The following is a 57357-nucleotide window of genomic DNA, read 5'->3' as shown; positions in this document are numbered from 1 at the left end:
CTATCGCGCGCTACCTCGCCGAGCGCGATGGCGGCATCCACCACGTCGCGTACGCGACCGACGACGTTGAAGCGGCGTTGGCGAATGCTCGCGACATCGGCGTCGACCTGATCGACGAGGAACCGCGACCGGGCGCGTGGGGGCACGACGTCGCCTTCTGTCACCCGAAGTCGACCGGCGGCGTGCTCGTCGAGTTCGTCGAGCACTAGCCAGAGAAGAAAGCGGCGTGTAACTGTTCTCACACCCGGCAACAGCTACCGATTGATTCGGGAGAGACGGGGCGAGCGCTTACCGCCGGAGGTGGCGAGCGCACGACTTTCCGAGTATTTCGATTCAGCTCGCAGAACTGTGAGAAGACCTCTCATCGCGCCGTCCATGGCGTCCCCCAGGGGACTGCCGGTTTTTCGTGGGCTTCGGTCGTCGATCGAGCGGTCTCCTCATTCGTGTTCAGAGTCCGTGGTATCTGATGCCGATGACGGAGGCGATGTCTCGACCCCACCGCGCCAACTGAGCAGGACCTCTCGGAGCGTGAGCTCCCGAATGTCGGGATAGCGTGATTGTTCGGTCTGTGCGTAGTTTACCAGGGTGAGAAGAATCACGCCGCCGATAGTGTTGCCCAGCATCACCGGAAGCCAGTACTCGATGCCGACGGCGAACGCCCCGGAGTCGGTGAGAATCAGGAAATAGAACACTTCGCACGCAGCCGTTATGACGTGGTAGAGATCCGTTGCAGCGATCAGGTAGAAGGAGATATAGATGATGACCAGCCGGGAAATCGTATCCTGTGCTGCGTGATCGAGCCATACCACCCCGGCGACCAACCATCCAGCTACGAGCGCCCGGTTGAAGACTGTCCACCACCCGTGGTCGAGTCCATTACTGACGAACGTCGTACCGGTCTGGAGCGCTTCTGGCGAGAATATCCCCCCCTGTGCCAGGAGGTATGCACCGAGTCCCGCTCCGACCACGTTGCCGAACAGGACGATACCCCAGACGCGAAGTAGTAACGGAATGCTGGCGAGTCGAGAGAGAACCAACGCAACGGGTGGGAGCGTGTTTTCGGTATACAGTTGGTAGTGACCGAGGATGATATAGAGGAATCCGATCGGATACAGGATCGCGCCCAGGAACCGGTTTTCGGGAAACATATCCGTACCGACAGTGTGCCCGAGGAACGTGAGGGTGATGGCGAATCCGGCCGCCAGGCCGCTGAAAAAGAGCCGCTGTTTGCTGGCCGCGATCTCTTCGGTCGCACTCGCCAGAATCCGTTCGTAGATCTCGTTCGCCGAGAACCGGTCCCGAACAGCCCACCCGGCCGCCGGTGCGCCGGATGCGGCACGGTCGAGTGAGTCGCGAACCTCGTTACGTGAATCCTCGTCCTCACGCTCGCTCATTATGGGTACCTGCGCTACGGAGGACAATCGTATTTTCGCCCGCTATCGTTCTCTTGGTCGCGAAGCTGTGTATACCGCAACTGCTCCATACGCAGCTTTGTCCCATCGGTCGTTTCACTGGACTCGGACGGAAGGCGATCCCCCGAGGATCGTTATGACGCCCGTGAGAGCAGTCCTCGGGGGGTCGACGCGGCCGTCAAGCGGCGGCTGCGAACCGCTCATCGGTGACCGTTCCGCCTGGGATTCGGCGGGCGCGTGTCCAGCGCGTACGCGTCCGGGTCGACGGGGACGAGGCCGGTATCGCGCTCGAGGTCGGGGTCGTCGACGAGCACGAAGTCCGTCGTCTCCGGGTCGTCGCGCTCGACGAGCACGAAGTCGGTCTCGACGCTCTCTATGACTGCGGGATAGTTCAACGTCGGGTCGGCGACGGGCACGAGGTCCGTGTCGCGGACGACGACGAACCCCGTCTCCTCGGTCTCGGGGTCGCGGACCACGAACCCGCGCTCTGGTTCCTCGAAGACCGCCGGCTCGGTCCCCGGGGCGTCCTCGGCCGGGACGAGGTCGGTGTCCTCCACGACGACGAATCCCGTCTCCGTCACCGCGTCGTCGACGTCGGCGTCCTCGGGGTCGACGAGCACGAAGTCCACGTCGCGGTCGTCGTCGGCTGCGTCGGTCATGCGATAGATTACGCTCGCGGACGACTTGAATCGTTCCCCGACGACGCCCCCGCTACGGCCGGAGGTTGTCGCGGTCAGCGGTCGCGGATGGCGTCCAGTGCGAACGCGAGGAACTCGTCGACGTCCTCGGGTGGGGTCTCGCGCCACGTCGTCGCCGCGAGCTCGGATTCCTGGACGTCGAGGGGTTCGGGGTCGGAGACGGTCGCGACGAAGTGCGTCCAGACGCCAGTCGCGGACGCGTCGCCGTCCTGGAACGTCAGGTGGTGGACGCACGCCAGGTCGTCGACGTCGACGGCGAGCCCGACTTCCTCGTGGACCTCGCGGACGGCGGTGGCCTCCGGCGTCTCGCCGGGGTCGCGACCGCCGCCGGGGACGTCCCACTCGGCGTCGTCGCCGCGGACGTTCACGTAGAGGACGGCGCCGTCTCGCGCTCGACGGATCACGACGCGAGCACCGCCGAGCGCGTCCCGCTCGGCGTCCGCGACGAACTCGCTCGCGTCCGCCTCCTCGAAGCACCGCCGCACGACGGGGGCCGGACCGTACCGCTGGCGGAGCGCGTCGACGTCGTACGCGGTCTCGCGACCGGGCTCGGGCGGTTCCGTCGTGGAGCGCTCGGACATCTTCACGGACTCTCTTGGCGTCCGGTAAATCGTCTTCGGATTCGCGTTCGTCGTCGCCGCGGTCGCCACGCGCGGCGGCGACTGCGGCGCGGGCCTCGCTCAGGGCGCCCAGTCGTGCTCGTAGAACGCCGCGTACTCGTGGAGTCGCTCCGGGAGCGCGCCGAACCATCCCGCGCCCGCGACCTCCGTCTCCTGCACGTCTATCGTTCCGCCGTCGTACGCGGCCTCGAACGCGACGTACGCGAGGTGGATCTCGTCGTCGCTCTCGGGGTCGACGACGGTGACGTGCCGGATAGCGACGACGTCGGTGACGGTGCAGTCGACGCCGACTTCCTCGCGGACCTCGCGTTCCGCGGCCTCCTCGAACGTCTCCCCGGTCTCGCGACCGCCACCGGGCGGCCCCCACGTCTCGTCGTACCGGCCGAGCGCGAGCAGGACCCTGTCGCCGTCGGTCGCGGCGTCGTCCGGCATCGTCTCCGAGAACCCCGGGTGGTCTGCCTCCTCGCGGACGACGAAGCAGTACCCGCCGCCGAGGTAGCCCTCGTCGGCGTACCCGCGGAGCGTCTCGAACTCCTCGTCGGGCTCCTCGCGGGCGATCGACACGCCGACGCCCTCGCGCCCGTACTCGTCGAGCAACCGGGCGACGCGCTCGCGGACCGCCTCGCGGTTCACGTACTCGGGGGCCATGGATTCCGAACGGACGCCGGCATGGGACTAAGCCGCTTCGATGTCGGCTGCCTCCCGACGCTTCGCTCCGCGTGCGGCAGAACGTGGTCGAGCGCTCGACCTACCCGAAGCTCTCGACGTGGACGGCGTCCTCGTCGACGCCGGCGTCGACGAGCGCGTCGCGGGCGGTGCCACAGAACTCCTTGAACCCGAAGACGTACGCGTCCCCGATGTCGGCGTGCGCGCCGAGTGCGTCGACGAGCGCGTCCTCGCGATCGGGAGCGGTCTCGTCGAGGAACGCGACGGCCGCGCCCGCGTCCTCGAGGGCGTGCAGGCGGTCCTCGTGCACGAACCCGTCGTCCTCGTAGACGACCGCGACCGAGTGCCCGCGGTCGACCGCGCGCTCGGCGATGGCGACCGCCGGCCCGACACCGGGTCCGCCGGCGACCACGAGGACGTCGCCGCCGTCGTCGTAGCAGACATCGCCGAGCGGGCCCGCGACCGTCAGCTCGTCACCCGCCTCGCGGTCGGCGAGCCACGGCGTCACGTCCCCGTCGGGGTCGACCTCGACCGTCAGCTCGAACGTGCCCTCGGTGTCCGGCGACGAGACCGTGTAGTAGCGGTCCACGACCTCGTCGTCGACCGGCGCCTTCACCACGACGAACTGGCCGGGAAGTGCCGAGAACCCCGCGGGCGTCTCCACGTCCATCGCGACCGTCTGCGGTCCGACGTCGCGCACGCCAGCGACGACGACCTCGTACTCGTCCATACGCGAACGTCCCGTGGTCGAACCAAAGGCCTTCTCACTCGCACCCGAGCCCCCGGAGCGACGCGACCGCGGACTCCCGAGAGCGACGACGCTTTAGCGTACTGATTCCGGCGTCGTCGACCGGTATCTCCAGCGCGTCGGCGGGTGTTTCAGAAGCCTTTTGCCAACTCCCACGGTAGCCCTACCACAACATGGCTGAGGACTTCAACTGGGCTATCGGAGGCGAGGCCGGCGACGGGATCGACTCCACAGGCAAGATCTTCGCCCAGGCGCTCTCGCGGGCGGGGCGCCACGTATTCACCTCCAAGGACTTCGCGTCGCGAATCCGCGGCGGGTACACCGCGTACAAGGTTCGGACGAGCGTCGACGACATCCAGAGCGTCGTCGACCGACTCGACCTCCTGGTGGCCCTGACGCAGCGAACGATCGACGAGAACCTCGACGAACTCCACGAGAACTCCGCGATCATCTACGACGGCGAACGGTCCTGGGAGGCCGAGATCCCGGACGAGATGTACGCCGTCGACGTCCCCCTCAAGAGCCTCGCGGAAGAGGCCGGCGGGGCGATCATGCGTAACGTCGTCGCGCTCGGCGCGGCGTGCGAGCTCGCGGACTTCCCGATCGAGAACCTCGACGAGTCCCTCGAGAAGCGCTTCGGGGACAAGGGCGAGAAGATCGTCGAGAACAACAAGGAGGCCGCGCGCCTCGGGAAGCAGTACGTCCAGGACGAGTACGGGACGCTCTCGACCGAGGACTTCGACTTCGAGCTGGAGACGACGGACGCGGACTACGTGCTCCTGAACGGCGACGAGGCGATCGGGATGGGCGCCATCGCCGCAGGCTGCCGGTTCTACGCGGGCTACCCGATCACGCCCGCGACGGACGTGATGGAGTACCTCAAGGGCCGCATCGAGCACTTCGGCGGGCAGGTCGTGCAGGCCGAGGACGAGCTCTCCGCGATCAACATGGCGCTCGGTGCGGCGCGAGCGGGCGCGCGGTCGATGACGGCGACGTCCGGTCCCGGGATCGACCTGATGACGGAGACGTTCGGGCTGGTCGCTACCTCGGAGACGCCGCTCGTCATCGCGGACGTGATGCGTAGCGGGCCCTCCACGGGGATGCCGACGAAGCAGGAACAGGGCGACCTCAACATGGCGCTGTACGGCGGGCACGGCGAGATCCCGCGGTTCGTCCTCGCGCCGACGACGATCGACGAGTGCTTCTGGAAGACCGTCGAGGCGTTCAACCTCGCGGAGAAGTACCAGCTCCCGGTCTACCTGCTCGCGGACCTGAGTCTCGCGGTGACCGAACAGACGTTCGCGCCGGAGGCGTTCGACATGGACGCGGTCGAGGTCGAGCGCGGGAAGGTCGTGGACGACGCCGAGATCGAGGCGTGGCTCGACGAGGAAGGTCGGTTCACGCCGCACGCCGCCACCGAGGACGGCATCAGTCCGCGGGCGTTCCCCGGAACGGTCGACGGTGCGCACATGAGTACGGGCCTGGAGCACAACGAGCTCGGGCGTCGGACGGAGGACACGGACGTCCGCATGGAGCAGGTCGAGAAACGCCAGCGGAAGGTCGACACCGCCATCGAGCGCGAGGACTGGAACGTCCGCGAGTACGGGAACCCGGACGCCGACACGCTCGTCGTCTCGTGGGGGTCGAACGAGGGCGCGCTCGTCGAGGCGCTGGAGACGCTGGAGGCGAACGACGTCGACGTTCGCGTGCTGTCCGTGCCGTACATCTACCCGCGGCCGGACCTCAGCGAGGACGTCGCGGCCGCGAACCAGACGATCGTCGTGGAGTGCAACGCGACGGGGCAGTTCGCTGACCTCGTCGAGCACGACGTCCTGGAGCGCGTGGATCGAGTGAACAAGTACGACGGCGTGCGGTTCAAGGCCGACGAACTCGCCGTCGACATCGAAGCCGCGATGGAGGAGGCCTAACATGAGTAGCGAAGTCAAATTCACGGACTTCAAGTCCGACAAGCAACCGACGTGGTGTCCCGGGTGCGGTGACTTCGGGACGATGAACGGCATGATGAAAGCACTCGCGGAGACCGGGAACTCGCCGGACGACACGTTCGTCGTCGCGGGCATCGGGTGCTCGGGGAAGATCGGGACGTACATGCACTCGTACGCGCTCCACGGCGTGCACGGGCGTGCGCTCCCGGTCGGGACGGGCGTGAAGCTCGCGAACCCCGACCTCGAAGTGATGGTCGCCGGCGGCGACGGCGACGGGTACTCGATCGGTGCGGGGCACTTCGTGCACGCGGTCCGCCGGAACGTCGACATGACGTACGTCGTCATGGACAACCGCATCTACGGGCTGACGAAGGGGCAGGCGTCGCCCACGTCGCGCTCGGACTTCGAGACGAGCACGACGCCCGAGGGCCCCCAGCAGCCGCCTGTCAACCCGCTCGCGCTCGCGTTCGCGTCCGGGGCGTCCTTCATCGCGCAGTCGTTCAGCAGTGACGCACTCCGCCACCAGGAGATCGTCCAGGCGGCGATCGAGCACGACGGGTTCGGGTTCGTGAACGTCTTCAGTCCGTGCGTGACGTTCAACGACGTCGACACGTACGACTACTTCCGGGATTCCCTCGTGGACCTCGAAGAAGAAGGTCACGACCCGACGGACCGCGACGCCGCGAAGGAGAAGATCCTCGAAGCGGACAAAGAGTACATGGGCGTCATCTGGCAGGACGAGGACGCCACGTCCTACGAGGCCACCCACGGCGTCGACGCGAACATGAGCGAGATCCCCGACGGCGCGCCCGACGGCGCGATGGACCTCGTCCGCGAGTTCTACTAGACCACCTTTTTCCTGCGTCGGGTGCGCCTGCGGCGCACCGCTCCTTGGAAAAACGTGGGCGAAAAACCGCCCGAGCGCTCACTCCGTTCGCGCTCGGTTTAGGTGCGTTGGACTCGACCGCGACAGCCCTGCAACCGCACCGCGACCGCTCCGCGACCGCACCGCGACCGCTCCGCGACCGCACCGCGCCTGCCCTCCCCCTGCTCGCAGCGCGCGCAGTTCCGCGCGCGCTGCTCGCGGCCCGGTTCTTAGTCGAATAAGTGGGAGACCGCCGGTTGGCGCGCGCTGTCGCAGTCGCGCGACTGGAGAGGAGCGCGGCTGCGTCGATACCGTGCGAGGGACGACGAGCGAAGCGAGGAGTCGGTTGGGGAGGGTGAGGCTGCGGTGTGGTGCGGTCGCGGTGCGGGGAGTCATCGGCACCGGCACGAGGAGCGGTGGTCGTGAAGTAGCAATGCGTTCGCGGTGCGGTAGCGGTTCGGTCGCGATACGGAACGGTTGAGCGTCGAACGGCGAAGACGCCAATGATGCGACGATCAACTGATAGCGGGGGGTGTTCGTTAGTCTTTAACCACCGCGAGTCGAACGCTCGCGCAATGAGTGCGCAGAGCGCGGAGACCACGGAGCTGACGACGGTCATCGGGCTGGAGGTCCACGTCCAGCTGGAGACTGACACGAAGATATTCTGTGGGTGTCCGACGGCGCCGACCGACGACGCGAACACGCAGACGTGCCCGGTCTGTCTCGGGCTTCCGGGGGCACTCCCGGTGCTGAACGAGGCGGCGGTGGAGGCCGCGGTGAAGGTCGGGAAGGCGATCGACGCGGAGATCCCCGAGGAGACGCGGTTCCACCGGAAGAACTACTTCTATCCCGACTTGCCGAAGAACTTCCAGATCACGCAGTACGACGAACCGATCTGTGCGGACGGCGAACTCGAGATCCGCGTCGGCGGGGAGCGCCGGACGGTCGGCATCCGTCGCGCGCACCTCGAGGAGGACCCGGGGAGTCTCCAGCACGTCGGCGGAACCATCGACACCGCGGACTACACGCTCGTGAACTACAACCGGGCGGGGACGCCGCTGATGGAGATCGTGACGAAGCCGGACTTCCGCGCACCCGAGGAGACGCGCGCGTTCCTCGAGAAGCTCGAGGAGGTCCTCGAGTACCTCGGCGTGTTCGACGCGAGTCGCGACGGGAGTCTCCGCATCGACGCGAACCTGTCGCTCGTCCCGAGCGACGCCGTCGACGAGGACGGACAGATCAGCGAGGCCGTCCTGGAGGAGGCGAACCGGACGGAGGTGAAGAACATCTCGAGTCACAAGGGCGCGGAGACCGCACTCCAGTACGAGGAGGGCCGCCAGAAGGACCTGATGCGGCGCGGGAAAGCCGTCGCGCAGGAGACCCGGCACTTCAACGAGACCCATGGGTCGACGGTGTCGATGCGGTCGAAGGAGGAGGAGAAGGACTACCGGTACTTCGAGGAAGCCGACCTGCCGCCGCTGCAGGTCTCGGGGTGGAAGGAAGAGATCTCGATCCCCGAGTTGCCGGACGCGCGACGGGAGCGGTTCCGCGAAGAGTACGGGTTGAGCGAGGAAGCAGCGTCGAAGTTGACGTCGACGAAGCAAGTCGCGGACTTCTTCGAGGACGTCGCGGCGTCGTTCGACGCGGACCTGGCGGCGACGTGGGTGGCGGACGAACTCCTCGGCGAACTCAACTACCGCGACATGGCGGTGACGGAACTCGGCGACCGGCTGAACGAGGTCGAGCGTCTCGTGGAGCTGGTGGCCGAGGAGGAGATCACGGCGAAGAACGCGCGCGAGGTCGTGCTCCGGGGGATGCTCGACGACGGCGATTCGCCCGACGAGGTCGTCGAGCGCGAGGACCTGGGGAAGACCGACGAGGACGCGGTCGCGGCCGCCGTCCGGGAGGCGATCGAGGAGAACCCGGAGGCGGTTGCGGACTACGAGGAGGGCGACGACGGTGCGATCAACTTCCTCGTCGGGCAAGTGATGGGGAAGACGGGCGGGAGCGCGGACCCGGGGACGGTCAACGAGGAGCTGCGGGCGGCACTGGACTCCTAACAGCTCCCCCGCATTCTCGGGGTGGTGGCTTCGGGTCGAGGGTGCCAATAGGACTTTCTCCGTGGGTGTCGTTCCGGAGAGCATGACTGGGGGGTTCGACGGTGCGACTGGGACGTCGGCTGTCGGGGAGGACGCCGTGGTGTTGCTGGTCGGGGGAGACGACGCGCTGGCCGAGCGAGTCGCGTCGCGGCTGTCGTCGTCGACGCTGGACGTGACGGTCCGTACCGTCGGCGATCGGACGGACGTGCTCGAGGCAGTCGCGGACGTGGATTGCGTGGTGAGTACCGCGCCGCTCGGCGACGACGAGTTCCTGGAGGCGGTTCGGGCGCGCGACCCACGGCTGCCGTTCGTCTCGTACGCGCCCGTCGACGACGTCGCGGAGTTACTGGACGCGCTCGCGATGGGGTTCACGGACGTCGTGCCGCGCGAGGGGGAGACGTCGGTGGGCGTGCTCGCCAAACGCGTGACGGCAGCGGTCGAGGGGGCGCGGGTTCGCGAGCGAGCGAGCGCGCAAGCGACGGCGTTGCGCGCCGAACGCGACCGGTTCGCGGCGCTGTTCGAGCACATCCCTGAGCCGACGGTGTTCTACGAGATCGTCGACGGCCGGCCGGTCACGACCGACGTGAACCCGGCGTTCGAGTCGGTGTTCGGGTACGACGCCGAGACCCTACAGGGCGACGTGGTCGACGACTACATCGTCCCGGAATCGAAGGCGAACGAGGCGGCGACGCTGAACGACCGAATCGCGGACGGCGAGCATCTGGACTTGGAGGTGCGGCGGGCGACGGCCGACGGCGAACGCGAGTTCCTCCTGCGGGACGTCCCGGTTCCGGAGAGCGACGGGATGCGAGGGTACGCGATCTACACGGACATCACGACCCAGCGCGAGCGCGAGGACCGACTGCGGGAGGCGACGTCGCGCCTGGAGGCCCAGAACGAGCGCCTGGAGGCGTTCACGGGCGTCGTCAGTCACGACCTCCGACATCCGTTGAGCGTCGCGATGACGTACACGGAACTGCTCAAGGAGCGCCACGACGACGAAGACCTGGAGGCTCTCGACGGAGCGCTGGCGCGGATGGACGACCTCATCCAGGACCTCCTCGCGCTCGCCCAGCAGGGAACGGACGCCCAGGACCGCCAGTTGCTGGGGCTCGCGGACGTCGCCCGGGACGCATGGTCCGCGGTGGACACCGAGACGGCCACGCTCGACGTCTCGCTGGGCGACGCCGCGGTACGCGCCGACGAGAGCCGGCTCCGCCAGCTCTTCGAGAACCTCTTCGCGAACAGCGTCGAGCACGGCTCGACGAGCAACCCGATGCAGTCCGATGACAGCGTCGAACACGGCCAGGAGACGTCGGACGACCGGGGCGGCCTCGTGGTAACGGTCGGCGTCATCGACGACGACGACCGTCGCGGATTCTACGTCGCGGACGATGGCGTCGGCATCCCCGCGGACGAACGCGACCGCGTCCTCGAGCAGGGGTACAGCGGCGGGAGTGGCACGGGGTTCGGGCTCGCGATCGTCGACGCCGTCGCGGACGCACACGACTGGACGGTGACCGTCGAGTCGAGCGTCGACGGCGGCGTCCGGTTCGCGTTCACCGACGTCGACCTCGTCACGTGACGCGAACCGGATTCCAGGTCGGCCCGTGACGCGAGCCATATTTCGAGTCGTCTCGCACGCGCAGGCGGCCGGTCGCACGCCCCCGTAGGCGGCCGGTCGCGTGCACGCACACCCCTGCGTTGTCCCCGCCACTGCTTGCGGTTTTGCGGGCCCGAAACGTTGAAACCGGCCTCGGACCTACCTCTCGTCAATGACACGCCCCCGGAACGAGCGAGGTGCGGTATGGAACTGATCGTCACGGAGAAGGACAACGCCGCGAGACGCATCGCGGACATCCTCAGCGGCGAGAGTGCGACCGCGACGCGCGAGAACGACGTGAACGTCTACGAGTGGGGCGGCAAGCGCTGCGTCGGCCTGAGCGGGCACGTCGTCGGCGTGGACTTCCCGCCCGAGTACAGCGACTGGCGGGACGTCGAACCGGTCGAACTCATCGACGCCAGCGTCGAGAAGACGCCGACGAAGCAGAACATCGTCGCCACCATCCGCCTGCTCGCGCGGCGCGCGGACACCGTCACGATCGCGACCGACTACGACCGCGAGGGCGAACTCATCGGGAAGGAAGCCTACGAGATCGTTCGCGAGGTCAACGACGACGTCCCCATCCAGCGCGTGCGGTTCTCCTCCATCACGGACCGCGAGGTGACGGAGGCGTTCGCGAACCCGGACGACATCGACTTTGACCTCGCGGCCGCCGGCGAGGCCCGCCAGATCATCGACCTCGTCTGGGGCGCCGCCCTCACGCGATTCCTCTCGCTGTCCGCGCGCCAGCTCGGCGAGGACTTCATCAGCGTCGGCCGCGTGCAATCGCCGACGCTACGGTTGATCGTCGACCGCGAGCGCGAAATCGAGGCGTTCGACCCGACCGACTACTGGGAGCTGTTCGCGGACCTGACGAAGGCAACCGACGACTCGTTCGAGGCGCAGTACTTCTACCGGGACGAGGACGGGAACGAGGCCGAGCGCGTCCTCGACGAGGACGAGGCCGACGCCGTCCTGGAGGCGCTCCAGGACGCCGCGACGGCGACGGTGACGGACGTCGACCGGCGGACGCGCACTGACGACCCGCCCGCGCCGTTCAACACCACGCAGTTCATCCGCGCCGCCGGCTCGCTCGGCTACACCGCGAAGCGCGCGATGAGCATCGCCGAGGACCTCTACACCGCCGGCTACATCACGTACCCCCGGACCGACAACACGGTGTACCCCGAGGACCTCGACCCCGCGGAGCTCTTGGAGGAGTTCGTGAACCACCGCGAACTCGGCGACAGCGCCGAGAGCCTGCTCGAAGCGGAGGAGCTCTCGCCGACGGAAGGCGACGAGGAGACGACCGACCACCCGCCGATCCATCCGACCGGCGAGATCCCCGTTCGCGGGACGGACGTCGACGACGACGAGTGGGAGGTGTACGAGCTCGTCGTCCGCCGGTTCTACGCGACGGTCGCCGACCCCGCGAAGTGGGAGCACCTCAAGGTCGTCGCCGACGCGGCAGGCAGGACGCTGAAGGCGAACGGGAAGCGCCTCGTCGAGGCGGGCTATCACGACGTCTACCCGTACTTCTCCACCTCGGAGAACTACGTCCCCGACGTCACCGTCGACGAGGAACTCGACCTCGCCGACCCGCGGCTGGAAGCGAAGCAGACCCAGCCGCCGCGCCGGTACGGCCAGAGTCGCCTCATCGAGACGATGGAGGACATGGGCATCGGGACGAAGGCGACGCGACACGAGACCATCGAGAAGTTGTACAACCGGGGGTACGTGGAGAACGACCCGCCGGTCCCGACCGCGCTCGCGAAGGCCGTCGTCGAGGCCGCCGAGGAGTACGCGGACCGCGTCGTCAGCGAGGACATGACCGCGCAACTCGAGCAGGACATGGACGCGATCGCGAGCGGCGACGCCTCGCTCGAGGACGTCACGGACGAGTCCCGCGAGATGCTCGAATCGGTGTTCGAGAACCTCCGCGACAAGCAGGCGGAGATCGGCACGCACCTCCAGGAGAGCCTGAAGGCGGACAAGACCCTCGGCGAGTGCCCGGAGAGCGGGCACGCACTCCTGCTGCGGCGCTCGCGCGGCGGCAGCTACTTCGTCGGCTGCGACGGCTACCCGGACTGCGAGTACACGCTCCCGCTGCCGAGCAAGGGGAAACCGCTCCTCCAGGACAGCGAGTGCGAGGAGCACGGGCTCCGCGAGGTGAAGATGCTCGCGGGCCGCCAGACGTTCGTCCACGGTTGCCCGCTCTGCGCGAAGGAACGCTCCGGCGAAGGCCCCATCATCGGCGAGTGTCCGGATTGTGGAGAAGAGCACGGCGGCGAACTGGCGGTGAAGACGCTCGAAGCCGGCACCAGACTGGTCGGGTGTACGCGCTACCCCGACTGCGACTACTCGCTCCCCCTCCCGCGTCGCGGCGACATCGAAGTCACCGACGAGACGTGCGACGAACACGACCTCCCCCACATCGAGATCCGCGACGGCGAAGACGACGACGACCCCTGGGAACTCGGCTGCCCCATCTGCAACTACCACGAGTACCAGGAACGCGAGAGCGAGAGCGGAACGGGGTTAGAGGCCGTCGACGGCATCGGCGCGAAGACCGCCGAGAAACTCGCCGCCGCCGGCATCGAAAGTCTGGACGCGCTGACGGACGCCGACCCCGACCAGATCGCGGGCAGCGTCGACGGCGTCAGCGAAGACCAGATCCGGACCTGGCAAGCGAAAGCCTAACTTCGGTCGTCAGGGCTCGGAAAGCGCGAAATCGGTGTCAGCTTTCGACGGTTTGACTCTCCTGATACACCTGATTTCGGAGGTGTTCGGTTATTGCGTCCCGGAGGTCGTCGTTGTCCATGAACTCCTTGAACAGGTCATGGTTGCGCTCTCGACGGTCGATGATCATCTTCGTCAGTTCTTCGTCGAACTGTAGCGCGAAGTTCTCCTTGCTGTTCACCTGAGCAGATTTCTGGAGGTCGTCCTTCTCCAGTGCGTCCTCCTTGAGCTGGTCGAGGAAGAGCTTGTCCGCTTCGGTGAAGTCGGTCCCGAACTTCTCGTTGATCTGGTCGATGATGGTCGAGAGGTCGACTTCCTCTTCGTCCTGCTGTCGGGTCCCGGTGTCCGTCGGGACGGAAACCTCTCGGGAGGACGACTGGAGGTCGATTGCACCTTCTTCGGACTTCTCCAGTCGATAGTACTGGAGAGCGAGTTCGTCGTTGAACTCCACGCGAGAAGACGCGGACGCACTCGGTAGCTCCTTGTAGAGGAATCGTCCAAAAGTGTAGAGCTTCTCCAGTTCAGGGTCGGAGTAGTTCACGATCTGGGACTGAAACTTGTACAGTCTAAGGAACGATTTCAGCGTCGACCGGAAGTCGTCCTTGACTTCCTCGCCCTTCGATTTGAATCGGTCGCGCGCGGGTTGGATGTGACTCTCCAGTTCTGCGTGAGACTGGTCCGTCCCGGTGTTGTCTGGGCCGAAGAAGGCTGCGGCAAACTTCTCGACCTCCTTGTCGGTGTAGATTTGGAACGCGTCGAGGTCGGATTCGAGCTTGTATATGTGCTGTGGGTCGGTTGTCTCCTCGACGGTCGTTCGCTCGTAGTAGGGTTCGAACGCCTCGTAGATGTCCTCTTGGTCGTTCACGAAGTCGAGGACGAACGTATCGTCCTTCCCGGGATGCGTTCGGTTGAGACGCGAGAGCGTCTGGACGGCTTGAATCCCGGAGAGGTTCTTGTCGACGTACATCGTGTGCAGGAGCGGTTCGTCGAACCCGGTCTGGTACTTGTCGGCGACGACGAGCACCTGGTACTCCTGGGTCTCGAACTTGCTCGGGAGTTCGGACTGCTTGATGCCGTCGTTCATCCCCTTTTCCGTGTGCTCGATGCCGTCGTCCTCGACGGTGCCGCTGAACGCGACGAGCGCACTCAAGTCGGTGTAGCCGTTGTCTTCGACGTAGTCGTCGATCGCTTTCTTGTACCGGACGGCGTGGAGGCGCGAGGAGGTGACGACCATCGCCTTCGCCTGCCCGCCGATCTTGTGCTGGGTGTGATTCCGGAAGTGCTCGACGATGACCTTGACCTTCTGGGAGATGTTATGCGGGTGGAATTTGAGGAAGTTCGCGACGGCCTTCACGGCCTTCTTCTTCGGCACCTGTGGATTCTCCTCGATCGCTTTCGCGATTTCGGAGAAGGTGTCGTAGGTCGTGTAGTGCTGGAGGACGTCGAGGATAAACCCCTCCTCTATGGCTTGCCGCATGGAGTAGAGGTGGAACGGTTCGGGTTTGTCACCGTCTTCGGGGACGTGCCCGAACGCTTCGAGCGTCTTCCCTTTCGGCGTGGCGGTGAACGCGAAGAAGCTCAGGTTCTCCTGCTGGCCGCGGGCTTGCGCGCTCTTGGCGAGGATGTCCTCCCAGTCGTCGTCCTCCTCGATGTCTTGGCCGGCGAGAATCTGCTTCATCTCCTTGGCCATCTCGCCGGTCTGGCTGCTGTGTGCTTCGTCGACGACGACGCCGTACTTCCGGTCGGGGAGTCCCTTGGTGTGTTCGATGACGTACGGGAACGTCTGGAGCGTCGTGATGATGACTGGCTTCCCGGCTTCGAGTGCCTGCGCGAGTTCTTCGGACTTGGATTGCCCTTCGTCTTTGATCGCGTGAACGACTCCGGTCTTGTGGTCGAGTTCGTATATGGTGTTCCGGAGTTGTTCGTCAAGTATCGTGCGGTCGGTGACGACGACGACGCCGTCGAAAACGGATTCGTCGTCTTCGTCGTGGAGGGAGACGAGTCGGTGGACGAGCCACGCGATGGACTTGCTCTTTCCGCTCCCGGTGGAGTGCTGGACGAGGTAGTCTTCGCCGGCACCGTTCTGGCGTGCGCTGGCGACGAGTTCCCTGACGGATTCGAGTTGGTGGTAGCGCGGGAAGATCATCGTCTCCTCGGTGTCGACCTTCACGCCGCCTTCGACGATCTCCTCTTCGTCGATGTGGATGAACCGCTTGATGATCTCCATCCAGCTGTCTTTCTCCCAGACGTCTTCCCAGAGGTACGCGGTCCGGTGGCCGGATTTGAGCGGGGGGTTCCCGCTGCCGCCGTCGTGACCCCTGTTGAACGGGAGGAAGTGCGTGTCGTCGCCGGCGAGTTCGGTGGTGTACGCGACCTCGTGTTGGTCAACGGCGAAGTGCACGAGCGCGCCGCGCTTGAACGAGAGGACGGGGTCGGCGGGGTCGCGGTCGGTCTCGTACTGGCGTTTCGCGTCTTCGATGCTCTGGTCGGTGAGCTTGTTCTTGAGTTCGGCGGTGGCGACGGGGATGCCGTTGACGCTGAGTGCGAGGTCGATGCTCTTCCCGGGGTCGGTGAGCGAGTAGTAGAACTGTCTCGTGACGCCTAGCTTGTTCGCCTTGTACTTGCGTTCGATCTCGGGATTCAGCCCGGTGTTTGGTTTGAACGCTGCGAGGTCGATCGCGGTGCCGGCAATACGGAATCCGTGACAGAGCACGTTGAGCGTCCCCTGGTTCTCCAGCGCGCTCGTGAGTTGCTGGAGGAACTGCTTGCGCGCATTCCCCTTGTACGCAGTTTCGAGCTTCTTCCACTTCTCCGGTTGCGTCTCCTGCACGAACGAAATCACGACACTCGGGAAGATACCCCGCTCCTGATCGAATTCGTCCGATGGAATCGACTCGTACCCATCCTCTTCGACTAAATGCGCCTCTATCGCCTTCTCGAACGCCCCTTCCTCGTGATCCTTACTCATATCGTCGCATCTTGCTTGTCAGACTGCTGCCAGTCACTTAAATCGATTTGCCCAGTGACTGCTTTGGTGATTAGGGCTAGGCGTTTTTCTTCGAGAAGGCGGATTGATTGGTTAATAGTCTCTTCCAATCGTTCTTTTGTCTTACAGAAATCTACCCACTTCGCTGAAATAGAAGTTTGCGACGATTCCTGGGGAAGCGGCACCTCAAACTCGTTCACCTGTTCGCGACTTATGTGTGGGACACTTACACCGGTCGTTATTGGTTCAAAATACTGGCGAAACCTCTCACTCTCTAATATCATCCTCACGTACTTCTGGTCAACTCCCGCTTTTGCTCGGATTCGTAGGACTCGTTGTACTAGAAGCGAGGGGCAATCAGATTCGTCCAGTTTTGCCACGCGAATTCCGTCACTAATCCAAGGACGGTCCATTCCAAGGACAATATCGCCTGGTTGTAGGAGAAAATCCTCAAAGTCATCAATTTTCTCTTCTGGCCAATAAACAGTCTCGTCCCAATTGAGTTCCCCAACTCCTACGTTCACACCCCTTAGAAGCCTCATATTTTCTGAATTAGTAGTGAACTCAGCACTTGGGAACGCATAGCCAGGAGTGGAATCCACGAGATATTTGAGTGGTACAGATTTCCCGTCAGAGGCCATGAAGTCCTCTATAACAGCCCTTCGTTTCTCGTCCAACAGCCCTAACAGATTCTTTTTATATTTTATTAATTCATCTATAGTTTCTATATGAAAGTCGAGATAGTCTGCTACCAATCTCATCCTTTCAACTGGGGGTTTAGGGAAGGAGAATTGCGCAAATTTCCGACCAGAGACGTTCGAGATAGTTGACTCACTACGCTCAGCATTAACTAGTTCCTCAAAAAGTTTTGACTGGGTGAAATATTCAAAGAAACGCGAATCGAGATGGTCTTGCGGTCGGAATCTAACCAGATAACTAGCAAAGGTGCAAGGACCGTGGATTGAACTATCATATCGGAATGGAAGACCCACTGTCCCGCTCCTAGATATCAATATATCACCATCTTTCAAAATAGTGTCTCCTGCCTCAGATGGTGGTATGTAGACTGCATCATTCTCTTGGAGGGCACCCTTTTCCAAAATATCAGTTGTCCTGATCAAGCGAATTCCATCATCGCCATATTCACTAGATGAAATATTTAGCCCGTACTCTGCCGATATTGAGCAGAGGTGTTTTAGGCTCACCCACTCCCATTCAGTAGGTAATTCAGGAAATGTGCTCTCAACCCGGTTTGCTTTGGCACTTGCTGGGTTCTTCATTTACTGACCTCTTTCAGTAACTCAACGATTTCCTCACCTGTATGCTCAATATCCTCATTAATTTTCTCCAACGAGCGAGGCGGTTCATACTGGTGAAAGTATTTATTGAAATTTATTTCATACCCTACTTTTCCTAGCTTGTCATCTTTTTCGTCGTAATATTTATTCTCTCTATTAACCCACGCGTTTTCAACGTGGGGCCTTACTTCCCGCTCAAAATACTCGATAGGGTCCTCGCCCAATGGCACGCGCTCACGGTCCCGTAGGTCGGTATCGTGCTCCGGGTCACCATTACTGTCTCTCACGATTTCAGCATCAGGATTTTGTTCACCAAGCGCACGTTCAATGGCATTATAGACACTGTTTCGAACATCCACACCATGCGTGTTGAACGCCAACTCGACCTCATCCATGAACTCGTCGCGATTCAACCACTGTATTTCCGGATCCAGAGCCATCAGTGCTTCTTTTACGGCTTTCTGAGTCTCCTTGTCCCGGTTGGTGAACGCCCGTTCGTCATGCAAATCTTCGATGCGCTCCTCGGTCGCTTGGAAACTCATTCGGAGTGGGCGGTCGATAACGATGCGTCGATAACCGAATTCCTCCTTATCAAACACCTTTGACCGTCCGTTCGCCTCTAAGTCGCCGAAAATCTCCGTAATCTCATCGATATGGTTCGCCGAGAGTTTATGACGCTTCTCTCCGAGGCTTTCGTCCATCTCCTCGTACATCTCGCGAGCGTCGATGAGTTGGATTTTTCCAGCGCGTTTCTCGGGCTTGTCGTTGTTCAGCACCCAGATGTACGTGTGAATCCCCGTGTTGTAGAACAGGTTCTCGGGGAGACCGACGATGGCTTCCAGCCAGTCGTACTCGATGATCCACCGCCGGATGGCTGACTCGCCGCTGTTCGGACCGCCCGTGAACAGCGGCGACCCGTTGAAGACGATGGCGACGCGGGACCCACCGTCGTCGGGGTCCTTCATCTTGCTCAGCATGTGCTGGAGGAACAGGAATGCACCGTCGCTCACCCGCGGCGTTCCGGCACCGAACCGACCAGCGTACCCTTGCTCTTCGTGTTCGCGCTCAATGTAGTCCTTGACCTTCTTCCAGGAGACCCCGAACGGCGGATTGGAGAGCATGTAATCGAACTTCCGGTCGTCGAACCCGTCGTCGGTGAACGAGTTCCCGTACACGATGTTGTCCGGATTCTGGCCCTTGATGAGCATGTCCGAGTTACAGACCGCATACGACTCCGGGTTCAACTCCTGCCCGAAAACGTGCAGGTTCGCCGCCTCGTTTAACTCGCGCACGTGGTCCTGCGCGACGCTCAGCATCCCACCCGTCCCACACGCCGGGTCGTACACCGTCCGCACCGCGCCCTCCTCCGACAGCACCTCGTCGTCCTCGTCGAAGATGAGATTCACCATCAACTCGATGACCTCCCGCGGCGTGAAGTGCTCCCCAGCCGTCTCGTTGCTGAGTTCGTTGAACTTCCGAATGAGCTCCTCGTAGATGTACCCCATCTCCTCGTTCGGGACCTCGTCCGGATGAAGGGGAATCTCCGAAAACTGCCGGATGACCTTGTACAGCAGATCCGCATCGTCGAGCCGCTGAATCTGATGGTCGAAGTCGAACTTGTCGAAGATCTCCTTCGTGTCCTCGTCGTACTGATTGATGTAGTACTGGAGGTTCTCCGCGATGTCGTCCGGGTCCGAACACAGCGACTCGAACGTGTACTCGCTCGTGTTGTACACCGCCTCGCCCGACGCATCCTTCAACATCGGCGCCTTGTTCTCGATACCCGCATCCTCCAGTTCCGCCGCCCGCGCGAGCACCTCGTCCTTCGTCGGCTCCGTCACGCAATCGAGGCGGCGCAAGACCGTGAGCGGGAGGACGACCTTCTGATACTCCGACTGCTTGTAATCCCCCCGGAGAAGGTCGGCAATCTCCCAGATGAAATCCGCCTTCTCGCTGAAATTCTCCACCATATACCGCCCCCATACAACTGAGACAATTAAAACGCACGGCACGAAGGCGACACCAGAAAAATCGACGACCCACTCGGGGTACGTCACCTGTCCATCTACCGAAGGTGCTTTACCCTCGCGCCGGGGTTCTGGGGGTATGAGCGAGCCGTGGGCGGACTGGGATCACGTCCTGAAGTTGGACCCGGACAAGGAGCTGTACGAGGACGAGACGTTCGCCGACGTGGCGGCGTGTGGGACCGACGCGCTGGAGATCGGTGGGACGCTCGGGATGACCGAGGAGAAGATGGTGTCGTTCATCGAGCGGGCGGCCGAGTACGACCTCCCCGTCTACCAGGAGCCGTCGAACCCGAGCGTGGTGGTGGATTCGCCGGTGCTCGACGGCTACCTCGTGCCGGTCGTGTTCAACGCGGGGGACGTGTTCTGGGTGACGGGCGCGCACAAGGAGTGGGTGCGGATCGAGAACGGCCTGGACTGGGAGCGGACGACGACGGAGGCCTACATCGTGATGAATCCCGAGGCGAGCGTGGCGGAGTATACGGACGCGGACTGCGACCTGGCCGCGGACGACGTCGCGGCGTACGCGGAAGTCGCCGAGCAGATGTTCGGCCAGGACGTCGTGTACGTCGAGTACTCGGGGACGCTCGGCGACCCCGAGAAGGTCGCGGCCGCGGGGGACGCGCTCGAGGACGCGACGCTGTTCTACGGCGGCGGCATCCACGACTACGAGTCCGCGAACCTCATGGGCGAACACGCCGACGTCGTCGTCGTCGGCGACCTCGTCCACGACCAGGGCGTCGACGCCGTCACCGAAACCGTCAACGGCGCAAAGGACGCCTAGGCCGCGTTCTCGCGGGATTCGCGCTCGATTCTCCCGCCGGCAGTTCTCGACCCGTACCGACTGGACTCGCGACGACCGCGTTCGGGACTGCGACCACGCAGAAAGCCCCGCCGCGCTCCTCACCACGCAGCTCGGCGTGATTCAGTTCGTCTCCTGCGAAGACCACCACGCACCGAACCGCGACCGCCCAGAAAGCCCCGCCGCGCTCGACCGCCCGCGCTCGCTGCGCTCCTCGCTTCGCTGCGGTGCTTGCGTCGCGAGGCCGCCCGAGCGCGCCGCCCCTTTCAGTCCCACCCACCGCGACCTCGACGCAACCGCGACCGCACCGCAACCGCGACCGCACCGCAACCGCGACCGCGCCGCAACCGCGACCGCGCCGCAACCGCGACCGCGCCGCGACCTGCCCTCCCCCTGCTCGCAGCGCGCTCGCGCGACGCTTCGCGCGCCGCTCGCGGCCGGATTGGTGGGTCGAATGGACCGTTCGTCGGCCGGCTGGCGCGCGGTGTCGCAGACGCACGAGTGAAGACGAGTGCGTCTGCGTCGAAACCGTGCGAGGGATGACGACCGAACGAAGTGAGGGAGGAATCGGCTGGGGAGGACGAGGCTACGTGGCGGTTGCGGTCGGGTGGGACTGAACGGGGCCGCGCGGTCGGTCCCGCCCGGACCCATCAAGCACCGCAGGCGAGCGGAGCGACGCCGAGGAGCGCAGGTGCGGTCCCGGCGGGTCGAGCGTGCGGGGGCGTTCTGGTCGGTCGTCGTGGGGGGTCGAGCTCGAAGGATATACGGTGAAGGAGCGGGTCCAGCGCGCGGGGGCGTTCTGGTCGGTCGTCGTGGGGGTCGGGCTCGAAGGATATACGATGAACGAGCGGGTCGAGCGTGCGGGGGCGTTCTGTTCGGTCGTTGTGGCGGGCACTCTCCTAGTAGAGACGGTGGAGGAGCGGGTCGTGTGCGTGGTCGGTTGGCTCGAACCGGGAGTCAGTGTGAGAAAACCCAGCACGCGGACGAAAGACTGTCTTTATTTGGACGCCTCGGGAACGGGTAGGTATGAGTTTCGAGAACCGTACGTATGCGGCGGACGTGACGCCCGGCGAGTCGGCGACGATCGCGGGCTGGGTGCACGAGGTCCGGGACCTCGGTGGGATCGCGTTCCTCATCGTTCGCGACAAGACCGGGAAGCTCCAGGTGAAGATCGAGAAGGACGAGATGGACGAGGAACTCGTCGAGAGTGCGCTGGACGTGGCTCGGGAGAGCGTGGTGTCGTTCTCTGGTGACGTGAAGGAGGAGCCGCGGGCGCCGACGGACGTCGAGCTCGTCCCGGAGTCGTTCGAGCTGGTTGCGCCGGCGGACACCGAGTTGCCGCTCGATCCGTCGGGGAAGGTGGACGCGGAGTTGCCGACGCGCCTGGACAACCGCACGCTCGACCTCCGGAAGCCGGAGACGAAGGCGATCTTCGAGATTCGCGCGGAAGTCATGCGGGCGGCGCGCGAGTACTTCCGGTCGGTCGGCTGTACGGAGATCAACACGCCGAAGATCGTCGCTACTGGCACCGAAGGCGGGACGGAGCTGTTCCCGGTGTCGTACTTCGGCGAGGAGGCGTTCATGAACCAGAGCCCGCAGCTGTTCAAGCAGCTGATGGCGGGCAGTGGTCTGGAGCGCGTGTTCGAGATCGGCCCGATCTTCCGCGCGGAAGAGCACAACACGCCCCGGCACCTGAACGAGGCGACGAGCATCGACTTCGAGGGCGCATTCTGCGACCACGAGGACGCGATGGACGTCGTCGAGGGCATCGTCGTCGCGGCGTACGAGGCCGTCAGCGAGAACTGCCAGGAGCAGCTGGCGGCGCTCGACATGCAGGATTCCTTCGCGGTGCCCGAGGGCGGGTTCCCGCGACTGACGTACGAGGAGGCGCTGGACCGCGTGAACGCGACGGGCGAGCTCGACGAGCGACTCGTGTACGGCGACGACCTGTCGACGGAGGCCGAGCACGTGCTCGGCGACGAGATCGGCGAGCACTACTTCGTGATGGATTGGCCGAGCGAGATCAAGCCGTTCTACATCAAGGACTACGACGACGACGCGGAGACGTCGACGGGGTTCGACCTCATGCATCCGACGATGGAGCTCGTCTCGGGCGGCCAGCGCGAGCATCGGTACGACGCGCTCGTCGAAGGGTTCGAGCAGCAGGGCCTGGACCCCGAGGAGTTCGAGTACTACACGAAGATGTTCAAGTACGGCATGCCGCCGCACGCCGGCTGGGGCCTGGGCGGGGAGCGTCTCGTCATGACGATGCTCGGCCTGGGTAACATTCGTGAGGCTGTGTTGTTCCCGCGCGACAGACAGCGCCTGAGCCCGTAGGGCGAAGGGCGCTGTTCTGGAGCGTGGGAATAGCGAGCGGAGTGAAACGGAGTGAGCGGATTCCCGCGAGATCGCCAGCCTCTGAGCCCGTAAGGGCGAGGACCTGGCGAGCAAGCGAGACGTGATTTTGAGTGGTTGCGGTCGGTTGGTTCTGGCGTCGCGGCGTGGGTGGTTCGCGAGGCGGTCGTGGTCGGCCGCGAGACGATAAGTCATTAAACCACGCAGGAGTGTTCGGTGGTATGAGCGATGAAGCGACGGCGTTCGTGCCGGGGCACGTGACGGGTTTTTTCAGTTCGCACCCGGACGAGGATCCGACGGTGGCGGGGTCGCGTGGGGCTGGCGTGACGCTCGCGGCGGGCGTGGACGTGACGGTTCGGGCGAGCGAGGAGACCGCGGTCTACTTGAACGATAGCTCGATCGACGTGGAGCCGGTGGGACGCGTGCTGGATGCGTTGGAGGTGGAGGCGACGGTGTCGGCGGAGACGGAGTTGCCGCTGGGTGCGGGGTTCGGGGTGTCGGGTGCGATGGCGCTCGGGGCGGCGCTGGCGGCGAACCGCGCGTTCGACCGGCGGCTGTCGGAGAACGAGCTGGTGACGATCGCGCACGGTGCGGAGGTCCAGTCGGGGACGGGGCTTGGGGACGTGGTGGCGCAGGCGAAGGGCGGCGTCCCGATCCGGCTGGAGCCGGGTGGGCCACAGCACAATCTCCTGGACGCGATTCCGGCGCAGGCGCGCGTCGAGTACGTCTCGTTCGGCGAGCTGTCGACGGAGGATGTGCTCGCGGGGAACACGACCAAGTTGAGTGAGGCGGGGAAGACCGCGCTGTCTCGCGTCGTCGGCGAGCCGACGCTCCGGTCGTTCGTGTACGCCTCGCGAGCGTTCGCGCGCGAGGCCGGACTGTTGACGGACGACGTCCGGGAGGCGATCCTGGACGTGAACGACGTGGACGGGGAGGCGGCGATGGCGATGCTCGGCGACACGGTGTTCGCGCTCGGGACCGGGCTGTCGGACGCGGGCTACGATCCGGTCGTGACGCGCACGCATCCCGCGGGTGCGACCCTCCGCTGACCGGGCGACAGCGACCGATTCTCGCGACGGCTGGTCGTCCTGCTAGTCGGGTGGTAACGAAATCTGATGCAGACGTCGTCGAACCTGTACGAATCGAGAAATAACCAGTAGCGATGGGTATCCGAATATTCTTATCCTAATAGTTGTTTTGGCCAAGTGTGTTAGTCAATGTCTGGAATTCGTAGCGTTGAAAGTGGGTTGTTCCGGCTGTACGAGCAGTACGTCGGGGACGCGGATTCGGCGAAGGACGTCTACGGGTACTGGGTGTTCATCGTGGGGTACCTCTCGGGGATGCTCGGGGTGGTCGTCTACATCCTCGGGCCGGCACAGTCCCGGAGCACGACGAACTTCCTCCTCAGGGAGATATCGTTCTCGGTGTCGGCGTTCGGGCTCGCCATCGCGCTGTTCGGAATCGTCCTCTTGCTCCCGGTTCGTCGCCGCGGCATCCAGGCGAGCGTCGTCGGGCTCGCCGTCGCGCTCGGTGGCGTCGTCCTCTTCCTGCAGGCGTACCCCGGCGAGTGGACGCCAGCCCAGGGCGAACCGACCGTGATGGCCGTGTACGCCGTCGGGTGCGGGATCCTCGCGGGCATCACCGGACTCGTCCCCGTCCTCACGGGCGAACGCGCGATGCTCGTCGAGGCCGAGGGGATCGACGAGCATCCGCCGATCATGCTCGGCGAGGCCGAGGAGGACGCGATGTTCGCCGTCCACCGCGACGACTACGGCGACTGGACGTGGAACGTCGTCCACGAGGAAGCGATGGCGAGCGCGACCGGGAGCGCTCGAACGCGACCGGACGCCGAGGACGCCATCGACGACCTCAAGGAACAGATCGGGAACGCGCGCCTGCTGGAGATCACGACCGCCGCGTTCCGCCTGTACGAGAGCGCAGAGGACGGCTGGCGGTGGCTCCTGATGCGCGACGACGGCGGCGTCGTCGCCGAGAGCCAGGCGGAGTTCGACGCGCGCGACGGCGCGGAGGACGACGTCAGCTTCCTCAAGGACCGCGCGCCGACCGCGGAGATAGTCGACATCGAGGGGGCGGCGTTCAACTACCACCAGGACGACGACGGCTGGCACTGGGAGCTCCTCGACGACGAACGACGCGCGCTCGCCTCGGGCGTCGCCGCCGCGAACAGTCGCTCGTCGGCGGTCGACCAGGCCGAGCACGCCGGCGACCTGCTCGCCGACGGCCGTACGATCGTCCTCGAATCCTACGGTGTGGAACTCCACGAGGCCGGCGACGGCTGGCGGTGGCGCATCCTCGACTCGGACCAGCGCGAGCTCGTGAGTTCGCGGACCGCGTACGACGGCCGGCGGTCCGCCGAAGCGGCCGTCGAGCGCGTGCTCTCGGACCTCGAGGACGCGTCGACGACGGTCGCCGGCAACCCGACGTACGAGGTGTTCGACGACGGCGACGACTGGCAGTGGCGGCTCGTCGACGACGCCGACGACGTCATCGCGCGCCACCACGAACCGCTCGCCGACCGCGCGAGCGCGGAGCGAGGCGCGCGCGCTCTGCAGTCGGGTGCGGCCGAGGCGGACGTCGTCGAGGTCGACGGGGCGGCGTACGAGACGTACCCCGACGGCGAGGAGTGGCACTGGCGTCTGGTCACGCAGGACCGGTCGGTAGTCGCAGACAGCACGGAAGCGCACGAGAGCGACGAGGCGGCGCGCGAGGGCATCGAGCGCGTCCGGAGTCAGGCCGCGGAGGCGGACCTCATCGAGTTCGAGGAGGCCGCGTTCCAGGTGTACGAGGCCGACAGCGGCGAGTGGCGGTGGCGGCTCATCGACGAGGACGGCGCGGTGATGGCGGACTCGGGCGCGGAGCACGACTCGCGCGGCGAAGCGACCGAGGCGATGTTCACGCTGAAGGAGAAGGCGCCGGACGCCGACATCATCGAGATCGACACGGCCGCGTTCGAGATCTTCCGCGACGACGACGCGGACGGCTGGGCGTGGCGACTCATCGACGAGGCCGGGAAGCTCATCGCGGCGGACCCGCACGTCCACGACTCGCGCTCGGGCGCACGAGAGGCGATGAACGCGTTGACGTCGGACCTCCACGCGGAGATCCGGACGATGGAGACCGCGGCGTTCCAGACGTACACGGACGGCGACGACTGGCGCTGGCGGTTCGTGCTCCCGGAGAACCGCACCGTCGCGGCCTCGGCGGACGCGCACTCGACGCGCGACGACCTGCATCGGTCCGTCGAGGAGCTCCGCGAGGACGCGACGGTGGCGTCGCTGTTCACGATCGGCGAGCTGTCCGTGCAGCTCCAGGAGACCGACGAGTGGCGGTTCCGGCTCCTCGATCGGAACCGGGACGTGCTCGCGGACAGCGAGGCGTCCTACGAGACCGAGGACGCCGCCAGGGACGTCGTCGCGAACCTCCAGTCGAACGCGGCGGACGCGCCGGTGTTCGTGGAGGACGCCGCGATCTGGGTGACGCGGGACGACGACGGCTGGCAGTGGGAGCTCCAGTCGGCCGAGCGAGCGTCGCTCGCGACCGGGCAGGCCGCTCGACGGTCGAGCTCGGAGGTCCTCGACCGCGTCGAGCGCGTGCAGCGGCTCGCGCCGGAGGCGGGCGAGGTCGACTTCGGCGTGGCGAGCTTCGAGGTGTACCCCGAGAGCGAGGGCGAGGCACCGTCGTGGCGCTGGCGGCTGCTGGACGACGGCCGGACGGTCGTCACGGAGGGCGCGGAGTCCTACCCGAGCGAGCGTGCAGCGCGAGACGCGCTGGCGGACGTCCGCGACCTCATCGGGGGTGCGAGCATCCTCGAGATCGACTCCGCGGCGTTCGAGCTACACGCGGCCGAGGACGGCTGGCGGTGGAAGCTCGTCGACGACAACGGCGATTCGATGGCGACGAGCACGCGCGTCTACGACACGCGCGTCGCGGCTCGCGAAGCCATGAACACGGTGAAGGAGACCGCGCCGGACGGCTGGGTGAACTTCGCCGAGCGCCAGCGAGTCTGACTCCACGGGTCCGAGCGGTAACGAGTCTGATCCGACGCCGGCGGCAGGTTCGACGTGCGGTGTCGGTCCCGCCGCCGCGACGCGTCGGTTCCGGTATTTTTTCACGCACCGGTCGCCGAGTGCGTGCCATGAGCGAGGTCGAGGTCCCGGAGGACCATCCGCGGTACGAGTCGCTGTTGACGCGCCACCGGATCGAGGAGGGGGTGGCGAAGGGCATCACGAGCCAGCAGGGGCTCATCGCGCAGGGCCGCGGGGAGGCGTTCGACTACCTGCTGGGGGAGGAGACGACGCCGTCGGCGGACGCGGCCGAGCGGGCGGCGTCCGCGCACCTCCTGCTCGCCGAGCACCCGGTGCTGTCCGTGAACGGGAACGTCGCGGCGCTGTGTCCGGACGAACTCGTGGAGCTGGCGGAGGCGGTGGACGCGGACCTCGAGGTGAACCTCTTCAACCGCACCGCGGAGCGGATGGAAGCGATCGCGGACCACCTCCGCGAGCACGGCGCCGAGGACGTGAAGGGACTGAACGCGGACGCGCGCATCCCGGGGCTCTCCCACGAGCGAGCGAAGGTGGACGCGGACGGCATCCACGACGCGGACGTCGTCGTCGTCCCCCTGGAGGACGGCGACCGCGCGGAGGCGCTGGCCGCGATGGGGAAGACCGAGATCGTCATCGACCTGAACCCGATGAGTCGCTCGCCGCAGACCGCGACGGTTCCCATCGTCGACAACGTCCTCAGGGCGATCCCGAATATCACGCGGCACGCGCGCGACCTGGCGGACGCGACCGACGCCGAACTGCGCGAGATCGTCGAGTCGTTCGACCGCGAAGCCGCGCTCGAAGACGCGGAGCGACGAATCCGGCGCGGCGACTGGGACTGACCGGAGCGAGGGGGACTGAGGCGACGACGAAACTGACGGGGACGAGGGGGCACATCGTTTTGACGGTTGCTGACCTACACGCGGGCGTATGCCGAGGCGGCCGACGCTCTCGCTCGCCAGCGACTGGCGCGAACTGAGCGACGAGGAGTCGGTGGTGTTCTCGCTCCCGACGATGCGCGTCCGTGGGCACACGATCGTGTACGAGGACGCAGCGCTCCGGGCGTCGGTGCGGGCGGCGACCGACGGCGCGGTCGACCAGCCGGTCCGGTTCGCGTTCGCGACGCACCTCGCGTTCGACCCGCCGCTGCCGCCGGGCGCGGCCGTCGCGGCCGTGTTCCCGACGATCCGCGAGGCCGCGGAGCGCGCGTTCGCGTCGGACCTCCGCGACCGCGGGTTCGAGCGAGTGTCCCGCGGGCGACGGGACCGGACGCGGACGGCCGAGGGCGTTCGCGTCGCGCTCCGCCAGTTCGACGCGACGGTACCCGTCGATGGCGCACGCGTCGATTGCGAGGGCTGGCTGGGCGTCTGGCACGCCGACGGCGACGTCTCGCTCGCCGGCGGCGCGTACCTCACGCGAGGCGTCGGCGGCGTCGACGTCGAGTCCGGACGCTACCGGCGCGAACTCCTCGACGCCATCAGGAGCGTCGAGTGAACCGAGCGTCTGGCAGCGACGCCCGACCACTGGCCGCGCCCCTCCGTTCCTCGCTCCGCCGACAGCGACGGCCGTACCGAAACCACTAACTACCACTCGAAGATATCACTAGGTGGTATGAAGGACTTCGACTCGTTCAGCGACGTCGGCGAAGCACAGGTGACGCAGGCCATCGGTCAGGAGTGGAGCGACGAGTTCCTCGACTATTCTGACACCGACGTGATCGTCGTCGGCGGCGGCCCGTCCGGGCTCATGGCCGCGAAGGAGCTCGCCGAGCGCGACGTCGACGTGATGGTCGTCGAGAAGAACAACTACCTCGGCGGCGGGTTCTGGCTCGGCGGCTTCCTCATGAACAAGGTCACCGTCCGCGACCCCGCCCAGAAGGTCTTCGACGAGCTCGACGTCCCCTACGACGCCGCCCGCGACACCGACGACCTCTTCGTCGCCAACGGCCCGCACGCCGCGTCCTCGCTCATCAAAGCCACCTGTGACGCCGGCGCGAAGATCCAGAACATGACGGAGTTCACGGACATCGTCGTCCGCGAGGACCACCGCGTCGCCGGCATCGTCATGAACTACACGCCCGTCCACGCCCTCCCGCGCGAGATCACGTGCGTCGACCCCGTCGCGGTCGAGGCCGACCTCGTCATCGACTCCACCGGCCACGACGCCATGGCGATCAACAAGCTCGACGAGCGCGGCGTCCTCGACGCCCCCGGCATCGAGGCGGCGAACGAGCGCGGGCAGGTCATGGACTCGAGTGGCGACGACTCCTACGGCGCCCCCGGCCACGACTCGCCCGGCCACGACTCGATGTGGGTCGGCCAGAGCGAAGACCAAGTCGTCGAACACACCGGTCTCGTCCACGACGGCCTCGTCGCCTCCGGCATGGCCGTCGCCACCGCCTACGGCCTCCCGCGCATGGGCCCGACGTTCGGCGCCATGCTCGTCTCCGGGAAGAAAGCCGCCGAGGTCGCACTCGACGAACTCGACGTCGACGCCCCCGAGATCGAACTCGACGGCAGCGAGTCGGCGGTCGCGCCCGCCACCGACGACGACTAACCACCACCTTTTTGCTACGGAGGGTGGCCCGGAGGGCCACCCCCGCTTGCAAAAACGTGGGCGAAAAAAGGCCGCGAGCGCCCCGACGGGGCGCTCGCGGTAGGTGCGATGGACGCCACCGGACCGCGACCGCACCTGACCGCACCGCGACCACACCCGCCCGCACCGCGACCGTCGACCGCACTGCCCACGCGTCCGCGTCGGCCCTCGGGCACCTGCCTCGTGACTGCGTGACATGCAACCGACACGTACTTGGGCCGCGAGCTCCACTGGCGAGTGCAATGTGCCGAACACTGAGCGTTTGCGGTGGCAACCGCGAGCCCGGCGCGGCTCGCGGCTGGGTTCCGCGAACGCACTGAGAACCTGCTGTTCTGGACAGTCGTATCGGTGACCAGCGTTCGCTATCGCAGTGGCGAGACCGACGTCGGTCGAACGTCCGCCGTCCTCGGAGGTGAGGAGGATGCGTCGTAGCGATGCGTTCCTCGCGACGAGCCGCGAGGACCGCGGTGAGGTCCGCGAGGACGTCCGGCTCGCGGTGCGGGCCGGGCTCGTCCGCCAGTACGGGAGCGGCCTGTACGGGTTCGCGCCCACCGGCGAGCGCGTCCGCCGGAAGGTGATCGACGTCGTCGCCGCGGCGATGGACGCGATCGGCGGCCAGCGCGTGAGCCTTCCCCAGCTCAACTACCGCGACCGCTGGGACGAGAGCGGACGCTGGGGGAGCTTCGAGGGCGAGATGTTCGCGCTCGAGAACCGCGACGGCGCCGACATGTGCCTCGCACCCAGTCACGAGGAGGGCGTCGTCCACCTCGTCGACGGCCACGTCCGGTCGTACGACGACCTCCCCCTCCTCCTGTACCAGGTCGAGTCCAAGCACCGCGACGACCACGCCCGCAACGGTCTCTTGCGGACGAAGGAGTTCACGATGAAGGACGCCTACAGCCTGCACGCGACCGAGAGCGGCCTCCGGGAGACCTACGACCGCGTCCGCGGAGCGTACGAGCGGATCTTCGACGCGCTCGGGCTCGACGTCGCGATCTGCGACGCCGACAACTCCATCATGGGCGGGTCCGCGAGCGAGGAGTTCGTCGCGCCCGTCCACGACGGCTCGTGCGCGCTCGTGTCCTTCACGAATGCGGACTGCCGGTTCGGCGTCACCGACGAGCACCCCGAGTTCGGCGCGTATCGCCGCGAGGACGGTGATGGCATCGAAGAATGCCCCACCTGCGGCGGAGCGCTCGCCGCGACCGACGGCGTCGAGGTCGGGCACGTCTTCCAGCTCGGCACGCGGTACGCCGACGCGATGGACCTCGCCGTCGACGACGGCGACGGCGAATCCCAGGCAGTCGAAATGGGGAGCTACGGCATCGGCGTCACGCGCGTCCTCCAGACGCTGCTCGCCCAGCACGCCGACGCGGACGGCTGTCGCTGGCCCGTCACCGACGCCGGCACGGTCGCGCCCTACGACGTCGCCGTCGTCCCCCTCAGCTACGACGGCGACGTCCGCGCGGCCGCCGACCGCGTGCACGACGAACTCGAGACCGCAGGCGTGGACGTCCTCCTCTTCGACGACGCCGACCAGACCATCGGCGAACGGTTCGCGGAGAGCGACCTCCTCGGCGTCCCCACGAAGGTCGTCCTCGGCAACCACTACGTCGACACCGGCGAAGTCGAACTCGAGACGAGGGACGGCGACACGCGGTACCGAGACCTCGACACCGCCGTCGCGGAACTCCGGGACTGAACGCGCCAGCGCTCGCCGACGCCTCGCCGGACTCGCGGGCTGGCGTCGTCGCGGACGCGTCAGATCGTCCGCTGGATGGCGCGCCCGACGTCGTCGGCGTCCGGCACCACCTCGTCCTCCTGGGACGGCGAGAACGGGATCGGCGTGTCCGGGACACCGACGCGCTGGACGGGCGCGTCGAGGTGCCAGAACGCGTCCTCGACGACGCGCGTCACGATCTCCGCGTGCAGACCGTAGGACAGCGGGCTCTCGTCGGCGACGACGAGGCGACCGGTCTTCTTGAGGCTCTCCGCGAGCGTGTCGGTGTCGAGCGGGTAGAGCGACCGCGGGTCGATCACCTCCACGCTGACGTCCTCGAGGTCCCGTGCGGCAGCGTTCGCCTCGCCGAGCAGTCGCTGGGTGGCGACGACCGTGACGTCCTCGCCAGCCCGTTCGACGCTCGCCTCACCGATCGGGACGGTGAAGTCCTCGTCGGTCGGCACGGGACCGCGTCGCTCGTAGATGGTCTTGTTCTCGAAGTACACCACGGGGTCGTCCGAGCGGATGGCACTCTTCATCAGTCCCTTCGCCGCGGCTGGCGTCCCGGGGGCGACCGCCTTGATCCCGGGGAGGTGCGCGACGAGCGAGTGCACGGTCCCCGAGTGCTGGGCGGCCGCGTTCAGGCCCGCGCCCTCGATCGCGCGCACCGTCAGCGGGACCTCGCTCGCCCCGCCGAACATGTATCGGGTCTTCCCGGCCTGATTCATCACCTGATCGAAGCAGACGCCGATGAAGTCCGAGAAGCTGAGGTTGACGAGCGGCCGCATACCGGTGGCGGCGGCCCCGACGCCCGCCCCGACCTGCGCGGCCTCGCTGATGGGCGTGTTCCGGACGCGGTCGAACCCGAACTCGTCGTGGAGGCCCGCCGTCACCTCGAACGACCCGCCGTCCTCCTCGTCCTGGCCCATGATGAACACGCGGTCGTCGGCGAGCATCTCCTCGCGGATGCCGTCCCGGATCGCGTCACGGATGCTGACCGTCTCAGTCTCCTGGTCCGAGAGCGCCCCGGAACTCATCGGCCCGCACCTCCGTCCTGGCCGCCGTCGGTCTCCATCCGCTCCCGGAACCGCTCCACGTCCGGTGCGGGGTCGACGAAGACGTCGTCGTAGGCGTCCTCGGGCGCGGGCTCGTCGGCGTCCCGCGCGAACTGGACGGCCGCGTCCATGGTCGCCTCGACGTCCGCGCGCATCGCCTCGAGCTCGTCTATGGAGAGTTCGCCGCGCTCCGCGAGCACCTCGGCGTAGTTCTCGATCGGGTCGCGCTCTGCGATCCACTCCTCGACCTCCTCCTGGCTCCGGTACGGTTCCTCGTCGCCCTCGAAGTGCCCACGGTAGCGGTACGTCTTCGCCTCGACGAGCGTCGGGCCCTCGCCGGCAAGCGCGCGCTCGCGTGCGGCGGACACCGTCTCGTGGACCGCCTCGACGTCCTGGCCGTCGACGATCTCGCCCGGGATGCCGTACGACGCCGCCATGTCGGCGAGGTCCTCGACGTTGTGCTGTTCGTCGAACACCATGCCCTCCGAGTACTGGTTGTTCTCGATCACGTACACGACGGGGAGCTCCCAGGTGGCGGCGAGGTTGATGCCCTCGTGGACCTGGCCGGCGGCGACGGAGCCGTCGCCGCAGAACGCGACCGCGCACCAGTCCGCGTCCTCGAGCTGGGCCGTGATGCCGGCGCCGGTGCCGAGCGGGACGCTCGCGCCGACGATGGGTTGCGCGCCCAGCATCCCCCGCTCGAGGTCGGAGACGTGCATCGACCCGCCGCGACCGCCGCAGTAGCCGGCCTCCTTCCCGTACAGTTCGGCGAGCAACCGGTCGGGTTCCAGGCCCTTCGCGAGGCTGTGGCCGTGCGCGCGGTGAGTGCTCGTGATGTAGTCGTCGTCCGCGAGTGCGCCGCACGCGCCCGCGGCGACGGCCTCCTGGCCCTGCGAGAGGTGGACGAACCCCGGTATCTCGTTGTCGGCGAACCGGTCGCGGACGCGGTTCTCGAACTCCCGGACGAGGAGCATCGTCCGGAGTGCCTCCCGGCGCCCGTCGGGCGACCCGATGTCAATTTCTGGCATGTCAGTAGATACCAATTCCGTTGGGGCATCGGAGTAAAAAGGTTCGCTTGCCGGTGGTTCGCGGCCGTCTCGCGCCACGGAATCGGTCAGTCGGCGAGCGGGTCGTCGAGGCGTTCGTCGAGCGTCGTCAGGAAGCGGGCCGCGTCGGCACCGTCGACGACGCGGTGGTCGAACGTCAGGCTGAACGTGACGTGCCGGCGGAACTCGATGCCGCTGTCCGTCTGGACGGCTCGTTCCGTGACGCGGTTGACGCCGAGGATCGCGACCTCCGGCGGGTTGATGATCGGCGTGAACGAGTCGCTGCCGAACACGCCGAGGTTCGACACGGTGAACGTCCCGCCGTCGAGGTCCGCGGCCGTGTACTCGTCCGCGAGGACGCGCTCTGTCAGCGCCGAGCGCGCCGTCGAGATCTCCGCGAGCGACTTCGAACCGACGTCCGAGAGCACTGGCGTCACGAGCCCATCCTCCACGTCTACTGCGACGCCGAGGTTGTGCTCCTCGTAGAGCGTGTGCGTCTCCGCGTCCGCGTCGAACGTCGCGTTGAACTCGGGGTGCGCCGAGAGCGTCTCGGAGACGCCCTCGAGGACGACGTCCGTGATCGAGACGTCCGCCTCGTCCGCGGCCGCGAACACGGGCTCGACGTCGACCTCGCGGTCGACGGTGACGTGGACGGCCTCGCGGTAGCTCTGCCCGAGGCGGTCCGCGATGGTCCGGCGCATCCCCGTGAACTCGCGGGTCTCGCGGACCGTCCGGGCCCCGTCGCTCGCGCTCGCGGCGCGCTCGACGTCGCTCGCGGTGACGCTGTCCTCGGCGCCGGTCCCCTCCACGGTCGCGACGTCGACGTCGAGCTCTCGAGCGCGACGCTTCGCCTTCGGCGTCGCCTTCACCGTCCCGTCCGGCGTCGTCGCGGCGACCGCACCGCCGGACGTCCCCCCGCCCGCGGCACTCGTCCCTGCGTCTCCAGCGTCCGCACCCGTCTCTCCAGCGTCCGAACCCGTCCCTGCAGCGACCGCACCCGTCTCCCCGGCGTCGCCAGCAGTAGCCTCGCCGCCAGCAGTAGCCTCGCCGCCAGCAGCACCGCCGCCCGTCGCTGCGTCGTCGCCGAGTTCGGCCTCGACGGTCGCCTCGAGGTCCGAGACGTCCTCGTCCGCGCCCGCGACGATCCCCATCGGTGCGCCGGGTGGCGCCTCGTCCTCGACGTCGAGGTACACGCGCCTGAGGACGCCGTTCTCGCGCGCCGTGACCTCCGCGACCGACTTCTCGGACTCGATCTCGGCGACGACGTCGTCCACCGAGACCGCCTCGCCCACGTCCGCGTGCCACGCGATCACGACCCCCGTCTCCATCTCGACGCCGAGCTTCGGCATCCGTACGACGTACGACATCAGTTACCACGACCGATGCAGGGGTCCCCCATATCGTTTCGTGAACCGGCCGGTGTTCCCTGCTCGCACATACCTATGTCGTCGCCGACGAGTGCAGGCATCGAGATGGCGCTCACCGACGTCCGCGTCCTCGACAGCATCACGCAACTCGACGACGACGCGACCGGCGTCGTGGTCGCCGCCAGCCACGCCGGCCGGTACGCCGGCTACCTCGCGGTCGCGAACGGCGCGACCGCGGTCGTCCTCAACGACGCCGGCGTCGGCAAGGACGACGCCGGCATCGGCTCCCTCCCGATGCTCGCGGCCGTCGACTGCGCCGCCGTCGCCGTCGACCACGACACCGCACGCATCGGCGACGGACTCGACGCGGTCGCCTCGGGACGCGTCAGTCGCGTCAACGAGACCGCTCGAGCCCTCGGCTGCGACGTCGGCCAGGACGTCCTCGACTGCGTCGAACAGCTCCGGGACGCCCCCGAACCCGGCACCGTTCCCAGTCCGGGATCCGGTCGGTACGAGCTCGACGACGGCGACCCGCCCGTCCTGGGGATGGACTCCCTGTCGCTGATCCGCCCCGACGACGCCGGCGTCGTCGCCATCACCGGCAGTCACGGCGCTCGCCTCACCGGCGAACGAACGTCCTACATCCAGGGCGACGTCGGCGCCGTCGCGTTCAACGACGCCGGCGGCGGCAAAGACGACGCCGGCACGAGCCGCCTCCCCGTCCTCGCGGACCGGGGGATTCCCGCGGTCACCGTCGCGCACGACAGCGCACGAATCGGCGACGCCCGCTCCACGTGGGAGACCGGCGTCGTGAGCGCCGCGAACCACCCGGCGCGAGCACTCGGCGTCGAACCCGGGCACTCCTGTCGCGAGTTCGCCCACCTCGTCCGCGAGGGACGCTGACGGCTCGACTCGGCAGACGGAGGACATCCCGCGACGCCGCTCCGCCGTACCCCGTCGCCGCCACCCGGGGCGTTAACGTGGTCGCCATCGAAGCACGGTCGTGTTCCAGCGCATCCATCACGTCGCGTTCCTCGTCGACGACCTCGCCGAAGCGACCGCCACGTTCGAAGACCGGTTCGACCTCGACCCGCTCGCCCGCCACGAGATGACCGGCGACTTCGAACTCGAAGTCGTCCTGTTCCCCGTCGGCGAGTCGCTCGTCGAACTCATCACGCCGACGACCGAACGCGGCTGGGTGTACGAGCACTGGCGCGAGCACGGCGACGGCTTCTTCCACATCGCCTTCGAGGTCGACGACATCCGTGAGCGCATGACCGCGCTCCGCGCACTCGGCGTCGACTTCGCGAGCGACGACCCCCAGGAGGGATTCGACTGGGAGGTCGCCATCGTCGAGAGCGACGACACCGTCGTCCCCATCCAACTGGTCGAGGACGATCGGACGCCCGAAGAACGAATCGAGGCGTTCAGCTAACGGCCGGCCGCCGCCTCACGCGAACTCGAGTATCCCCAGCGTCAGGGGCGGGTAGTACGTGATGACGAGGAGCGCCGCGAGCAGGATGACGTAGAACGGCTTCGTCTCCCTGAACACGTTCGCGACCGGCTGGTCCGCGATGTCCGCGGAGAGGTAGACGGACAGCCCGAGCGGTGGCGTCAACAGCCCGAGCATCAGGTTGAACACCATGATCACGCCGATGTGGACCGGGTCGACGCCGACCTCGACGAGCGTCGGCACGACGATCGGCGTCATCATCACGAGCGCCGCGATCGGATCCAGGAACAGCCCGAGCACGAGCAGGACGATGTTCACGAGGATCAACACCACGACGGGGTTCGTCGACACCGCGAACATCGTCTCCGCGAACACCGTGTCGATGTTCTCGACGGACAGCACGAAACTGAAGACGTTCGCGGCGGCGAGGATGATGACGATCGTCCCCGTCGTCTCCGCCGTCTCGAGCGCCGCCTTCCAGATGTACTTGAAGTCCGTGATCCGGTAGACGAACGTGTTGATGACGAGGATGTACGCGACCGTCACGCCCGCGGCCTCCGTCGGACTGAACAGGCCGGTCAGCATCCCCCAGATGAGGACGACCGGCGTGAACAGCGCCGGGAACGCGAGCGCGAACGACCGAACGATCTCCTTCAGCGAAGCGCGGTCGTCGTTCTTCGGGAATCCGCGATGTTTCGCGATGACCATCGTCCCGACCATGAGGAACATGACCGTCAACGCCGCCGGCAGCGCGCCCGCGAGCAGGAGCGAGAGCACGGACACCTCCGCGATGATGCCGTAGAGGATGAGCGGGATCGACGGCGGGAAGATCGGTCCGACGGTCGCGGACGCGCTCGTGAGCGCCGCCGAGAAGTCGCTGTCGTAGTCCGCGTCCTCCATCGACTCGATGAGGACGCGACCGACGCCCCCGATGTCCGCGAGCGCCGACCCCGAGATGCCCGAGAAGATGAGGCTCGTGACGATGTTGACCTGCGCCATCCCGCCGGTGTAGTGCCCGACGATGCTGTCCGCGAAGTCGAATATCTTCTCCGTCACCTCGCCGTGGTTCATCAGCGACCCGACGTAGATGAACAGCGGAATCGCGAGCAACGTGAACGAGTCGAGCGCCCGCACCATGTTCGTCGCCGGGAACACGATCGGCCGCCCCATGAGGAGCGTGTAGAGCGCTGCCGGAACGAGCAACGCGATCCACACGGGCACTCGCATCAGTGCGAGCGCGAGGAACAGCGCGATGACGACGACGCCGAGCATCCCCATCTACGCGAGCACCTCCGTGACGCTCTCGTGGAGCCGATCGAGGTACACCACGACCAGGAACCCCATGCCGACGATGGGCGCGAGGTAGTACAGCGGGATCGGGATGTCGATCGTCGGCGCCGTCGAGTTCCAGAACGAGTCCATCGCCAGGATCGCGCCGACGAGGACGAGTACCGCCGCGAACAGCGACACGAGCGTCACCGCGATCTCGTGGATCGGCACCCAGCGCTCCGGGAGTCGATCGGAGAGGTACTCGATCTCGATGTGGTCGTGCGTGTACGCGAGCGCCCCGACGACGAGGAACGTCAACCATACCTCGAACAGCTGTGCCAGTATCTGTACGCCACCCAACCCCAGGCTCAGATTCCGCGACGCGATCCGAGCCACCATCAGCACGACGATGACGAGGAGGCAGACCGCCGACGCCGCGTAGAGTGCTCTGGAACCGCGCTCCAGATACGGTTGAAGCCGCTCCATCCGTTATTCGGCGGGGTAGCCGTTTCCGTGGAGGTCCTCGATGGTCTCGATGAGGTCCGGGAACTGGTCTCGGATGCGCTGGCGGGCCGCCGACCGGAACTTGTCCATCTCGAGGTCCTCCGGCGAGACGATCTCCAGGCCGTTGTCCCGCATGAACTCCCGGTGATCCTCGAGGTTCGAGTTCAGGGTCTCCGTCGCCTTCGGCTGGACCTCTCGGACTGCGTCGTAGAAGATCTGTTGTTGCTCGTCGGTCAGGCCCTGGAACACGTCCTCGTTGATGATGATGGCGAGCGGCGTGTTCTGGTGGTCGGTCTCGAGGACGGTGTTCTGGTTCTCCCAGATGCCCGAGGACCGGATGATGTTGTAGGGGTTCTCCTGGCCCTGAATGGACCCGGTCGCGAGCGCCTGCGGGACCTCGGAGAAGTCGATGTTCGTGGTCTCCGCGCCCAGTCCCTTCAGCGCTTGCTCGTACACGCCGATGGGGACCGCCCGCATCTTGTAGTTCGACAGTTCGCTCGGGTTCACCGGCGGTTCGTCGCCGTCGGCCACGTTGAGCGTGCAGCGTCGCGTTCCCTGGACGACGGACCCCAGCGAGCGGATGTTCGTCTCGGAGACGAGGTCATCGACGACTTGCTTCGCGACGTCGTTCTCCTGCGGGTCGGTCTTCTCGTAGATGTCCTCGTAGGGGTTCTCCGGGTCGTAGAGGTACGGTGCGTCGAACACTTGCGCGGGCTTGTACTGGGTCCCCGTGAGTGCGTAGGGAATCACGTACATGTCGAGCGACCCCGAGGAGACGTTCTCGATGGACTCGATCTGTCCACCGAGTTCGCTGTTCCGGAACGCCTCGATCTCGACTTCGCCCCCGGTCTCCTCGGAGACGATGTCGCCGATCCATGCGCCCGCGTCGCCGTGCACCGACCCCTCGGCGGCCGGAGAGTTCACCTGGAGCGTCGTCGTGCCGCCACCGGTGAGCGACCCGAGACAACCGGAGAGCGCCCCGACTCCGGTTACCGCTGCCCCCGCCTTGATGAACGTGCGCCGGTCGGCTGCCCCTCCGTCGTCCTGTCTTGCCATACCATGAACAAAATTTGTAACAGTATATAGTTAGTGTTCACGGCAGCAAACAAGGGGACGGAAAACCACGGGACGTGGGGGCGTCGGTTTCGACGTGTCGTCAACGACGGGTCGTCCACGGCGCGTCGTCGACCGTCCGCACGGGCGGTCGCTACGTGAGGAACTGGAGGACGACGAACAGCGAGATGATGGACGCGAGCGTCGTCACGAAGACGTTCATCGAAGCGAACTCCGTGTCACCGCCGAGTTCGGTGGCGTACACGTACGTCGAGACGGCGGTCGGGGCGCCGAACATGACGACGGCGGCGTTGCGCGTCAGCACTCCGGTCCCGAGGCCGGAGAACACCAGCCACGCGACGAGCGGCATCACGAGGACCTTCAGTCCGACGACCGTGGCCGTCGACCCGAGCGAGACGTCGTGGTCCGCGGGCGTGAGCGAGCCACCGACGGCGACGAGCGCGACGGGGAGCGCGAGCGTCGACACGCGTTCGAGACCGCCGACGACGGGACTCGGGACGGACAGGCCGAGCGTCGCGAAGCAGAGACTCACCGCGAGCGTCAACAGAATCGGGTTGGTGACGACGCTCCGGACCTCGTGGCCGACGGCCGCCTCGGTGTCGTTGATCGTCACGAGCACGAGGACCGTCAACGGGATTTGAATCACCGCGCCGAGCCCGAAGATGACGCTCGCGGTCGCCGCCGCCGTCGACCCGAGCGTCGCCGCGACGACGGGGACGCCGAAGTACCCGAAGTTGCTGTGGTAGGACTGGACGAGCGCGACGCTGCGGACGTCGTCGGGGCCGCGGCGGTTCGTCGACCACGAGAGCGCGACGAGGACGGCGATGACGGCGAGCATCCCCGCGACGAGCTCCACCGAGAGCAGTTCCGCCAGGTCCTCGTCGTACGTCGAGACGAAGATGAGCGCCGGGAGGAAGACGTAGAACGCCAGTTGCCCCAGGCGCTCGTTCCGCGAGCCCGTGAGCACCCCGAGACGGCGGGCGCCGAGCCCGACGGCGACCAAGAGGAACATGTACGCGAAGCGCCCCGCGAGGTCCATACACTCACGAGTCGACTCCGGTCTTTCACTCTTTGCCTTCGGGTATCATTCGGGGGCAACGACGGCACGCTGGATGCGGCCGCCGGTGACGCGGACGACGCCGAGCAGGTGCTCGCGGTGCGCGGTCGCACTCGACCGCTCGCGGAGCGCGTCGCGGGCGGTCCGGACGCGCTCGCGGAGCACGTCGTGGGGCGACGGGTCGTACCGGAACTGCAGGGTCGGCGGCGTCGAGAGTACCGTGAGCGCGCGGAACGCCGCGTTCAGCGGTCTCGCGACTGCGCGGTCGGAGAGCGCGGCGTCGACGAGGACGACGTTCCCGAACGACTCCGACGCCATCGGGTCCGAGGCGCCCGTCGACTCGGCGTGGACGAGGTCGCACCAGTCGGCGACGGCCGCGGCTGGGTCGTCGAGCATCCCGACGACGAACGACGCCAGGACGCCGTCGACCGGTCCGCCCACCGGCGGGCGGGTCGCGTCGCCCTGGACGACGTGGACGTTCCGCCAGCCCCGGGCGTCGACGAGCCGGCGCGCTCGCGAGAGCATCCCCGCCGTGAGGTCCACGCCGACGACGGTGCCGGTCGGCCCGACCGCGTCCCGGAGGAACGGGAGGTTCGCGCCCGTCCCACAGCCCAGGTCGACGACGACGTCGCCGGGGTCGAGTTCCAGCGCCGCCACCGCCTCCCGCCGGAGCCGACCGATGCCGGGCGTGAACCGAGCGAGCCCGTCGTACAGCGTCGCCCACCGACCGTAGAACGACTGCACGGACGACGCACGCTCCACCGCGTCTTCGGCGGTGGCGTTCGCCGTCATCTGACGACGTCCCGGACCGCCTCCGCCGCACTCACGGGGTCCTCCGCGAGCACGTACACGATCGGTTCCATCCCGAACCCGCCCGTCTGGTAGAGCACGGTCGCCGTCGGCGACGACGACAGCGCCTCGGCGACCGCCGTCTCGATGTCGTCCTCGCCCGAGAACTCCACCGTCTCCCGGCCCTGCGCCGCGAGCGCCGCGACCACGTCCTCGTCGTACCGGACGTTGATCGCCGCCGCGACGTCCGCGCCCGCCGCGCGCGCCGCCAGCAGGACGCTCGCGACGTACTCGCTCACGCCGAACTCGGGCTCCGCGGGCACCGTCGCCCGCCCCTTCACGTCCACGATCCGGCCGGGGACGCCCGCGACGTCGTCGATCGTGGTCGCGTCCGGCGTGCACGCGACGAGGTTCGTGCCGACGTTCGGGATGAGGCGCGCGAACCCGCTCGCGTTCTCAAGCACGCGCAGGCCACGGCGGAGCGAGGAGAGCACGCGCTCTGCGGTCCGCAGGTCGCTCTCAGGGTCGTGGATCGCGAAGTCCGCGCCGTACTCCGCGAGTGCCGGCACCGCGTCGCGGTGGATGGTCGCGAGCAGGTCGCCGCGTTCGAGCTGGCGGATGAGCACTTCCGCCTCGACGAGCGCCTGCACGGGACGCATGTCGCCGCTCGCGAGCCCCTCGCCGACCGTCTCGACGAGCTCTCGGACGCGATCGTCCGCGAGGATGGCGTCGTGACGCGCGACGTCGCCGTGCGCGTACTTCGACACCGCGGACTGCGAGATGCCGAGCGCGTCCGCGACCTCGCTCTGCGTGAACCCGCGCTCGCGGAGGTCCGCGGCGAGCATCGACCGATACGTGGGGAGGAACTCGTCGACGACGACCTCCTCGATGAACTTCACCGCCCGCCACCCCCATCGGTGCCGGAGCGGTCGGTGGCGTCCCCCGCGGATCCGCCGGCGAGCTGGTCGCCGCCGACCCGCTCGTCGCTGTCAGTCAGTTGGTCGCCGCCGAACTCGTCGTCGTTCCCGATGCGCGAGGCCTGCGGGCCCGCCTGGTCCTGGTACTTCGAGCCGCGTTCGCTCCCGTACGGACGGGCGGCGGGCGTCCGCAGTTCGGTGAAGATGAGCTGGCTGATGCGCATCCCGGGCGTGAGCGCGACCGGCGCCGTCCCGAGGTTCGAGAGCTCGAGCGTGATCTGGCCGCGATAGCCGGGGTCGACGACGCCCGCGGTCGCGTGCACGACGACCGCGAGCCGCCCGAGGCTCGAGCGCCCCTGGACGTGCGCGATGAGGTCGTCCGGGACCTCCACGCGCTCGTAGGTCGTCCCCAGCACGAAGTCGCCGGGGTGGAGGATGAACTCCTCGTCGGGGCCGACGACGGTCTCCTCGACGTAGTCGTCGACCTCGTCCTCGGCGTTCGGGTGGATGCAGGGGATGTTCGCGTGCTGGAACTCGAGGAACTCCGCGCCCAGGCGGAGGTCGACGCTCGCCGGCTGCACCTGGAGGTCCGGGTCGTCGAGCGGTTCGACGACGAGGTCCCCAGTTTCCAGCCGGTCGAGGATGTCCGCGTCCGAGAGTATCATGTACGGACCGACGGCAGCGCGCGCCTAAAACCACCCGGTCGTACCAGCGCGCACCAGTCGCCGAGACTCGCGGCGCCATTTTATCCGCGAGGCCACCGAAACCCCTAGTATGGCACTCGACGTCGAGATACCCGACCCGCCCGACCTGTCGAACCGCGGGAAACCCCGCGACTTCGAGATGACCGACGCAGCGGCCACGTCGGACTTCCATCGCGAGGACCTCGAGACGCTCCTGCACGACAGCGCGTGGACGATCGGGTTCGAGGAGTGGCTGGACCGGACCGACCTGACAGTCGACCACTTCGAGGCCGTGTCGGCGCTCGGCCTGTTCCAGGCCTTCGACTTCTACTGGCATCCGGAGGACGAACAACTCCGCGACGACGCCCCCCGCGTCCCCGAGGACTGGCGAGACCGAGCGGCGACCGCCGACCTGGACTCGTCGGACGTCTCGCTCGTCGAGTCCGAGCTACAGGACCTCGGTCGGACCGTCCGCGAAGCCCTCGACGACGAACTCGAGCGCAGCGACGACGTCTCCGCGTCCCTGTGGGCGGACGAACCGTACGGCGACCGCGAACAGTAGGGGGACCGGTCCCCGTGCGGCCGAGCCGTCGAAGGGGAGCCTTTTGTCCGCGGGGGGCGTCCCGGCGAGCATGAAGCAGGTCATCGCCGCACGCACGGACCTCGACATGGGTCGGGGGAAGCTGGCGGCGCAGGTCGCGCACGCGTCGCTGTCCGCGTACGAGGACGCGGACGCGAAGACGCGCAAGGCGTGGAAGGGAGAGGGACAGAAGAAGATCGTCGTGAAGGTCAGCGGCGAGAGCGAGCTGTTCGAGGTCGCGAGTCGCGCGGAGCGCGAGGGACTCCCGCACGCGATCATCAGGGACGCCGGCCACACGCAACTGGAGCCTGGGACGCCGACGACGTGCGCCGTCGGCCCCGGCCGGGACGACGTCGTCGACCAGGCGACCGGCGACCTCTCCCTGTACTGATGTCGGCGACGGAATCGACGCCGCGCGTCCTGGTCGCGGGCGAGACGCTCGTCGACCTGGTGGCGGCGGACGCGTCGCTCGCGACGGCCGAGGCGTTCGACGCGCGCGTCGGCGGTGCACCCGCGAACGTCGCCGCCGGGCTCGCCGCGCTCGAAGAGCCAGCCGCGCTCTGGACGCGCGTCGGCGACGACGGGCTCGGAGATCGCTGCCGGCGCGCGCTCGACGCCGCCGGCGTCCCCGGCGAGTTCGTGGAGGTCGACCCCGACCGCGAGACGACGGTCGCGTTCGCGACGCGCGAGACCGCGGCCGACGACCTCGCGTTCTCGTTCTACCGCCGCGCCGACCGCCACCTCGGCGAGCACGGAACCGAGAGCCGCGGCGAGAGCGACGGTCCTGCCAAGTACCCCGTCGCCGCGCTCGACGACGTCTCGCTGGTCGTCGTCGGCGGCATCGCACTGGCGTCCGATCCGGCGCAGTCGGGGATCCTCGACCTCGTCGACGCCGCCGCGGACGCGGACTGCACGGTCGTGTTCGACCCGAACGCACGCCCGACGGCCTGGGCGGCCGGCGAATTCGAGCGCACGGTCGAGCGCGTCCTCCAGATTGCCGACGTCGTGAAGGCGACGCCCGCGGACCTCGCAGCCGCCGGGTTCGACGTGGACGCGTTCACGCCCGGCGAGGACGCCCGGCCCGCCAGCCCGGACGCCGCACCGGCGCTCGCCCGCGAGGTCTGCGAGCGCGGCCCGCACACGACGTTCCTCACGCTCGGGAGCGACGGCGCGGCCGCCGCGAGCACGCACCGCTCGCCGTTCGGTCGGGGCGGCGCGACCCACTGCGGGTACGACGTCGAGACGGTCGATCCGACCGGCGCCGGGGACGCGTTCCTCGCGGCGGTCGTCGCCGAACTCGCCGGTGGCGCGACCGACCCGTACGCGGTCCTCGACGTCGCGACCGCCGCGGGCGCACTCGCGACGACGACCCGTGGCGCGATGCCGGCGCTCCCGGACCGCGCCAGCGTCGACGCTCTCGTCGCGAGCGACGGAGGCGCGCCGTGACCCGCGACGCCCACCCCCGCGAACGAGCGGTCGGGATGGAGGTGTACGCGAGCGACGTCGACGGCGTCGGCGGCCGGCTCCGCGCGAGCGACGTGGACTTCCGCGTCGTCGAACGCGAAGCCTTCGACACCCAGCCCGTCGACGCGCCGACCGGCGACTACCCCCACCTCGTGCTGCGCGTCACGCTCTCGGGGTGGGACACGAACGACTACGCGCGCCGCCTCAGCGACGCCATCGGCATCAGTCGCGAACGCGTCTCCTGGGCGGGCACGAAGGACAAGCACGCCGTCACCACCCAGCTGTTCTCCGTGCAGGGGATCGACCCCGAGGACCTCCCCGACGTCGACGGGGCCGACGTCGAGGTCGTCGGTCGCGCCGGCCGCGACATCTACTTCGGCGACCTCGCCGGCAACGAGTTCCAGATTCGCGTGCGCGACGTCTCCCGCCCCGAGAACGCGAGCGCCGTCACCGACGCCCTCCGCGAGTGGGGCGGGCTCGCTGATGCAGGGAATCACGACGGGGAGAGCAAGGTCGCGGTCCCGAACTTCTTCGGCCAGCAGCGCTTCGGGAGCCAGCGCCCGGTCACCCACGAGGTCGGCCTCGCCATCGCCCGCGGCGACTGGAAGGACGCGGTGCTGGCGTACGTCGCGAACCCGAACGAGGCCGAACGCGAGGGGACCCGGGAGGCTCGCGAGGTCGCGGCGACCGGCGACTGGCAGGCCGCGCTCGACGCGTACCCCCGCCGGCTCCGGTTCGAGCGCACGATCCTCCACAAGCTGGTCGAGAACGACGCGAGCGAGCCCGCGGACTACCGGCGCGCGCTCGAGGCGCTCCCGGAGAACCTCCAGGCGCTGTTCGTGCACGCCGCGCAGTCGTACGTCTTCAACCGCGTTCTCTCCGAACGCATCCGCCGAGGCATCCCGTTCCATCGGCCGGTCGCGGGCGACGTCGTCTGCTTCGCCGACGCGGACGCGCCCGACGACCTCCCCGTACCCGACCCGGACCGGACGCAGCGCGTCGACGACCGGCGCGTCGACACCGTCGCCCGCCACTGCGAGCGCGGCCGCGCGTTCGTCACCGCGCCGCTCGTCGGCACCGGCACCGACCTCGCCGACGGCGAACCCGGCGAGATCGAGCGCGCCGTCCTCGACGACCTCGACCTCGCACCCGGCGACTTCGACCTCCCCGGCGAGTTCGATAGCACGGGCACGCGACGCGCCATCCGCGTCACGACGCCCATCGACGTCGAACCCGACGACGACGGCGACGCGCTCGAATTCTCGTTCGCGCTGCCCTCCGGTTGCTATGCGACGACGGTCCTCCGCGAGTACTGCAAGGTCGACCCCCTCCAGTTGACCTGACCGTTCACTCGACGAACGCACCCTCGTCACCCGCGGTTTCTCCAACCCATCGACCGTTCGTTCGGACGCTTCCCGGACGAAATACCCGACAGGCAGAACTGGAACTGAACTGGTTCTATACAGCACTCGAGGGCGTCATAGAACTGTTCTCACAGCCGCTAACAGCGATAACGCACGGATTCCGGGTCGGGGAAGACGTGTCTGCAGCTGCCAGCAGCAGAATCTTCCGCGAGGGAGTCACTCGTTCCGGTAGGTGTTATCAATGGGCGACATCGACGTGGCTATCGGCATCGACGCGGACTGCGTCGCGGGATGGCTCGGGTCGTATGGCGGCGAGGACTCGCCCGCGGACCTCTCCCGGGGACTGTCGGCAGGCAAGGAGGGCATACCGCGCCTCCTCCAGCTGCTCGAAGACCAGGACGTCACGAGTTCGTGGTACGTCCCCGGGCACACCATCGAGACGTTCCGCGACGAAATCGAGGCCGTCGCCGCCGCCGGCCACGAAATCGGCGTCCACGGCTACTCCCACGAGAACCCGACCGACCTCTCTCGCGAGCAGGAAGCGACCATCATGGAAGCGTCCATCGACCTCGTGGAGGACGTCACCGGCTCCGAGCCGGTCGGCCATCGGGCTAGCTGGTGGGAGTTCAGCGACAACACGCCCGACTTGGTCGAGGAGTACGGATTCCTCTACGACAGCAGCCTGATGGAGAGCGAGTTCGAACCCCACTGGATGCGGAAGGGGGACGAGTGGGAGAAAATCCAGTACGAGGAGGCCGCCGAGACGTGGATGGAACCGTATCGAGAGGGTGAGGAGACGGATATCGTGGAAATCCCCATCAGCTGGTACCGCGACGACATCCCGCCGATGCTGTTCATCAAGCAACCGAACTACCACGCCGGTTACAAGGACCCCGAGATGATGTACGAGCAGTACTACGAACGCCAGTTCGACTTCCTCTACGAACGCCGCGGTGCGGGCGTCTACACGTTCACTATCCACCCGGACCTCCACGGCCTCCCGCACATGATTCCCCTCTTCGAGGAGTTCATCGAGTACGTCAAGAGCAAGGACGGCGCGGAGTTCAACACCCTCGAAACCATCGCGCGGAAGTACAAGGACGACCCCTCGGTCTACGAGAGCGAAACCGAGTACGTCTAGCGGAACGCCACGAACAACTCCCGGTCGTCGCACGCCAACAGCGCCAGCAGCAACGCGAGAGGCGCTGTGAGCGGGCAGAGTAGATGCGAGCGGTCGAGGGTTTCGTAGGGAATTCCCAGGAGTGCATCCCCCTCGAACGCGGTCCGAGTTCCGTCCCCGATCCTCCTCAGGACGCGGTGGAGACGATCTTCACGACGTCGCCCTCCTCGAGTTCGCGGTCCTCGCCGACGTCGCGGCCGGTGCGGGCGTCGACGGCGTGCAGGTAGCCGTCGCCGATGTCCGAGTGGACGGCGTACGCGAGATCGACCGGCGTCGCGTCCCGCGGGAGGAGGAACGCGTCGGGGAGGACGTTCCCCTTCGCGTCCGTCCACTTGCTCTGGTCCTGCACGGGGAACAGCGTGATGCGGTCGAGCAGGTCGTAGACCGCGTAGTCGATGGCGCCCTGGACGCCAGTCCCGCCGTACTCGGTCATCGCCTCGCGGAGCGCCTGGAGGCGCTCCTCCTGTGCGTCGGTCACGTCGCCGAGTATCTCGAAGTCCGCGTCGCCGGGGTCGTAGTCGACGACGCCGGCCTCCGCGCCCTTCCGCAGCGCGAGTTCGCCCTCCGCGGTTGCCGGAATCACGGGCTTATCCAGTTCGAGGAGCCGCTGGACGTTCTCCTCGGGTGCGACGTCCATCTTGTTCGCGACGACGACGATCGGCTTCGTGCGTTCGCGAACGTGGCGCGCGAGCGTCTCCCGGTCCTCGTCAGTCCACTGCTTGGGGTCGTCGGGGTAGTCGATCTCGCGCAGGACGAACTGGACGTCCGCGGGCCCGGCGCCGAACCCGGTGAGCATGTCCGCGAGCGCGTCGTCGACGTCGAAGTCCGGCGACCGCGACTTCCGCTCGACTGACTCCCAGTTCCGGTCGACGATGCCCGCGAGCCAGAGGTCCATCTCCTCCTCAACGAAGTCCACGTCCTCGATCGGGTCGTGCGTCCCGACGTCGACGGGCTCCCCTTCGGCGTTCGTGCCGCCGGAGGCGTCGACGACGTTCACGATGACGTCCGCGTTCGTCAGCTCGTCGAGGAACTGGTTCCCGAGGCCGCGCCCCTCGTGCGCGCCGGGAACGAGGCCCGCGACGTCGAGCAACTCGACGGGCACGTACCGCTTGCCGTCGTGGCAGTTCTCGTTCCCGCACCGCTCGTCGCGGTCCAGGCACGGACAGTCCGTCCGAGCGTGCGTCACGCCCCGGTTCGGGTCGATCGTCGTGAACGGGTAGTTCCCCACGTCGACGTCCGCCATCGTCGCCGCCTTGTAGAACGTAGACTTGCCCGCATTGGGCTTCCCGGCGAGCGCGATAGAGAGCATACCACACGATAACCGGGGGCGGTGAAATACGCTTTCGGTCCCGACCATGGGTCGACGTGCTCGCACCCGGCTTCTCGGTTCGCATCGTGCGCTGCCGGAACGGTTTTCGGCGCGGCGCGAGCGCGTTCGACCATGGAGCGAGCGACCGTCGACCCCACCGACGATCGGTCGGACCTCGGCGTCGACCTCGGGACGACGGACGTTGCCGTCGTCCGCTATCGGCTCGCACCCGGCGAGGGCTTCCCGAGCGGTCTCCACGCGCACAACGACCAGGAGGAGGCATTCGTCGTCCTGTCCGGCGAGGCCGTATTCGAGCACCTGCCGCCCGCGGAATCGTGGGATGGCGCCGCCCCTGCGGGTAAAGAGGTCACCGTCGCTGCAAGTGAAGCCGTGCGGTTCGCGCCCGGCGAGTTCCAGACCGGACGGAACCCCGAGCGCGCCGACCGCGACCTCGTCGCGCTCGCGCTCGGCGCCCCGAGGCAAACCGCGGACGTCCGCATCCCCGCCGCGTGCCCGGACTGCGACGCCCCCGCACTCGGTCTCGGCACCGGCGGCGACGCGTTCACGCTCGACTGCCCGGACTGCGAGCGGTCGTTCGAACCCGCACCCTGCGAGGCCTGCGGGAGCCACGACCTCGGAATGGGCCTCGACGACGACGGCCACCCCGTCAGTCGCTGCGGCGACTGCGGGCACGAACACGAGACCGCGCCGCTGGTCGACTGACCACCAGCAGTACGAGAGGAGAAACGCCCGCAGGGACTACTCGATGCTGCGGCCGCTGAGGCCGAGCATCTGGACCTCACCGCGGGCGCGCATCCGACCGTCGACCTCCGCGTTCTTCGAGAGTTCGAGGTCCTTGCAGCCGATGTCGCCCAGCACCTTCGCGCCCGGCGCGATCTTCACCTTCCCGTTGCGCGTGGTGACGTCACCGTGGATGCGCGTACCCTCGCCGACGACGATGTCCTCCTTCGCGCGCAGGCTCCCGAAGACGTTGTTGTCCTCGCCGATCTCGATCGACTCCGCGCGGACGTTCCCGTGGATGCGGCAGTCGTCGCCGATCGTCGCGGGCGTCGACACCCGCCACGCGTCGTCGTTCACCGTTGCCGACCGCGGGATCACGAGCGGGTCCTCCTCGATCGCTTCGGTCTCGAACGCCTCGTCCGCGAACTGCTCCGCTGCCTCGTCCTCGCCCATCAGCATGAGTTGCTTGAGGTACACGAACAGGAAGACGACGGTCGGCATCGGGTTCCGGATGACGATCCAGCCGTTCGCCTCGAACCCCTCCTCGATGTCGACGTCGTCGCCGACGTCCAGGTCGCCCGCGACCCGGAGCTGGCCGCCGATGTGGACGCGCTCGCCGACGTACGCGTCCCGGCCGACGAGGACGTTCCCGGAGACGTCCGACCACATGTCCAGGCGCAGGTCGCCCTCCGCCTCGACGTTCCCACCGATCTTCACGCCCTCGCCGCAGAGGACGTTGTGCCCACGGACCCCGAACTCGATCGTGGACCGACCGCCGACGACGACGTCGCCGTCCGCGACGAGGTCGTGCTCCTCGACGGTCGTCCCGCTGGGGATCTTGAGTTCGTCGAGCGGGTCCGTGTGCAGTGACACGCCCGAACGTACTGTTCTCGGGGGTCTTAAACCTCGCGCGAGCGTCAGACGCGGGTCAGACGAGCGTCCGCGCCGGGGTCGCGTAGCGTCCGGGAGCTCAGGGGAGCTACGCGACGACATAAACGGGAGACATAACTGCGTCGGCGGCGACTATGCGCGTATGACGACGCTCTCTTTCGACGAGGACGGGGTCGACGTGGTGTACGAGGGCACGGAGTTCCGGATGGAGCGCGAGCTCATCGAGGAGGCGACGGACAAGGACTACTACGACGTCACCGACCACGAGGTCATGAAGCTGGTCGCCGAGCAACCGGACCTCACCGGCGAACCGCGGCTCGTCCGCGACATCGTGCGGTGACGCGGCGGCGAGTCACGCGAGGGCGGTCGAGTCGGTTCACGCGATGGCGCTCGGATCGAACCGGTCGTTGACGCCCGCCCACTCGTACTGGTCGCGGTCGGCGCGCGTGTCGAGGTACACCTCGACGCCGTTCCCGTCGGGGTCGTCGAAGTAGATGGCCTTGCTGATGCCGTGGTCGACGGGCGAGACGGCGACGTCGCGCTCTCGGACGCGCTCGTAGACTGCAGCGAGCGTCGCGCCCGCGTCGACCTCGAACGCGGTGTGGTAGAGGCCGACGCCGGGACCGGGGCCGGGTGCGTCCGCGCCGACGCCCTGGAGCGCGACGTCGTGGTGTCGGTCGCCGAAGGAGAGGAACGCGAACGAGCCGTGGCGTTCCGTCACCTCCAGCCCGAGGACGTCCGTGTAGAACTCGACGGCGCGGTCGGCGTCGCGGACCTTCAGGTGAACGTGCCCGACGAGGGTGGGGTGATCGGTCATGCCCGTGGTACGCTCGCGAGCGACTTAGCGGGCCGGACCGCGGCGACCGCGCTCGCCCTCACGCCTCACCCCGACCGCCATCGCGTTCTTCGTCGTCGCCGTCGTCGCCGTCGTCGCCCGTGGTGGGGTCGTAGCGTTCGCTCGCCGCCGCGAATCCGGCTTCGTCGAGTTCGCGACTCCGGCGGTCCTCGGCGACCGCGAGCGCCGCCGCGCTCGGGTTCGCGTCGTCCGTGATCCGCGCCCACGAGTCGTGGACCTTCGAGTGACACCACCGGCAGAGCGCGACCGTGATCTCGTGGCTCGGCCCGCCGTCGTCGGTGTTCGAATCGTCGGAGTCGTCATCGGTGGGCGTCTCGAGTTCGGTTGCGTCGGCGGCCCGCCGTGCGGCGTCGTCGGCGTACGAGAGGTGGTGTTCCTCGACGAGCGGGCGCTCGTCGTCGTGAGCCATTCGGCGTTCCTCGAGCCCGCAGCGCGCGCACTCGCGACCGCTCGTCGTCGACCGAAAGTGCGGGCAGTCCCGCCAGTCCCAGTCCGGGCCGACGTCCGCGACGACCGGACACGCGAGGTCGTCGCGGCGCCGTTCGCGAGCGAACGAGGGATCGTGCTGGGGGTGCTCGAACGCGTACCGGCAGGTGCCGTCGCTCGTCAGGTGATCGCAGACGTCGACGTGCGCGTAGGGGTCGTCCACGCCGACGCCCGTTCCCTTCGGCGTCTTCTCCATGCGCGTGGTCGTGTTCAGTGCTGGAGGACCGTTAGCGGACCGCTTCGGTCGCCTCGCGCATCACCGCGAGCGCCTCCTTCAGCGTCTCCACGTCCGTCGCGTACGAGATGCGAGCGTAGCCCTCGCCGTGGGCGCCGAACGCCTCGCCGGGGACGACGACGACGTCCCGTTCGAGGACGGCGTCCACCCAGCCCTCTGGGACCTCCGGCATCACGTAGAACGCGCCCGACGGCGTCGGAACGTCCAGGCCCATGTCCTCGAGGCCGTCGAGGACGACGTCGCGGCGCTCCTCGAACTGCCCGACCATGTCGTCGACGACGTCCTGCGGGCCCGAAAGCGCCGCCTCTGCGGCGTACTGCGCCGGCGCGCTGGCACAGGCCTGGATGTACTGGTGGACGCGCAGCATGCGTTCGATACGCGGCGTCGACGACGTCACCCACCCCAGGCGCCAGCCCGTCATCGAGTACGTCTTCGAGCACGCGCTCACGACCGCGACGTTGTCGCTCTCCGCGAACGCGAGCGGCGTGTGGTGCTCGCCCTCGAAGACGATGTGCTCGTACACCTCGTCGCTGATGCAGAGCACGTCGTGCTCGTCCGCGATACGCGCGAACTCTTGGACGTCCTCCCTGGACTGGACCGCGCCCGTCGGGTTCGCGGGCGAGTTCACGACGAACGCCGCCGTGTCCTCCGTGATCGCCTCCTCGACGGCCGCGGGGTCCATCGTCAGGTCGTCCCGTAGCGGGACCGGCACTGGCTCGCCGCCCGCGACGTGCGTGAGGTTCTCGTACGCGACGAACCCCGGGTCGGGGTAGATCACTTCGTCGCCCGGGTCGACGTGCGCCTGCATCGCGATGTGCAGCGCCTCCGACCCGCCAGCGGTCGCGATGACGTCCTCCGGGTCGACGTCGAGGTTCTGGTCCTCGCTGTAGCGGCCCGCGATCGCTTCGCGGAGCGCGAGCGTGCCCTTGTTCGACGTGTACGCGTCGGCGTCCCCGGACTGGATCGCGTCGACCGCCGCCTGGCGCGCGTGCGATGGCGTCGGGAAGTCCGGCTGGCCGAGTCCGAGGTTGATGGCGTCCTCGCCGGCCGCCTCGAACACTTCGCGAATGCCACTGATGGAGACCTTCGTCGCTCGCTCTGCGAACTCCGTCATACAACAGACGGCGAGCGCCGCGACCGTAATCCTACCGTGAGAACGAGTACCGAACGAGAGGGTGTCTCGAACCCCTGGTCGACGGTTCGTCCGCGAGGTTCGCCGTCGGCGGCTCGCCCGGACTCCCCACCTACTGGTACATGCGGAGCGGCTGGGCCTGCGAGGTCTCCTCGTCCTTGGCCTGCTGCATCTTCGCGGCGAGTTGCTCCTTCTTCTCGCGGATGTCCTCGGCGTGCTCGACGAGGTCCTCGACGCTGACCTCGACGTCGACGAGCGGCGAGATCCCGTGCTCGATGAGGACGCGCGACGCCTCCGGGTCCGGGAACTGCGGGTCGCTCTCGACGACGAGCGCGACGCTGTCGAGTCCCTCCTCGGCGGCGCGGTTCACGAGCGCGCCCGTCGGCCCCGAGATGACGCCGCTCTCCGACGGCAGGTCGACGCCGAGTTCCTCGAGTCGCGCACCGCCCTCGCCCGTCCCGACGCCGTGCATCGCCGGCGGCGAATCGCCCTTCTTCGCGGCCATCCCACTCAAGTAGACGGCCGTCACGTCCCGGCCCGAGAGCCACGCCGTGAAGCAGTCCGCGAACTCGCGGACCGCCTCCGCGTTCACCGGCACGTCGCTCTGGAGGACCAGGAGGTCGGCGTCCGGCGCGGCGTAGATGCGGACCGGCGGCTGGACGTCGCGCTCGCCGTCGTGGTAGACGGCGACGGGCGCGAGCGACTCGCAGTGCACGGTCGCGTACAGGTCCATGTCGAACTCGTCGACGAGGTGGTCGGCCGCGATCTTCCCCACCAGGCCGACGCCCGGCAAGCCCTCCACGAGCAGGGGGTTCTCGAACTCGACGTCCACGTGTTCCTTGACGTGTGCCATGCGCGAGACCACGCCGGGGACGCCGATAAAACCGGGGGCGACGGGGCGTGGGACTCGCTCGTCCCCGCCGGCAGCGACCCAGAACCGACAGCGGTGCGTCCCGGTCGCGACCCGGAACCGACAGCGGTGCGTCCCGATCGCGACCCGGAACCGACAGCGGTGCTTCCCGAGTACGACCCGAAACCGACAAGCGACAGCCCGGACAAGCGGGGGCATGGAGCCATTCGAGCGGTACCGGGACGTCGTCGACGACTTCGACGCGTTCCTCGCGGCATGCGAGCGCGGCCTGCCCATGGCGGTGCGCGTGAACACGCTGCGGGCGACGCCCGAGGAGGCGGTGGCGGCGTTCGAGGCGGAGGGCGTCGACGTGGAGCGCGTCGACTGGCATCCGCACGTGCTGGTGCCGGACACGGACAAGCCGGGGTCGACGTGGCCGGGTTATCACGGGTGGACGCACGGCCAGGAGGAGGTGTCGGCGATCCCGGCGACCGTCCTCGACCCCCAGCCGGGCGAGCGCGTGTTCGACGCGTGCGCCGCCCCGGGGAGCAAGACCACGCAGCTCGCGGCGATGATGAACGACGAGGGCACGGTGGTCGCGAACGACAACAACCTCGGTCGACTCTCCGCGCTCCGGTTCAACACGGAGCGCCTCGGGGTGACGAACACCGTCGTGACGAACCGCGACGCCCGGAACTACTCGCTGAAGCCGTTCCAGGACGACGCCGACGACGACGCGGCGCTGTTCGACCGCGTACTCGTCGACGCTCCGTGTTCGTGCGAGGGCACGATCCGGAAGAACCCGGACGCGCTCGACAACTGGAACCTCGGGCACGTCGAGCAAGTCGCGAGCGTCCAGCGTGGCATTCTCCGGCGGGCCGTCCAGGTGACCGAGCCGGGCGGGACGGTCGTCTACTCGACGTGCACGTTCGCGCCCGAGGAGAACGAGGCCGTGCTCGATCACGTGCTCGCAGAGGAGCCGGTCGCGGTCGTCGACTACGACCTCCCGCTCGAGCACGTCGACGGCCTCACCGAGTTCGAAGGCGAGTCGTTCGACCCCCAGGTGGCGAACGCCAAGCGCGTCTACCCGCACCACAACGACACCGGCGGGTTCTTCACCGCGAAACTGGAGGTGACCGCCGAATGAGCGACGAACCGACTGACGACGCACCCGCTGGCGACGAACCGACTGACGACGCACCCGCTGTCGACGAACCGACTGACGAGCGCGAGACGACCGACGAGGGTGAGCCGGACGACGCGAGCAAGGAAGACGACGCGACGCAATCGAACGTCGGCGACCGCTTCGATAGACTTCCCGAGACGGCGGCCAACCGCGAGGTCGAGGGGCGGGCGACGCGCGAGGAAGTCCTCGAGTGGTGGGACGAGCGGTTCGGGATCGAGCCCGCGACGTTCGCCGAGCACACGTTCTGGGAGAAGGGCGCGGGGAAGGTCTGGATCTTCCGCGGCGACCTCCCCGATCACACCGAGCGCGTCGAAGCGATCGGGATGACGTTCCTGCGGACGCGTCAGGAGCACTGGAAGCCGACGACGGACGCCGCCCAGCGGTTCGGTCGGCTCGCGACCCGGAACACCATCGCGCTCGACGACGCCGAGGCGAGGGCGTTCGTCGACGGCGAGGACCAAGACCTCGACTGGGACGGCGACTGGGGGTACGTGATCCCCGTCCACGACGTCGCCGGCCGCGAGGAACCGCTCGGCGTCGGCCTCTACGTCTACGACGAACTGAAGTCGATGGTCCCGAAGGGCCGCCAGCGGGACGTCTGAACTCCCGGGAGCGCCCACGAGATTTTTGGCGGATGACGCGGCCAGCAGCGGCGTGCGCTGACCGCGACCGGGGCGCGCTCTGCGACCGCACGATGCCAACGCGCCCCGACGAGGTTCGCTCGACCACGAGCGACGCTCACCGTGCGATCGGCATCGTCAGTACGCCCACAGAACCCACGCAGCGACGCCACCGGTCACTTCTCTCGAATCGTCCCGGTACCGAGACCCGCCCACTCGACGCGGTAGTCGAGCGCGGACAGCACCGCGCTCGCGTCGTCGACGCCGTGCTCGTCGAGGACGGACTCCGCCTCGGCGTACTCCATGCCGTCGGCGAGCGCGTCGCCGAGTGCGTCCAGGACCGCGGGACGGACGAGCGTCCGCCCGACGAGGTCGTGCTCGGGGAAGGCGACGTCCGCGAGCGCGTCCTCGCTCACGCCCTCGCGGTCCGCCACCGTGGCGAGCGTGACGACGTCGTCCACGGGCGCCAGCGCGTCGGGAAGTCCAGCGGCGGCGTCGGCGACCAGGTCCGATTCGTACTCGCGGAGGACGTCCACGACGTCCTTCACGCGCACCGACCCCGAGTACGTCACGACGCGCGCGTCCGTCGCCGCAACCGCTTCGCCGACGCCGAGGGACTCGTCGACCGCTACCAGCATGTCGACGTCCTCCACGTCCGCGAGCTGGCCGAGCTTCTTCTCGACGTACTCGGGCGTCCAGAACCCCATCACCTCGAAGAACACCCGGAAGTCCGGGCCCGCGTCGGGGTCGCCGCCGGGCGCGTAGTCGAACGCGAAGTCCGGGATCATCACGCGGTGCCCCGTCGCGAGCGGCTCCGGTTCGCGCGAGAGCACCCAGTCCATGTCGAGGCCGGAGAACCGCGCGGCGAAGTCCGCCTCGACGCCGGAGTCGTACTCGACCTCGGCGACGGGCGCCGCGTCCGGGACGCGCACCGGGTCGGCGTCCGAGAGCACGAGTTCGCGTTCCGTGCCGTGGTCGTCGACGGTCGCCGCCAGCTGCCACTCGCGGGCTTTCGCGACCGTCCGCAGGAGGCGCGCGAACCGCGTCCCGTACCGTCGCGACCGCGAGAACAGCGCGTCCGGACCGGTGACGACGACCTCCCGGCCGTCGTCCGTCCGCCGGATCTCGTACATGAGCCGGAGGCGCTTGACCGCGGAGACGAGCGCCTTCGGGTCCGAAGACCGCACGCGGACCTCGGTCGCGTCGAACAGCGCGGTCTGGGCGAGCGAGAGGTTGTACTGCGCGAGCAGGTCCTCGGGGCCCCAGGGCGCGTCGAACGCGGCGAGGACCTGGTGCTCGTCGAGGTCCGCGAACAGCGACGCGTCCACGTCCCCCGGCGTCGCGGCGAGCGCGTCCGCGGCGCGCGCCATCGCTGCCTCGCGCTCGTCGCGAGTCACCACGCCACCGGTCTCCTCGGCGGCGACGAACGCCGCCCGACGGGCGCGCTCGGGCTCGACCGGCGCACGCGTCTCGAAGACCGCCTCGCGCTCGCAGAGCTTCGCGAACCCCCGCACGAGCTTGAACTCGCCCGCCTCGCCCTCCAGGTCGCGGAGCGCCGCGTCGAGCGTCGCCCGACGCTCGTCGACGTGCCCCTGGAACGTCCCGAGCACGCGCGCCGCCAGCGGCCGGTCCTCGCGGCCCGCGAACACCGGCCGGTAGCCGCCGCGACGGGACACGCGCAGGAGGTCCTTCGTCAGCACACCACCGACTCCGCGCCGCGACGCCAAGGGCGTGACGCCTCGCCGCGAGTATCGCGTCCCGCGCCACGCGCCCGACGACACCGGAAGGGAGAGCCGACCGCCGACCGACCGGATAGCACAAAGGTTTCAAGCCGCGTCCGGGTTACTGGCGAGTATGCGACGCCGTCGCCTCCTCAGCGCGCTGTCGGTCGCAGCCGTCGGCCTCGCCGGCTGCACCACCGGGCCGGGGAAGTCCGGACCGAAGTGGGGCCCGCCGGCGACGGCCCCGGAGACGCCGACCAGGGACGAGTCCACGCTCGAACCGACGGC

General features: G+C 67.6%; 51 protein-coding genes (2 of these 51 running past the window's edge). 26 read left to right on the top strand and 25 right to left on the bottom strand.

What is annotated here, in order from left to right; translation table 11 throughout:
• Positions 1 to 209 carry the 3' portion of a methylmalonyl-CoA epimerase gene (mce, locus tag G9C85_RS13020; protein ID WP_166040612.1) on the top strand. Its footprint begins 178 nt before the window's first position, so 209 of the gene's 387 nt are visible here — the last part of the coding sequence; the start codon falls outside the window, past its left edge; it ends in the stop codon at positions 207 to 209.
• A 228-nt stretch (positions 210 to 437) separates the two neighbouring features.
• Here the strand turns inward: mce and G9C85_RS13015 are convergent, their stop codons facing one another.
• The 5 genes from G9C85_RS13015 to G9C85_RS12995 all read right to left on the bottom strand — a co-directional run bounded on the left by G9C85_RS13015 (position 438) and on the right by G9C85_RS12995 (position 4126).
• Positions 438 to 1394: a formate/nitrite transporter family protein gene (locus tag G9C85_RS13015; protein ID WP_166040610.1), complete on the bottom strand. Its 957-nt coding sequence runs from the start codon at positions 1392 to 1394 to the stop codon at positions 438 to 440.
• 218 nt (positions 1395 to 1612) lie between these two features.
• Positions 1613 to 2071, bottom strand: a complete 459-nt coding sequence (locus G9C85_RS13010; protein ID WP_166040607.1) for a hypothetical protein — start codon at positions 2069 to 2071, stop codon at positions 1613 to 1615.
• 74 nt (positions 2072 to 2145) lie between these two features.
• Positions 2146 to 2691: an NUDIX hydrolase gene (locus tag G9C85_RS13005; protein ID WP_166040605.1), complete on the bottom strand. Its 546-nt coding sequence runs from the start codon at positions 2689 to 2691 to the stop codon at positions 2146 to 2148.
• Positions 2692 to 2790: 99 nt separating this feature from the next.
• Positions 2791 to 3378: an NUDIX domain-containing protein gene (locus G9C85_RS13000; RefSeq protein ID WP_166040603.1), complete on the bottom strand. Its 588-nt coding sequence runs from the start codon at positions 3376 to 3378 to the stop codon at positions 2791 to 2793.
• A gap of 100 nt (positions 3379 to 3478) precedes the next feature.
• Positions 3479 to 4126, bottom strand: coding sequence for an FAD-dependent oxidoreductase (locus G9C85_RS12995; protein ID WP_166040600.1), 648 nt, complete (start codon positions 4124 to 4126; stop codon positions 3479 to 3481).
• A 191-nt stretch (positions 4127 to 4317) separates the two neighbouring features.
• On the opposite strand from G9C85_RS12995, the gene G9C85_RS12990 reads away from it, so the two are divergent.
• From G9C85_RS12990 to G9C85_RS12970, 5 genes are all read left to right on the top strand, one after another.
• Entirely contained in the window at positions 4318 to 6072 is a 1755-nt protein-coding gene (locus G9C85_RS12990; RefSeq protein ID WP_166040598.1) for a 2-oxoacid:acceptor oxidoreductase subunit alpha, read from the top strand.
• 1 nt (position 6073) lies between these two features.
• Entirely contained in the window at positions 6074 to 6937 is an 864-nt protein-coding gene (locus tag G9C85_RS12985; protein ID WP_166040596.1) for a 2-oxoacid:ferredoxin oxidoreductase subunit beta, read from the top strand.
• A gap of 593 nt (positions 6938 to 7530) precedes the next feature.
• A complete protein-coding gene (gene gatB / locus G9C85_RS12980) occupies positions 7531 to 9015 on the top strand; it encodes an Asp-tRNA(Asn)/Glu-tRNA(Gln) amidotransferase subunit GatB (protein ID WP_166040594.1) in 1485 nt (494 codons plus the stop codon).
• Positions 9016 to 9097: 82 nt separating this feature from the next.
• A complete protein-coding gene (locus tag G9C85_RS12975) occupies positions 9098 to 10639 on the top strand; it encodes an ATP-binding protein (RefSeq protein WP_166040592.1) in 1542 nt (513 codons plus the stop codon).
• Between the two features lie 222 nt (positions 10640 to 10861).
• Entirely contained in the window at positions 10862 to 13357 is a 2496-nt protein-coding gene (locus G9C85_RS12970; protein ID WP_166040591.1) for a DNA topoisomerase I, read from the top strand.
• Positions 13358 to 13394: 37 nt separating this feature from the next.
• Here the strand turns inward: G9C85_RS12970 and G9C85_RS12965 are convergent, their stop codons facing one another.
• The 3 genes from G9C85_RS12965 to G9C85_RS12955 are packed head-to-tail and all read right to left on the bottom strand — an operon-like array spanning position 13395 to position 19650.
• The gene (locus G9C85_RS12965; protein ID WP_166040589.1) at positions 13395 to 16364 is read right to left on the bottom strand and encodes a type I restriction endonuclease subunit R; all 2970 of its coding nucleotides are present in this window, start codon (positions 16362 to 16364) and stop codon (positions 13395 to 13397) included.
• Positions 16361 to 17662: a restriction endonuclease subunit S gene (locus G9C85_RS12960; protein WP_166040586.1), complete on the bottom strand. Its 1302-nt coding sequence runs from the start codon at positions 17660 to 17662 to the stop codon at positions 16361 to 16363. Before G9C85_RS12960 ends, G9C85_RS12965 begins: the two co-directional genes overlap by 4 nt.
• On the bottom strand, positions 17659 to 19650 hold the full coding sequence (locus G9C85_RS12955; RefSeq protein ID WP_166040984.1) for a class I SAM-dependent DNA methyltransferase: 1992 nt from the start codon (positions 19648 to 19650) through the stop codon (positions 17659 to 17661). The genes G9C85_RS12960 and G9C85_RS12955 overlap by 4 nt, the downstream gene beginning before the upstream one ends.
• A 136-nt stretch (positions 19651 to 19786) precedes the next feature.
• Between G9C85_RS12955 and G9C85_RS12950 the strand changes: the two genes are divergently transcribed.
• The 8 genes from G9C85_RS12950 (at position 19787) to G9C85_RS12915 (ending at position 31222) form a co-directional block, all read left to right on the top strand.
• Positions 19787 to 20488 (top strand): phosphoglycerol geranylgeranyltransferase, encoded by a 702-nt coding sequence (locus G9C85_RS12950; protein WP_166040584.1) that lies wholly within the window; start codon positions 19787 to 19789, stop codon positions 20486 to 20488.
• A gap of 1044 nt (positions 20489 to 21532) precedes the next feature.
• Entirely contained in the window at positions 21533 to 22843 is a 1311-nt protein-coding gene (gene aspS / locus G9C85_RS12945; RefSeq protein ID WP_166040583.1) for an aspartate--tRNA(Asn) ligase, read from the top strand.
• A 239-nt stretch (positions 22844 to 23082) separates the two neighbouring features.
• On the top strand, positions 23083 to 23910 hold the full coding sequence (locus tag G9C85_RS12940) for a pantoate kinase (RefSeq protein ID WP_166040581.1): 828 nt from the start codon (positions 23083 to 23085) through the stop codon (positions 23908 to 23910).
• A 168-nt stretch (positions 23911 to 24078) separates the two neighbouring features.
• Entirely contained in the window at positions 24079 to 26889 is a 2811-nt protein-coding gene (locus tag G9C85_RS12935) for a DUF1508 domain-containing protein (RefSeq protein ID WP_166040579.1), read from the top strand.
• A gap of 128 nt (positions 26890 to 27017) precedes the next feature.
• The gene (locus tag G9C85_RS12930; RefSeq protein WP_166040577.1) at positions 27018 to 27767 is read left to right on the top strand and encodes a 4-phosphopantoate--beta-alanine ligase; all 750 of its coding nucleotides are present in this window, start codon (positions 27018 to 27020) and stop codon (positions 27765 to 27767) included.
• Between the two features lie 88 nt (positions 27768 to 27855).
• The gene (locus G9C85_RS12925; protein WP_166040575.1) at positions 27856 to 28419 is read left to right on the top strand and encodes a hypothetical protein; all 564 of its coding nucleotides are present in this window, start codon (positions 27856 to 27858) and stop codon (positions 28417 to 28419) included.
• Between the two features lie 117 nt (positions 28420 to 28536).
• Positions 28537 to 29481 (top strand): thiazole biosynthesis protein, encoded by a 945-nt coding sequence (locus G9C85_RS12920; protein WP_166040573.1) that lies wholly within the window; start codon positions 28537 to 28539, stop codon positions 29479 to 29481.
• Between the two features lie 460 nt (positions 29482 to 29941).
• Positions 29942 to 31222: an aminoacyl--tRNA ligase-related protein gene (locus tag G9C85_RS12915; protein ID WP_166040571.1), complete on the top strand. Its 1281-nt coding sequence runs from the start codon at positions 29942 to 29944 to the stop codon at positions 31220 to 31222.
• Between the two features lie 59 nt (positions 31223 to 31281).
• Here the strand turns inward: G9C85_RS12915 and G9C85_RS12910 are convergent, their stop codons facing one another.
• From G9C85_RS12910 to G9C85_RS12900, 3 genes are all read right to left on the bottom strand, one after another.
• On the bottom strand, positions 31282 to 32277 hold the full coding sequence (locus G9C85_RS12910; protein WP_166040569.1) for an alpha-ketoacid dehydrogenase subunit beta: 996 nt from the start codon (positions 32275 to 32277) through the stop codon (positions 31282 to 31284).
• Positions 32274 to 33323 (bottom strand): thiamine pyrophosphate-dependent dehydrogenase E1 component subunit alpha, encoded by a 1050-nt coding sequence (locus G9C85_RS12905; protein WP_166040568.1) that lies wholly within the window; start codon positions 33321 to 33323, stop codon positions 32274 to 32276. Before G9C85_RS12905 ends, G9C85_RS12910 begins: the two co-directional genes overlap by 4 nt.
• Before the next feature lie 86 nt (positions 33324 to 33409).
• Complete coding sequence (locus G9C85_RS12900) at positions 33410 to 34708, bottom strand: dihydrolipoamide acetyltransferase family protein (RefSeq protein ID WP_166040567.1); 1299 nt, start codon at positions 34706 to 34708, stop codon at positions 33410 to 33412.
• Between the two features lie 105 nt (positions 34709 to 34813).
• Here G9C85_RS12900 and G9C85_RS12895 point away from each other — a divergent pair, with 105 nt between their 5' ends.
• Both G9C85_RS12895 and G9C85_RS12890 read left to right on the top strand, forming a co-directional pair.
• A complete protein-coding gene (locus tag G9C85_RS12895; protein ID WP_166040565.1) occupies positions 34814 to 35611 on the top strand; it encodes a hypothetical protein in 798 nt (265 codons plus the stop codon).
• 100 nt (positions 35612 to 35711) lie between these two features.
• Positions 35712 to 36143 carry a VOC family protein gene (locus G9C85_RS12890; protein WP_166040563.1) on the top strand — a complete coding sequence of 144 codons (432 nt, stop codon included), beginning with the start codon at positions 35712 to 35714 and terminating at the stop codon, positions 36141 to 36143.
• 15 nt (positions 36144 to 36158) lie between these two features.
• Here the strand turns inward: G9C85_RS12890 and G9C85_RS12885 are convergent, their stop codons facing one another.
• The 7 genes from G9C85_RS12885 to dcd all read right to left on the bottom strand — a co-directional run bounded on the left by G9C85_RS12885 (position 36159) and on the right by dcd (position 42436).
• Positions 36159 to 37439: a TRAP transporter large permease gene (locus G9C85_RS12885; protein WP_166040561.1), complete on the bottom strand. Its 1281-nt coding sequence runs from the start codon at positions 37437 to 37439 to the stop codon at positions 36159 to 36161.
• Entirely contained in the window at positions 37440 to 37916 is a 477-nt protein-coding gene (locus G9C85_RS12880; RefSeq protein ID WP_166040559.1) for a TRAP transporter small permease, read from the bottom strand. It lies immediately after the preceding gene.
• Positions 37917 to 37919: 3 nt separating this feature from the next.
• Positions 37920 to 38990, bottom strand: coding sequence for a TRAP transporter substrate-binding protein DctP (gene dctP, locus G9C85_RS12875; RefSeq protein ID WP_166040556.1), 1071 nt, complete (start codon positions 38988 to 38990; stop codon positions 37920 to 37922).
• 151 nt (positions 38991 to 39141) lie between these two features.
• Entirely contained in the window at positions 39142 to 40047 is a 906-nt protein-coding gene (locus tag G9C85_RS12870; RefSeq protein ID WP_166040554.1) for an AEC family transporter, read from the bottom strand.
• A gap of 45 nt (positions 40048 to 40092) precedes the next feature.
• A complete protein-coding gene (locus G9C85_RS12865) occupies positions 40093 to 40857 on the bottom strand; it encodes a class I SAM-dependent methyltransferase (RefSeq protein WP_166040552.1) in 765 nt (254 codons plus the stop codon).
• On the bottom strand, positions 40854 to 41753 hold the full coding sequence (locus G9C85_RS12860; protein WP_166040550.1) for a thiamine-phosphate synthase family protein: 900 nt from the start codon (positions 41751 to 41753) through the stop codon (positions 40854 to 40856). The genes G9C85_RS12865 and G9C85_RS12860 overlap by 4 nt, the downstream gene beginning before the upstream one ends.
• Positions 41750 to 42436, bottom strand: a complete 687-nt coding sequence (dcd, locus tag G9C85_RS12855; protein WP_166040548.1) for a dCTP deaminase — start codon at positions 42434 to 42436, stop codon at positions 41750 to 41752. Before dcd ends, G9C85_RS12860 begins: the two co-directional genes overlap by 4 nt.
• A gap of 109 nt (positions 42437 to 42545) precedes the next feature.
• Between dcd and G9C85_RS12850 the strand changes: the two genes are divergently transcribed.
• The 5 genes from G9C85_RS12850 (at position 42546) to G9C85_RS12830 (ending at position 47003) form a co-directional block, all read left to right on the top strand.
• Entirely contained in the window at positions 42546 to 43016 is a 471-nt protein-coding gene (locus G9C85_RS12850) for a hypothetical protein (protein WP_166040546.1), read from the top strand.
• 70 nt (positions 43017 to 43086) lie between these two features.
• On the top strand, positions 43087 to 43425 hold the full coding sequence (pth2, locus tag G9C85_RS12845; RefSeq protein WP_166040544.1) for a peptidyl-tRNA hydrolase Pth2: 339 nt from the start codon (positions 43087 to 43089) through the stop codon (positions 43423 to 43425).
• Positions 43425 to 44480: a carbohydrate kinase family protein gene (locus G9C85_RS12840; RefSeq protein WP_166040542.1), complete on the top strand. Its 1056-nt coding sequence runs from the start codon at positions 43425 to 43427 to the stop codon at positions 44478 to 44480. Before pth2 ends, G9C85_RS12840 begins: the two co-directional genes overlap by 1 nt.
• Entirely contained in the window at positions 44477 to 45841 is a 1365-nt protein-coding gene (gene truD / locus G9C85_RS12835; protein WP_369680812.1) for a tRNA pseudouridine(13) synthase TruD, read from the top strand. Before G9C85_RS12840 ends, truD begins: the two co-directional genes overlap by 4 nt.
• Before the next feature lie 262 nt (positions 45842 to 46103).
• Positions 46104 to 47003 carry a polysaccharide deacetylase gene (locus G9C85_RS12830; RefSeq protein WP_166040540.1) on the top strand — a complete coding sequence of 300 codons (900 nt, stop codon included), beginning with the start codon at positions 46104 to 46106 and terminating at the stop codon, positions 47001 to 47003.
• A gap of 166 nt (positions 47004 to 47169) precedes the next feature.
• On the opposite strand, the gene G9C85_RS12825 is transcribed toward G9C85_RS12830, so the two are convergent.
• On the bottom strand, positions 47170 to 48351 hold the full coding sequence (locus G9C85_RS12825) for a redox-regulated ATPase YchF (RefSeq protein ID WP_166040538.1): 1182 nt from the start codon (positions 48349 to 48351) through the stop codon (positions 47170 to 47172).
• A 132-nt stretch (positions 48352 to 48483) separates the two neighbouring features.
• Between G9C85_RS12825 and G9C85_RS12820 the strand changes: the two genes are divergently transcribed.
• A complete protein-coding gene (locus G9C85_RS12820) occupies positions 48484 to 49074 on the top strand; it encodes a cupin (protein ID WP_166040536.1) in 591 nt (196 codons plus the stop codon).
• 36 nt (positions 49075 to 49110) lie between these two features.
• Here G9C85_RS12820 and G9C85_RS12815 read toward each other — a convergent pair whose 3' ends face one another.
• The gene (locus G9C85_RS12815) at positions 49111 to 49965 is read right to left on the bottom strand and encodes a polymer-forming cytoskeletal protein (RefSeq protein WP_166040534.1); all 855 of its coding nucleotides are present in this window, start codon (positions 49963 to 49965) and stop codon (positions 49111 to 49113) included.
• A 160-nt stretch (positions 49966 to 50125) separates the two neighbouring features.
• Between G9C85_RS12815 and G9C85_RS12810 the strand changes: the two genes are divergently transcribed.
• Entirely contained in the window at positions 50126 to 50323 is a 198-nt protein-coding gene (locus G9C85_RS12810) for a DUF5800 family protein (RefSeq protein WP_166040532.1), read from the top strand.
• A 36-nt stretch (positions 50324 to 50359) separates the two neighbouring features.
• Here G9C85_RS12810 and G9C85_RS12805 read toward each other — a convergent pair whose 3' ends face one another.
• The 4 genes from G9C85_RS12805 to G9C85_RS12790 form a co-directional block, all read right to left on the bottom strand.
• Positions 50360 to 50800, bottom strand: a complete 441-nt coding sequence (locus G9C85_RS12805) for a VOC family protein (RefSeq protein WP_166040530.1) — start codon at positions 50798 to 50800, stop codon at positions 50360 to 50362.
• Positions 50801 to 50858: 58 nt separating this feature from the next.
• The gene (locus G9C85_RS12800; RefSeq protein WP_166040528.1) at positions 50859 to 51521 is read right to left on the bottom strand and encodes a hypothetical protein; all 663 of its coding nucleotides are present in this window, start codon (positions 51519 to 51521) and stop codon (positions 50859 to 50861) included.
• Between the two features lie 31 nt (positions 51522 to 51552).
• Positions 51553 to 52674, bottom strand: a complete 1122-nt coding sequence (locus G9C85_RS12795; protein WP_166040526.1) for a pyridoxal phosphate-dependent aminotransferase — start codon at positions 52672 to 52674, stop codon at positions 51553 to 51555.
• Between the two features lie 130 nt (positions 52675 to 52804).
• Entirely contained in the window at positions 52805 to 53545 is a 741-nt protein-coding gene (locus tag G9C85_RS12790; RefSeq protein WP_166040524.1) for a proteasome assembly chaperone family protein, read from the bottom strand.
• 214 nt (positions 53546 to 53759) lie between these two features.
• Here G9C85_RS12790 and G9C85_RS12785 point away from each other — a divergent pair, with 214 nt between their 5' ends.
• Both G9C85_RS12785 and G9C85_RS12780 read left to right on the top strand, forming a co-directional pair.
• Positions 53760 to 54689: an RsmB/NOP family class I SAM-dependent RNA methyltransferase gene (locus tag G9C85_RS12785; protein ID WP_166040521.1), complete on the top strand. Its 930-nt coding sequence runs from the start codon at positions 53760 to 53762 to the stop codon at positions 54687 to 54689.
• Entirely contained in the window at positions 54686 to 55330 is a 645-nt protein-coding gene (locus tag G9C85_RS12780; protein ID WP_166040519.1) for a hypothetical protein, read from the top strand. The genes G9C85_RS12785 and G9C85_RS12780 overlap by 4 nt, the downstream gene beginning before the upstream one ends.
• Before the next feature lie 194 nt (positions 55331 to 55524).
• Here G9C85_RS12780 and G9C85_RS12775 read toward each other — a convergent pair whose 3' ends face one another.
• Positions 55525 to 57048 (bottom strand): DUF790 family protein, encoded by a 1524-nt coding sequence (locus G9C85_RS12775; protein ID WP_166040517.1) that lies wholly within the window; start codon positions 57046 to 57048, stop codon positions 55525 to 55527.
• A 154-nt stretch (positions 57049 to 57202) separates the two neighbouring features.
• Between G9C85_RS12775 and G9C85_RS12770 the strand changes: the two genes are divergently transcribed.
• Positions 57203 to 57357: the 5' portion of a hypothetical protein gene (locus G9C85_RS12770; RefSeq protein ID WP_166040515.1), read on the top strand. It continues 262 nt past the right edge of the window; 155 of the gene's 417 nt are visible here — the first part of the coding sequence; its start codon is at positions 57203 to 57205; its stop codon lies off the right edge, out of view.

Source organism: Halorubellus sp. JP-L1, from assembly GCF_011440375.1.
Lineage (GTDB): Archaea > Halobacteriota > Halobacteria > Halobacteriales > Natrialbaceae > Halorubellus.
Note: the sequence above shows the minus strand (reverse complement) of the source record. Positions and strands in the feature narration are given on the sequence as shown.

Coding starts and splice junctions, on each gene's coding strand:
- G9C85_RS13010 (WP_166040607.1), bottom strand. CDS start 2,071: ATGACCGACGCAGCCGACGACGACCGCGACGTGGACTTCGTGCTCGTC.
- G9C85_RS12925 (WP_166040575.1), top strand. CDS start 27,856: ATGCCGAGGCGGCCGACGCTCTCGCTCGCCAGCGACTGGCGCGAACTG.
- G9C85_RS12965 (WP_166040589.1), bottom strand. CDS start 16,364: ATGAGTAAGGATCACGAGGAAGGGGCGTTCGAGAAGGCGATAGAGGCG.
- G9C85_RS12935 (WP_166040579.1), top strand. CDS start 24,079: ATGTCTGGAATTCGTAGCGTTGAAAGTGGGTTGTTCCGGCTGTACGAG.
- G9C85_RS12995 (WP_166040600.1), bottom strand. CDS start 4,126: ATGGACGAGTACGAGGTCGTCGTCGCTGGCGTGCGCGACGTCGGACCG.
- G9C85_RS12940 (WP_166040581.1), top strand. CDS start 23,083: ATGAGCGATGAAGCGACGGCGTTCGTGCCGGGGCACGTGACGGGTTTT.
- G9C85_RS12900 (WP_166040567.1), bottom strand. CDS start 34,708: ATGTCGTACGTCGTACGGATGCCGAAGCTCGGCGTCGAGATGGAGACG.
- G9C85_RS13005 (WP_166040605.1), bottom strand. CDS start 2,691: ATGTCCGAGCGCTCCACGACGGAACCGCCCGAGCCCGGTCGCGAGACC.
- G9C85_RS12790 (WP_166040524.1), bottom strand. CDS start 53,545: ATGGCACACGTCAAGGAACACGTGGACGTCGAGTTCGAGAACCCCCTG.
- G9C85_RS12825 (WP_166040538.1), bottom strand. CDS start 48,351: ATGCTCTCTATCGCGCTCGCCGGGAAGCCCAATGCGGGCAAGTCTACG.
- G9C85_RS12960 (WP_166040586.1), bottom strand. CDS start 17,662: ATGAAGAACCCAGCAAGTGCCAAAGCAAACCGGGTTGAGAGCACATTT.
- G9C85_RS13015 (WP_166040610.1), bottom strand. CDS start 1,394: ATGAGCGAGCGTGAGGACGAGGATTCACGTAACGAGGTTCGCGACTCA.
- G9C85_RS12800 (WP_166040528.1), bottom strand. CDS start 51,521: ATGGAGAAGACGCCGAAGGGAACGGGCGTCGGCGTGGACGACCCCTAC.
- G9C85_RS12805 (WP_166040530.1), bottom strand. CDS start 50,800: ATGACCGATCACCCCACCCTCGTCGGGCACGTTCACCTGAAGGTCCGC.
- G9C85_RS13000 (WP_166040603.1), bottom strand. CDS start 3,378: ATGGCCCCCGAGTACGTGAACCGCGAGGCGGTCCGCGAGCGCGTCGCC.
- G9C85_RS12970 (WP_166040591.1), top strand. CDS start 10,862: ATGGAACTGATCGTCACGGAGAAGGACAACGCCGCGAGACGCATCGCG.
- G9C85_RS12795 (WP_166040526.1), bottom strand. CDS start 52,674: ATGACGGAGTTCGCAGAGCGAGCGACGAAGGTCTCCATCAGTGGCATT.
- aspS (WP_166040583.1), top strand. CDS start 21,533: ATGAGTTTCGAGAACCGTACGTATGCGGCGGACGTGACGCCCGGCGAG.
- G9C85_RS12880 (WP_166040559.1), bottom strand. CDS start 37,916: ATGGAGCGGCTTCAACCGTATCTGGAGCGCGGTTCCAGAGCACTCTAC.
- G9C85_RS12950 (WP_166040584.1), top strand. CDS start 19,787: ATGAGCGAGCCGTGGGCGGACTGGGATCACGTCCTGAAGTTGGACCCG.
- G9C85_RS12975 (WP_166040592.1), top strand. CDS start 9,098: ATGACTGGGGGGTTCGACGGTGCGACTGGGACGTCGGCTGTCGGGGAG.
- G9C85_RS12895 (WP_166040565.1), top strand. CDS start 34,814: ATGGCGCTCACCGACGTCCGCGTCCTCGACAGCATCACGCAACTCGAC.
- G9C85_RS12920 (WP_166040573.1), top strand. CDS start 28,537: ATGAAGGACTTCGACTCGTTCAGCGACGTCGGCGAAGCACAGGTGACG.
- G9C85_RS12915 (WP_166040571.1), top strand. CDS start 29,942: ATGCGTCGTAGCGATGCGTTCCTCGCGACGAGCCGCGAGGACCGCGGT.
- G9C85_RS12870 (WP_166040554.1), bottom strand. CDS start 40,047: ATGGACCTCGCGGGGCGCTTCGCGTACATGTTCCTCTTGGTCGCCGTC.
- G9C85_RS12840 (WP_166040542.1), top strand. CDS start 43,425: ATGTCGGCGACGGAATCGACGCCGCGCGTCCTGGTCGCGGGCGAGACG.
- G9C85_RS12810 (WP_166040532.1), top strand. CDS start 50,126: ATGACGACGCTCTCTTTCGACGAGGACGGGGTCGACGTGGTGTACGAG.
- G9C85_RS12905 (WP_166040568.1), bottom strand. CDS start 33,323: ATGCCAGAAATTGACATCGGGTCGCCCGACGGGCGCCGGGAGGCACTC.
- G9C85_RS12850 (WP_166040546.1), top strand. CDS start 42,546: ATGGCACTCGACGTCGAGATACCCGACCCGCCCGACCTGTCGAACCGC.
- G9C85_RS12990 (WP_166040598.1), top strand. CDS start 4,318: ATGGCTGAGGACTTCAACTGGGCTATCGGAGGCGAGGCCGGCGACGGG.
- G9C85_RS12930 (WP_166040577.1), top strand. CDS start 27,018: ATGAGCGAGGTCGAGGTCCCGGAGGACCATCCGCGGTACGAGTCGCTG.
- G9C85_RS12785 (WP_166040521.1), top strand. CDS start 53,760: ATGGAGCCATTCGAGCGGTACCGGGACGTCGTCGACGACTTCGACGCG.
- G9C85_RS12885 (WP_166040561.1), bottom strand. CDS start 37,439: ATGGGGATGCTCGGCGTCGTCGTCATCGCGCTGTTCCTCGCGCTCGCA.
- G9C85_RS12985 (WP_166040596.1), top strand. CDS start 6,074: ATGAGTAGCGAAGTCAAATTCACGGACTTCAAGTCCGACAAGCAACCG.
- G9C85_RS12955 (WP_166040984.1), bottom strand. CDS start 19,650: ATGGTGGAGAATTTCAGCGAGAAGGCGGATTTCATCTGGGAGATTGCC.
- G9C85_RS12820 (WP_166040536.1), top strand. CDS start 48,484: ATGGAGCGAGCGACCGTCGACCCCACCGACGATCGGTCGGACCTCGGC.
- pth2 (WP_166040544.1), top strand. CDS start 43,087: ATGAAGCAGGTCATCGCCGCACGCACGGACCTCGACATGGGTCGGGGG.
- G9C85_RS12865 (WP_166040552.1), bottom strand. CDS start 40,857: ATGACGGCGAACGCCACCGCCGAAGACGCGGTGGAGCGTGCGTCGTCC.
- G9C85_RS12780 (WP_166040519.1), top strand. CDS start 54,686: ATGAGCGACGAACCGACTGACGACGCACCCGCTGGCGACGAACCGACT.
- G9C85_RS12830 (WP_166040540.1), top strand. CDS start 46,104: ATGGGCGACATCGACGTGGCTATCGGCATCGACGCGGACTGCGTCGCG.
- G9C85_RS12910 (WP_166040569.1), bottom strand. CDS start 32,277: ATGAGTTCCGGGGCGCTCTCGGACCAGGAGACTGAGACGGTCAGCATC.
- dcd (WP_166040548.1), bottom strand. CDS start 42,436: ATGATACTCTCGGACGCGGACATCCTCGACCGGCTGGAAACTGGGGAC.
- gatB (WP_166040594.1), top strand. CDS start 7,531: ATGAGTGCGCAGAGCGCGGAGACCACGGAGCTGACGACGGTCATCGGG.
- dctP (WP_166040556.1), bottom strand. CDS start 38,990: ATGGCAAGACAGGACGACGGAGGGGCAGCCGACCGGCGCACGTTCATC.